The 57,671-nt window shown below is 28.3% G+C and carries 54 protein-coding genes, 1 tRNA gene, 1 other RNA gene and 1 other annotated feature (1 of these 57 running past the window's edge); of the genes, 6 read left to right on the forward strand and 50 right to left on the reverse strand.

All coding sequences use genetic code 11. From position 1 onward, the window contains the following. Positions 1 to 617: 617 nt before the first annotated feature. From rnpB to Q1J48_RS05020, 44 genes are all read right to left on the reverse strand, one after another. Positions 618 to 952: RNase P RNA component class A (gene rnpB / locus Q1J48_RS04805), an RNA gene on the reverse strand. A gap of 62 nt (positions 953 to 1,014) precedes the next feature. Further along, positions 1,015 to 1,470, reverse strand: a complete 456-nt coding sequence (locus tag Q1J48_RS04810; RefSeq protein ID WP_300328023.1) for a hypothetical protein — start codon at positions 1,468 to 1,470, stop codon at positions 1,015 to 1,017. A gap of 10 nt (positions 1,471 to 1,480) precedes the next feature. Next, positions 1,481 to 2,263, reverse strand: a complete 783-nt coding sequence (locus Q1J48_RS04815; protein WP_300361614.1) for a Nif3-like dinuclear metal center hexameric protein — start codon at positions 2,261 to 2,263, stop codon at positions 1,481 to 1,483. Next, positions 2,260 to 3,036 (reverse strand): sigma factor, encoded by a 777-nt coding sequence (locus Q1J48_RS04820; RefSeq protein WP_300361618.1) that lies wholly within the window; start codon positions 3,034 to 3,036, stop codon positions 2,260 to 2,262. Before Q1J48_RS04820 ends, Q1J48_RS04815 begins: the two co-directional genes overlap by 4 nt. 44 nt (positions 3,037 to 3,080) lie before the next feature. Then, positions 3,081 to 4,346, reverse strand: a complete 1,266-nt coding sequence (gene rpoD / locus Q1J48_RS04825; protein WP_300328014.1) for an RNA polymerase sigma factor RpoD — start codon at positions 4,344 to 4,346, stop codon at positions 3,081 to 3,083. Positions 4,347 to 4,361: 15 nt separating this feature from the next. Then, the gene (gene dnaG, locus Q1J48_RS04830; protein WP_300361621.1) at positions 4,362 to 6,167 is read right to left on the reverse strand and encodes a DNA primase; all 1,806 of its coding nucleotides are present in this window, start codon (positions 6,165 to 6,167) and stop codon (positions 4,362 to 4,364) included. Between the two features lie 131 nt (positions 6,168 to 6,298). Continuing rightward, positions 6,299 to 8,014 (reverse strand): peptidylprolyl isomerase, encoded by a 1,716-nt coding sequence (locus Q1J48_RS04835; RefSeq protein ID WP_300361623.1) that lies wholly within the window; start codon positions 8,012 to 8,014, stop codon positions 6,299 to 6,301. A gap of 24 nt (positions 8,015 to 8,038) precedes the next feature. Continuing rightward, complete coding sequence (locus tag Q1J48_RS04840) at positions 8,039 to 9,424, reverse strand: sigma-54-dependent transcriptional regulator (RefSeq protein WP_300328005.1); 1,386 nt, start codon at positions 9,422 to 9,424, stop codon at positions 8,039 to 8,041. Between the two features lie 177 nt (positions 9,425 to 9,601). Further along, entirely contained in the window at positions 9,602 to 10,624 is a 1,023-nt protein-coding gene (locus tag Q1J48_RS04845; protein WP_300328002.1) for a M50 family metallopeptidase, read from the reverse strand. Then, entirely contained in the window at positions 10,625 to 11,305 is a 681-nt protein-coding gene (locus tag Q1J48_RS04850; RefSeq protein WP_300327999.1) for a dTMP kinase, read from the reverse strand. It abuts the gene before it with no gap. Positions 11,306 to 11,313: 8 nt separating this feature from the next. After that, on the reverse strand, positions 11,314 to 12,471 hold the full coding sequence (gene dxr, locus Q1J48_RS04855; RefSeq protein ID WP_300361625.1) for a 1-deoxy-D-xylulose-5-phosphate reductoisomerase: 1,158 nt from the start codon (positions 12,469 to 12,471) through the stop codon (positions 11,314 to 11,316). Positions 12,472 to 12,487: 16 nt separating this feature from the next. Continuing rightward, positions 12,488 to 13,288 (reverse strand): phosphatidate cytidylyltransferase, encoded by an 801-nt coding sequence (locus tag Q1J48_RS04860; RefSeq protein WP_300361627.1) that lies wholly within the window; start codon positions 13,286 to 13,288, stop codon positions 12,488 to 12,490. Beyond that, positions 13,278 to 13,976 (reverse strand): undecaprenyl pyrophosphate synthase, encoded by a 699-nt coding sequence (gene uppS / locus Q1J48_RS04865; RefSeq protein ID WP_300327990.1) that lies wholly within the window; start codon positions 13,974 to 13,976, stop codon positions 13,278 to 13,280. The genes Q1J48_RS04860 and uppS overlap by 11 nt, the downstream gene beginning before the upstream one ends. A gap of 158 nt (positions 13,977 to 14,134) precedes the next feature. Beyond that, positions 14,135 to 15,079, reverse strand: a complete 945-nt coding sequence (locus Q1J48_RS04870) for an FAD:protein FMN transferase (protein WP_300344777.1) — start codon at positions 15,077 to 15,079, stop codon at positions 14,135 to 14,137. Positions 15,080 to 15,107: 28 nt separating this feature from the next. Continuing rightward, positions 15,108 to 15,323: a DNA-directed RNA polymerase subunit omega gene (gene rpoZ, locus Q1J48_RS04875; protein WP_300327985.1), complete on the reverse strand. Its 216-nt coding sequence runs from the start codon at positions 15,321 to 15,323 to the stop codon at positions 15,108 to 15,110. Continuing rightward, positions 15,323 to 15,886 (reverse strand): guanylate kinase, encoded by a 564-nt coding sequence (gene gmk, locus Q1J48_RS04880; protein WP_300327982.1) that lies wholly within the window; start codon positions 15,884 to 15,886, stop codon positions 15,323 to 15,325. The genes rpoZ and gmk overlap by 1 nt, the downstream gene beginning before the upstream one ends. 22 nt (positions 15,887 to 15,908) lie before the next feature. Then, complete coding sequence (locus tag Q1J48_RS04885; protein ID WP_300327979.1) at positions 15,909 to 16,781, reverse strand: YicC/YloC family endoribonuclease; 873 nt, start codon at positions 16,779 to 16,781, stop codon at positions 15,909 to 15,911. A 62-nt stretch (positions 16,782 to 16,843) separates the two neighbouring features. After that, complete coding sequence (rpoC, locus tag Q1J48_RS04890) at positions 16,844 to 20,794, reverse strand: DNA-directed RNA polymerase subunit beta' (RefSeq protein WP_300327976.1); 3,951 nt, start codon at positions 20,792 to 20,794, stop codon at positions 16,844 to 16,846. A 70-nt stretch (positions 20,795 to 20,864) separates the two neighbouring features. Then, positions 20,865 to 24,440 carry a DNA-directed RNA polymerase subunit beta gene (rpoB, locus tag Q1J48_RS04895; protein WP_300361630.1) on the reverse strand — a complete coding sequence of 1,192 codons (3,576 nt, stop codon included), beginning with the start codon at positions 24,438 to 24,440 and terminating at the stop codon, positions 20,865 to 20,867. Positions 24,441 to 24,621: 181 nt separating this feature from the next. Beyond that, on the reverse strand, positions 24,622 to 24,990 hold the full coding sequence (gene rplL, locus Q1J48_RS04900; RefSeq protein ID WP_300327969.1) for a 50S ribosomal protein L7/L12: 369 nt from the start codon (positions 24,988 to 24,990) through the stop codon (positions 24,622 to 24,624). A gap of 60 nt (positions 24,991 to 25,050) precedes the next feature. Continuing rightward, complete coding sequence (gene rplJ, locus Q1J48_RS04905) at positions 25,051 to 25,557, reverse strand: 50S ribosomal protein L10 (RefSeq protein WP_300327966.1); 507 nt, start codon at positions 25,555 to 25,557, stop codon at positions 25,051 to 25,053. A gap of 16 nt (positions 25,558 to 25,573) precedes the next feature. Then, positions 25,574 to 25,719: a sequence feature (ribosomal protein L10 leader region), on the reverse strand. Positions 25,720 to 25,782: 63 nt separating this feature from the next. Then, complete coding sequence (gene rplA / locus Q1J48_RS04910; RefSeq protein ID WP_300327963.1) at positions 25,783 to 26,490, reverse strand: 50S ribosomal protein L1; 708 nt, start codon at positions 26,488 to 26,490, stop codon at positions 25,783 to 25,785. Between the two features lie 69 nt (positions 26,491 to 26,559). Further along, positions 26,560 to 26,985 carry a 50S ribosomal protein L11 gene (rplK, locus tag Q1J48_RS04915; protein ID WP_300327960.1) on the reverse strand — a complete coding sequence of 142 codons (426 nt, stop codon included), beginning with the start codon at positions 26,983 to 26,985 and terminating at the stop codon, positions 26,560 to 26,562. A gap of 67 nt (positions 26,986 to 27,052) precedes the next feature. Beyond that, positions 27,053 to 27,658 (reverse strand): transcription termination/antitermination protein NusG, encoded by a 606-nt coding sequence (nusG, locus tag Q1J48_RS04920; RefSeq protein ID WP_300361633.1) that lies wholly within the window; start codon positions 27,656 to 27,658, stop codon positions 27,053 to 27,055. A gap of 1 nt (position 27,659) precedes the next feature. Continuing rightward, a complete protein-coding gene (gene secE, locus Q1J48_RS04925) occupies positions 27,660 to 27,845 on the reverse strand; it encodes a preprotein translocase subunit SecE (RefSeq protein ID WP_300327955.1) in 186 nt (61 codons plus the stop codon). Positions 27,846 to 27,878: 33 nt separating this feature from the next. After that, positions 27,879 to 27,954 (reverse strand) — tRNA-Trp (locus Q1J48_RS04930). A gap of 36 nt (positions 27,955 to 27,990) precedes the next feature. Continuing rightward, positions 27,991 to 28,158 (reverse strand): 50S ribosomal protein L33, encoded by a 168-nt coding sequence (rpmG, locus tag Q1J48_RS04935; RefSeq protein ID WP_300327952.1) that lies wholly within the window; start codon positions 28,156 to 28,158, stop codon positions 27,991 to 27,993. Positions 28,159 to 28,331: 173 nt separating this feature from the next. After that, positions 28,332 to 28,712, reverse strand: a complete 381-nt coding sequence (locus Q1J48_RS04940) for a hypothetical protein (protein ID WP_300327949.1) — start codon at positions 28,710 to 28,712, stop codon at positions 28,332 to 28,334. Between the two features lie 15 nt (positions 28,713 to 28,727). Beyond that, positions 28,728 to 29,480 carry an NAD+ synthase gene (locus Q1J48_RS04945; protein WP_498040967.1) on the reverse strand — a complete coding sequence of 251 codons (753 nt, stop codon included), beginning with the start codon at positions 29,478 to 29,480 and terminating at the stop codon, positions 28,728 to 28,730. Positions 29,481 to 29,520: 40 nt separating this feature from the next. Next, entirely contained in the window at positions 29,521 to 30,405 is an 885-nt protein-coding gene (gene ylqF, locus Q1J48_RS04950; protein WP_300327944.1) for a ribosome biogenesis GTPase YlqF, read from the reverse strand. Between the two features lie 5 nt (positions 30,406 to 30,410). Beyond that, positions 30,411 to 31,133, reverse strand: coding sequence for a 16S rRNA (cytidine(1402)-2'-O)-methyltransferase (rsmI, locus tag Q1J48_RS04955; RefSeq protein ID WP_300327942.1), 723 nt, complete (start codon positions 31,131 to 31,133; stop codon positions 30,411 to 30,413). Positions 31,134 to 31,143: 10 nt separating this feature from the next. Further along, entirely contained in the window at positions 31,144 to 32,427 is a 1,284-nt protein-coding gene (locus Q1J48_RS04960; RefSeq protein ID WP_300361636.1) for a S41 family peptidase, read from the reverse strand. 13 nt (positions 32,428 to 32,440) lie between these two features. Next, positions 32,441 to 33,232 carry a TlyA family RNA methyltransferase gene (locus tag Q1J48_RS04965; protein ID WP_300327938.1) on the reverse strand — a complete coding sequence of 264 codons (792 nt, stop codon included), beginning with the start codon at positions 33,230 to 33,232 and terminating at the stop codon, positions 32,441 to 32,443. Then, positions 33,216 to 34,082: an HD domain-containing protein gene (locus Q1J48_RS04970; RefSeq protein ID WP_300327936.1), complete on the reverse strand. Its 867-nt coding sequence runs from the start codon at positions 34,080 to 34,082 to the stop codon at positions 33,216 to 33,218. The genes Q1J48_RS04965 and Q1J48_RS04970 overlap by 17 nt, the downstream gene beginning before the upstream one ends. Then, on the reverse strand, positions 34,082 to 35,869 hold the full coding sequence (gene dxs / locus Q1J48_RS04975; protein ID WP_300361638.1) for a 1-deoxy-D-xylulose-5-phosphate synthase: 1,788 nt from the start codon (positions 35,867 to 35,869) through the stop codon (positions 34,082 to 34,084). Before dxs ends, Q1J48_RS04970 begins: the two co-directional genes overlap by 1 nt. Positions 35,870 to 35,887: 18 nt before the next feature. Continuing rightward, complete coding sequence (locus Q1J48_RS04980) at positions 35,888 to 36,349, reverse strand: divergent PAP2 family protein (protein WP_300327932.1); 462 nt, start codon at positions 36,347 to 36,349, stop codon at positions 35,888 to 35,890. Between the two features lie 29 nt (positions 36,350 to 36,378). Beyond that, entirely contained in the window at positions 36,379 to 36,684 is a 306-nt protein-coding gene (gene yhbY, locus Q1J48_RS04985; RefSeq protein ID WP_300327930.1) for a ribosome assembly RNA-binding protein YhbY, read from the reverse strand. A 40-nt stretch (positions 36,685 to 36,724) separates the two neighbouring features. Continuing rightward, positions 36,725 to 38,509, reverse strand: coding sequence for a ribonuclease J (locus Q1J48_RS04990; protein WP_300361640.1), 1,785 nt, complete (start codon positions 38,507 to 38,509; stop codon positions 36,725 to 36,727). A 26-nt stretch (positions 38,510 to 38,535) separates the two neighbouring features. After that, entirely contained in the window at positions 38,536 to 39,519 is a 984-nt protein-coding gene (locus tag Q1J48_RS04995) for a LytR C-terminal domain-containing protein (RefSeq protein WP_300327926.1), read from the reverse strand. Continuing rightward, positions 39,509 to 40,816, reverse strand: a complete 1,308-nt coding sequence (mtaB, locus tag Q1J48_RS05000; protein ID WP_300361642.1) for a tRNA (N(6)-L-threonylcarbamoyladenosine(37)-C(2))-methylthiotransferase MtaB — start codon at positions 40,814 to 40,816, stop codon at positions 39,509 to 39,511. Before mtaB ends, Q1J48_RS04995 begins: the two co-directional genes overlap by 11 nt. Further along, on the reverse strand, positions 40,803 to 41,516 hold the full coding sequence (locus Q1J48_RS05005; RefSeq protein ID WP_300361644.1) for an RsmE family RNA methyltransferase: 714 nt from the start codon (positions 41,514 to 41,516) through the stop codon (positions 40,803 to 40,805). The genes mtaB and Q1J48_RS05005 overlap by 14 nt, the downstream gene beginning before the upstream one ends. Positions 41,517 to 41,530: 14 nt before the next feature. Continuing rightward, positions 41,531 to 41,953, reverse strand: a complete 423-nt coding sequence (locus tag Q1J48_RS05010) for an RrF2 family transcriptional regulator (protein ID WP_300327920.1) — start codon at positions 41,951 to 41,953, stop codon at positions 41,531 to 41,533. A gap of 6 nt (positions 41,954 to 41,959) precedes the next feature. Next, positions 41,960 to 42,949: a Holliday junction branch migration DNA helicase RuvB gene (ruvB, locus tag Q1J48_RS05015; protein WP_300327918.1), complete on the reverse strand. Its 990-nt coding sequence runs from the start codon at positions 42,947 to 42,949 to the stop codon at positions 41,960 to 41,962. Positions 42,950 to 43,142: 193 nt separating this feature from the next. Continuing rightward, positions 43,143 to 45,260, reverse strand: a complete 2,118-nt coding sequence (locus Q1J48_RS05020; protein ID WP_300327916.1) for a glutamine synthetase III family protein — start codon at positions 45,258 to 45,260, stop codon at positions 43,143 to 43,145. Positions 45,261 to 45,558: 298 nt separating this feature from the next. Here Q1J48_RS05020 and Q1J48_RS05025 point away from each other — a divergent pair, with 298 nt between their 5' ends. Genes Q1J48_RS05025 through Q1J48_RS05035 form a run of 3 tightly spaced genes read left to right on the forward strand, consistent with a single transcriptional unit; the run spans position 45,559 to position 48,294 of the window. After that, positions 45,559 to 45,828: an HPr family phosphocarrier protein gene (locus Q1J48_RS05025; protein ID WP_300327914.1), complete on the forward strand. Its 270-nt coding sequence runs from the start codon at positions 45,559 to 45,561 to the stop codon at positions 45,826 to 45,828. A 2-nt stretch (positions 45,829 to 45,830) separates the two neighbouring features. Continuing rightward, a complete protein-coding gene (gene ispH, locus Q1J48_RS05030) occupies positions 45,831 to 46,718 on the forward strand; it encodes a 4-hydroxy-3-methylbut-2-enyl diphosphate reductase (RefSeq protein ID WP_300361647.1) in 888 nt (295 codons plus the stop codon). Then, a complete protein-coding gene (locus Q1J48_RS05035; RefSeq protein ID WP_300361649.1) occupies positions 46,699 to 48,294 on the forward strand; it encodes a S1 RNA-binding domain-containing protein in 1,596 nt (531 codons plus the stop codon). The genes ispH and Q1J48_RS05035 overlap by 20 nt, the downstream gene beginning before the upstream one ends. 48 nt (positions 48,295 to 48,342) lie before the next feature. Here Q1J48_RS05035 and Q1J48_RS05040 read toward each other — a convergent pair whose 3' ends face one another. From Q1J48_RS05040 to Q1J48_RS05065, 6 genes are all read right to left on the reverse strand, one after another. Beyond that, positions 48,343 to 49,167: an EFR1 family ferrodoxin gene (locus Q1J48_RS05040; protein ID WP_300327909.1), complete on the reverse strand. Its 825-nt coding sequence runs from the start codon at positions 49,165 to 49,167 to the stop codon at positions 48,343 to 48,345. A 264-nt stretch (positions 49,168 to 49,431) separates the two neighbouring features. After that, positions 49,432 to 50,823: an alanine/glycine:cation symporter family protein gene (locus Q1J48_RS05045; protein ID WP_300327907.1), complete on the reverse strand. Its 1,392-nt coding sequence runs from the start codon at positions 50,821 to 50,823 to the stop codon at positions 49,432 to 49,434. A 21-nt stretch (positions 50,824 to 50,844) separates the two neighbouring features. Beyond that, positions 50,845 to 51,759 (reverse strand): glutaminase A, encoded by a 915-nt coding sequence (glsA, locus tag Q1J48_RS05050; RefSeq protein ID WP_300327905.1) that lies wholly within the window; start codon positions 51,757 to 51,759, stop codon positions 50,845 to 50,847. 455 nt (positions 51,760 to 52,214) lie between these two features. After that, positions 52,215 to 53,540: a YjiH family protein gene (locus Q1J48_RS05055; RefSeq protein WP_300327903.1), complete on the reverse strand. Its 1,326-nt coding sequence runs from the start codon at positions 53,538 to 53,540 to the stop codon at positions 52,215 to 52,217. Between the two features lie 25 nt (positions 53,541 to 53,565). Beyond that, positions 53,566 to 54,387: a putative RNA methyltransferase gene (locus tag Q1J48_RS05060; protein ID WP_300361652.1), complete on the reverse strand. Its 822-nt coding sequence runs from the start codon at positions 54,385 to 54,387 to the stop codon at positions 53,566 to 53,568. Between the two features lie 10 nt (positions 54,388 to 54,397). Beyond that, positions 54,398 to 54,880 carry an SGNH/GDSL hydrolase family protein gene (locus Q1J48_RS05065; protein WP_300327899.1) on the reverse strand — a complete coding sequence of 161 codons (483 nt, stop codon included), beginning with the start codon at positions 54,878 to 54,880 and terminating at the stop codon, positions 54,398 to 54,400. 223 nt (positions 54,881 to 55,103) lie between these two features. Here Q1J48_RS05065 and Q1J48_RS05070 point away from each other — a divergent pair, with 223 nt between their 5' ends. From Q1J48_RS05070 to mraY, 3 genes are all read left to right on the forward strand, one after another. After that, complete coding sequence (locus Q1J48_RS05070) at positions 55,104 to 55,661, forward strand: D-glycero-alpha-D-manno-heptose-1,7-bisphosphate 7-phosphatase (RefSeq protein WP_300361656.1); 558 nt, start codon at positions 55,104 to 55,106, stop codon at positions 55,659 to 55,661. A 102-nt stretch (positions 55,662 to 55,763) separates the two neighbouring features. Beyond that, a complete protein-coding gene (locus Q1J48_RS05075) occupies positions 55,764 to 57,038 on the forward strand; it encodes a UDP-N-acetylmuramoyl-tripeptide--D-alanyl-D-alanine ligase (RefSeq protein ID WP_300361659.1) in 1,275 nt (424 codons plus the stop codon). Between the two features lie 12 nt (positions 57,039 to 57,050). Then, a protein-coding gene (gene mraY, locus Q1J48_RS05080) for a phospho-N-acetylmuramoyl-pentapeptide-transferase (protein WP_300327893.1) crosses the window boundary here: on the forward strand, positions 57,051 to 57,671 show its 5' portion. It continues 468 nt past the right edge of the window; the window shows 621 of its 1,089 coding nt (coding positions 1-621); its start codon is at positions 57,051 to 57,053; its stop codon lies beyond the right edge, outside the window.

Here is a 57,671-nt window from a genome sequence, read left to right on the forward strand (position 1 = left end):
ATCAAACTCTTCATTAAAAATTTATATTTTATTGACTAGGTCAATTTAATTTACACTTACCATTTTTTAAACACCAAATAAGGTTGTTTGCTTGTCATATTCATCTATTCTGTTGTTAATGTCCTTCTGCCTATTTCTCATAGACATGTAATAATTATACCTTAGAGTTTATATTTTGTCAACAAAAATATTTATTTTTTTAAATATTTCTTTATTTTTCAATAGTTTTTATATTTTTAAATTTTGTTTTTATTAAAATAATAAATCATATTTTTATTTTATAATTAAATAAAAAACTTATTTCTCTATAATATTTTTTATTTGTTGTATATTTTATAAATTTATTTAAAATTTTTATCAATATCTATTTTATTATCAAATTTAATTTCAATATATTAAATAAATTTTCTAATAAGAATCTAAAAAAATAACATAAAAACATTTCGTTTTCTATGTTACATGGCTCTTATGGTATTATTCTTTAAAAATGAGACTATATATAATTGAAATGGCAATTCTCCCATATTAAAATATTATTTTTTTATAAAAACTTTATTTTATAATTTCCTCAGAAATAAAAAAAGATGATCATCAAAAACCATCTTTTAATTTTAATATAAGTAGGCATCACGTAAGCCGGGTTTTGTATCTGTTAATTATTTATCTAGACTTACAATCACTTATAAGTTCAAGCAACTTACCATGAAAGCTGGACGAGCAGCCCTTAACCTTTCTTTCTTAGTCTTGCTCCAGAGGGGGTTTACAAAACATTTTCAGTTTCCTAAAAATTTGGTAGTCTCTTACACTGCCTTTTCACCCTTACCATATAGGCGGTTTATTTTCTGTTGCACTTTCCTTAGAATTACTTCCAATAGCCGTTAGCTATCCTCTTCGCTCTATGGAGCCCGGACTTTCCTCTTGAAAAATTCCAAGCAATTAACTGTAATACCTACACTCTATTATAACATATATTTCTTATTTTTATAATTCTTTTTTTAATAAATACTTTTTTCTTTATTTTTCAATATTTTCTTCAGCTTCAATTTCTTTTTCTTCTGCCTCTTCAGATGCTAAAACTTTATCTATGGAATCCAAAACTCCCACGATATACTCTTCATATTTTCCTTCATACAACTCTTTTTTATAATTATCTAAAATCGCACTAAGTTCTACTGATTTATTTTCTAAATTTAAATCCTCTGAAAATTTTAATTCAACTGATATTTCATCTTTATTTATTTTCTGTATATCAAAAATAACAGTTCTCTGTGGATCTTCTGGATGAAAACTTTCTTCTCCATCAAAAATATTTATATATATTTTTATTTTCTTACTACTCTCTATTTTTTCTATTGATCTATCTATTCTTCTGATAGCTTTAAAATCAAAAGTATTCGTTTCATCTTTTATTCCTGCAAAAATTTCATTCATAATAATAAAACTTAAAATAATCATAATAATTTTTTTCATTTTTTCCTCACTAAACTTTATTAAATACAGGTTTATCATTAAAATCTATTATTTCTACACCGTCAAATATTTCTAGTTCTTTTCTTATTAGATCTCCATAAAAACACTCTGTTTCATAATGTCCCACATCTATTATACAAAATCCCTCTTCTAAAGAATCTAAAGCTTCGTGATATTTAACATCTCCTGTTATTAATAGATCTGCTCCTAATTTTTTAGCTTTTCTCCAATAACTACTTCCAGATCCATTTACTATTGCTATTTTTTTAATAACTAATTTTTCCTCTTGATTTTTTACAACTCTTAGATTATTAGTTAAAAATACAGATTTTATTTTTTCTATAAAGGCATCAAATCCAATTTTCTCATCTAATGAATAAACACGTCCAATTCCAAAATTTTCATTATTTACTTCATCTATTATTTTCCCATTTTTTAAATTTAATTTCTCTCCAACATAGTCATTTAGACCTCCTTGAGTACTATCTAAATTTGTATGCAAAGAGTAAATAGCTATATTATTTTCTATTGCTGTCAATATTTTTTCTCCCAATACAGTATCAGTATTGATCTTTTTTATTCCTGAAAATATTAAAGGGTGATGAGATATTATTAAATCAACATTGTTTTTTATAGCATTTTCCAATGAAGCAACTGTTACATCTAAAGAAAGCTGAATCCTCTTTATCTCTTTTTTTCTTCTTCCTACCATAAGTCCTACATTATCCCACTCTTCCTTATTAGAAACAGGAAATCTTTTTTCTAGAACTTTTATTATTTCATTTAATATCATAATGAAAACATCCTTCCATCTCTTGATGAAATTTTAGAAAGTGCTACTGAGAATAATTCTTCCCCTTGGTTCTTTTCTAAATTCATCTCTTTTTCTATTTCAAAAATAGAGTATCTTTTCTCAAGTCCCAAACCAAAGTAATATTCTATCGCTTTTATTTCATCCTTTGAAAGTGAAAATGCAATACTATCTATTGTTAAATTTTCTAAAACTTTTACTTTTTTATCTATTTCTTCATTAGTTATTTCTACATCATCCATATGAGTTTTTGTGAAATAATATAAAAATTCTTGTCTCATCTGTTCAAATCTCTCTTCCACATAAAAAGCCATCTGTCTAGCTGACCATATTTTTATATATTTTTTTAAATCTCCGTTGTCATATGAATATCTATTTAAAGCTTCTATAGCTCCCATTAACCCCTCTTGCACCAATTCAAGATATTCTATTCCATCTCTTAAAAAATATAAAGCAATCTTTGCTATATCTGTAAAACTATTTACAACTAATTTTTCTTTTGACTCTTGGTCTTCAATATTATCAACTAATTCTTCATACTCTTCACTTGTTAATGGTTCGTAAAGATTTATTTCCTCTAAATAATCTAGTACATTTTCATCTGTCATTTCTTCAACTGGTTTTTGAGATATTAAAAATTCATTTTCTCTCTCTAGTTCAAGATCAAACTCTAAATTTTCTTTTAAAAACTCATTAAATTCATTATTGTCTCTATGCTTTTCAAATACAAACTTCTCAAAATTTTCTAATAACATTTTTTTCTCCTTACTTAAAAATAGGAGCTAGTAGCTCCTATTTTCTATTTTTGTTTAAAATCTTCTAATTTTTTTCTTCTACTAGGATGTCTTAATTTTCTCAGAGCTTTAACCTCTATTTGTCTTATTCTTTCTCTTGTTACTTTAAAGATTTTTCCAACTTCTTCCAAAGTTTTTGGTGCTCCATCTTCAAGACCATATCTGTATCTTAATACTTGCTTTTCTCTATTATTCAATGTATTTAATACTTCATTTAATTGCTCTTTTAATAAAACTCTATTAGTTTCTTCATAAGGATTTAGCATTTTGTTATCCTCTACGAAATCTCCTAATTCACTATCCTCTTCACTTCCAACTGGAGTTTCTAAAGATATAGGATCCTGATTCATCTCTTGAATAGCTTTTACTTTTTCAACTTCTAGGTTTAATCTTTTTGCTATTACATCTGGAGTAGCATCTCTTCCTGTTTCTTGTAGATATACTCTAGCTTCTTTTTTTATTTTATTAATTGTTTCTATCATATGAACTGGTATTCTTATTGTTCTACCTTGGTCAGCAATAGCTCTTGTAATTGCTTGTCTTATCCACCAAGTAGCATACGTAGAGAATTTATATCCTTTTGTATATTCAAACTTATCAACAGCTTTCATAAGTCCAATATTTCCTTCTTGAATTAAATCAAGTAATTTTAACCCTCTATTTGTATGTTTTTTAGCAATACTAACAACAAGTCTTAAGTTTGCTTCAACTAATTGTTGAGCAGCATACTCATCACCTTCATAAGCTCTTTTTGCATAATCCAATTCTTCAGCATGACTAAGTAAAGGTATCTGTCCTATTTCTCTCAGATACATTTTTATAGGTTCATCGACTCCCATTTCACTTGCCATCATTCCACTATAATAATCATCATCTGAAAAATCTTCTTTAGAATAATCGTCAAAATCATCTAAATCCATATCATCAAAGTCGTGGAAATCTAAATCATCTAAATCACCAAACTCATCTTCATCTAAAATATTCTTCCCTGAAAAATCTTCATAATTTCCATAGTCTGATGAATCCTTTTCTACTTTTTTAGATTTTGCTGAATCTGCTTTTTTAGCTTTTCTAGCAACTATCTCTTCTTCTTTGATTATTTCGATCCCTTGATCTATCATCCCTTCTACTAGTTGCTGAATCTTTTCAACAGAAAGCTCATCTTTTAACTCCCTATTTATCTCTTCATAAGTAATCACTTTATCCTGTATCGCTTTACGAAGTAAGGCAAGAACTTTTTCATTTCTTATTAATTCTTTTAATCCTTCCATAAATGAGAAGCCTCCTTATAAAATATTATTTTCACTTAGTATCCCCCTAAATTTTTTATACTTTTCTTCTAACTCTTCAAAGCTCATTTCTGAACGTAATTCCTCTTCTACACTTTTTAACTTAAAAGACATTATTAAATCTGTTAATTTCTCCATTGATTCTTTTAGTTCTTTTAAGAACCAGGATTTGTATATCTCTTTTAACAATTCTTGAGATTTTCTATCTTCTGAATACTCAATAGATTTAATTAATAAATTTAAAGCTTCATCTCTTTCATTATCATTAAAATTTTCATTTTTTATAAATTCCATTAATTCTTTTGACAGATCTTTTTGTTCATCATTATCTAAACTTTCAAAAAAATAAAATATTTTTTTTGAAAAACTAGACTCCAGTGTTTTATCAAAAAAATACTTATAAAAATCTATTCTCGAAAAAATGAGCTCTATAGTCATTTCTTCTAATATTCCAACTCCGACGCTTTTTTCCTTTTCTTTTTTGAAAAAAATTTCATTTTTTTCTTGATTTTTTTGATATTTATTATTATCTATTAAAGTTCCCTTTAATAAATTTTTATCTATTCCAGTATATTTGGAAAGTTTATCTAAATATAAACTTCTCTCTAAAACTGATTCTATATTTTTAAAAAATTCTTTAAATCTTGCTATAAATTTTTCTTGTGACATTATATTATTTAGATCGTATTCTTTTATATACATCTCATATAAAAAATCAAATATCTCTAAAGAATTTTTTACAGCTTTTAAAAAAGCATCTTTTCCAAAACTTTTTAAAAACTCATCTGGATCTTTTGCATTTTCTAGTTTTAATACTCTGATATTAAATCCTAAGTTTTTTAATATCAAAGCTGTCCTTTCTGTTGCCATCTGCCCAGCATTATCCATATCTAAAGACATAATCACATTATTAGTATATCTTTTTAAAAGTTCTCCCTGTTCATAAGTAAATGCAGTTCCTAATGAGGCCAAAGCCACATCAAAACCATAACTATGAGCTGACAAAACATCCATATATCCTTCCATCAGTAAAGAATAATTCTTCTTTTTAAGAATACTTCCCTTATCTTTTATTCCATATAAATTTCTACCTTTTTTAAAAATAGGAGTATCTGGTGAGTTTATATATTTAGGAATCTCCTTACTATTTTCTAAAGTTCTTCCACCAAAAGCTATTACTCTTCCACTTATAGAATATATAGGAAACATTATTCTATTTCTAAAAGCATCATATATTCCTTTTTCTCCAGCTTTTGCCAATCCAAGCTCTATAATATCATCTTTATCAAAACCTTTTGCTATAAGATAGTCAAAAAGACCACTCCACTCATTTAAAGAATAACCCAATTGATTTTCTTTTATGACTTTTGGAGTTACTCCTCTTTTTGTCAAATATTCTAAAGCCGATCTTCCCCTATTTTCAAAAACATTTTCTTGAAAATATCTATGAGCTTCTTCCATTATCTTATAATATTTCTCATTCTCTTCTTGTTTCTGAAAAGATTTACCATAAACTTTCATAGGAATATTATATTTTTTTGCAAGTTCTCCTATAGCTTCTTCATAGGAAATTTTATGATACAAAGAATAAAATTTTATTGCATTACCACCAGCACCACAAACAAAGCACTTACAAATATTTTTTGAAGGACTAACAGAAAATGAAGGAGTCGTATCTGGATGAAAAGGACAAAGTCCTTTGTAATTTGAACCTGCTTTTTTTAGCTCTATTTCATCTCCAACAACTTCTTCTATTCTTAATTGACTTAATAAATTTTCTACATCTTCCGATCTATATTTCATCTGTTTTCTCCAAAAAAAAAGCTTTCAAAGATATATTATAATATATTTTATTCAAAATATCAATGAATATGTAAAAAACCACAACCTTTTTTTGATTAGAAAGGCAACCTATATTAGGTTGCCATTAATTCTTATTTCAATATATTTTGTATCTTTTCAACTGTTTTTTGTGTTTTATAATCTTTTATTACTTGATCTTTGACTTCATCCAAGCTTACTTCTTTTCTTTGAATCTCTTTAATTTTTTGGAAAACATATATTTCTCCATCTATATTCTTTACTACCACTTTATTTAATGGAGCCTTATATATTTCTTTTACAAGTTCTTCTTTATAACCAAGTCCTGGAATATATCCTTGTTCAGTGATCGAAGTAAATAAACTGCTGTCTGTGAATTTATCTTTAGGTAAGTTTTCAAAAGTTTCTTCCCCTTTTGATAATTTATCTGCTTCTAATTCTTCTTCTTTTAATTTTTCTGCAATTGTTTCTGGAGAAACATTAGATTTTACCAAAATATGACTTGCTCTTACTGTTTTATCTTTTTCATTTTTTTCTTGAACAAAAATAATATGAGAACCAAAAACAGTATTTACAACTTCAGGATAAACCTCTCCTACATTTCCTTTAAATGCAGCATCAGAAAATTCCTTAACCATATCCTCTTTAGTAAACCAACCTAAATCTCCACCATTAACTGAACTTGGACATTCAGATTTTTCTTTAGCTATACTTGCAAAGTTATCTTTATTAACTATTGCTAATATGTCTTTTGCTTTCTCTTCACTTGCTTTTTTATCAGCATCTGATGGTTTTACTTTGAAATAAGCTATGTAAGCATCTGCTGAAGGTTGAATATTGTAGAATTGTTTATTTTCATCAAAGAATTTCTTTAAGTCTTCATCTTTATATTCTATTTGACTTTCTATTTTGTTATATAGTTTTTCATAAGCATCTTTTATTTGTAATGAAATTGATAAATCTTTATCTACTTCAATTCCATTTTCTTTAGCAGATTTCAATATTTTCATTTGACTTTCAATAAATTTATCTGTTTCTTCTTTTGCTTTTTCTTTATCTAGTCCACTGCTAATAAAAGTGATATATATTTTGCTATAATCAACATTTGTAATTTTAAGATCTTCTTTTTCAATTTGAGGTTTTTCTAAATATTTTGTAAATTGATCATTAACATCTGATAAAGTCATTTTCTCTCTTAATTTTTTAATCTCTTTATCAAATAACATAGTTGCTTTTTCCTGAACTAAATATTGCTCTACTTTTTCTTTTACATCTACTAAAGGAAGACCTTGGAAGATAGAATATTTATTTTCTTCATAGTATTTTTCAATCTCTTCTTCTGTTATACTACTTTTTGCTTCCTCTCCTATTACTTCTCTAGCTTTCATACTTCTCATACTTTTTTCAAGCTCTTTTTTTAAGGATGCTTTAGTATATCCTTGAGCTGTTAGCATTCTTTTAAATTGTTCCTTATCTTTAAAATTAGCTTCTATGTTTTTATATTCATTATTTACATCTTTAGATGAAATTCTTATTTTTAAACTATCAGCTAATTCTTGAGCTAATTCATTTTCTATAACTTGATCCAAAGCTAAAACTCCAACAATATCCTCATCTACATTATTTTTAAAGTTATTAGCTAACATATTTTTACTTCTCATTACATTTTCTATTTTTACTTCATTTCCATTTACTTTTAAAGCATAGTTTTTAGTTGTTGCATAATTCATTTGATTCATTATGTAAAGAGCTGCTGAAGAAAGAACAAATGCAACAGTTATAACTAATGTAATTACCTTCATTTTTTGTCTAAATTTTCTAATAGCCATTTAATAAGACCTCACTTCTAGTTTTTATTTATCATCTAATTTGTATTTTCTTATTTTTTCATATAAAGTTGTTCTTCCAATTCCTAGAATTTTTGCTGTTTCTTGTTTATTCCATCTAGTTCTTTGTAAAGCCATAGCTATTACTACTCTTTCTACATCATCTAGACTGAATATCTCTCTTTCTAGTATCTCTTTTAATGGTCCTATTCCAGAAACTGTTTTATTTTCAACTGTATCTGATTTCATTTTTATTTCAAGAGGTAAATTTTCAATTCCTATCATTCTATCATCAGAAAGTATTATCATTCTTTCTAACATATTTCTTAATTCTCTTATATTTCCAGGGAATGCATATTCTAATAAATATTTCATTACTTCTCCTGAAAGTACTGGAATTGGTTTATTTAAGTCTTTTGAAATTCCATTTAAGAAATAGTTAGCTAATAAAGGAATATCCTCTCTTCTATCTCTTAAAGGTGGAACCTCTATTTTAAATCCATTTAATCTGTGATATAGATCTTTTCTGAATTTTCCTTTTTCTATTTCATCTCTTAAATCTTTGTCAGTAGAAACTATAAATCTTACATCTGCTCTCTTAGCTCTAGTTCCTCCAACTTTTCTGAACTCTCCATATTCAATAACTTTTAATATTTTAGATTGGATTTTTATATCTATTCCTGCTATCTCATCGATGAATAAAGTTCCTCCATCTATCTCTTCTAGTATACCTTTTTTACTAGATATTGCTCCTGAGAAAGCTCCTCTTTCATATCCAAATAATTCTCTTTCTAAAACTTCACTTGTCATTGTTCCACAGTTTAAAGTATAGAAATCTTTTCTTCTTCTATCACTTTTCTTATAGATCTCTCTAGCAACTAAAGTTTTTCCTACTCCAGCCTCTCCTGTAATTAATATTGGTAAATCTGTTGTAGCCATTTTTTCTACTTTAGATCTTACTTCTTTTATTTTTACAGACTGTCCTATTATCTCTTTTTGCTCTTCTAATTCAGATAATTTTTCTTTTAATTTTTTATATTTTTTTACATTCTCTATATTTGCTAAAGCTGGTTTTACTAATTTTACTATTTCCTCTCCATTTATTGGTTTTAAAGCGTAGCTATATATTCCAGCTTTTTCTAATTCATCTATAATCTCATCATTTTCTTCATCAATTAATCCTATTGTAACAAACTCTTTTCCAAGTCCATTTAATTTTTTCTTTGCATCAATGAAATTAAACCAAGTTAAATATTGATCTAGTAAAACTATATCAAAATCGCTTTCTCTTAACATATCCAAACCATCTAATAGATTATTGAATGTTATAACTTCGTAATATTTTAATAATTCTTTTCTAATGTCTTTTAATACTTCTTTTCTCTCAGATATTGCTAATACTGATTGTTTCATAATCCCTCCTATTTTTTTAAATATCATTATGCTTAAAAATATTTACAAACTGTTTGAATTTTTTATATATGTATTATAATAGTTTTTTTGTGTTTTTTCAAGATTTTTTTAAAAAAATGTACTTTGACTATTTTTTCCGTTTATTTTATGAACTATATTTTTTTATTTTTTATTTTTTTAATGTCTTAACAGATTTGTAAAATCATTAGCTGTTATAAAAATAATCAAAATGAATATTAATATAATTCCTGCATAATGTATTTTTTCTTCTATTTTTTTATTTACTTTTATTTTTAACATTTCTAAAATAACAAATATTATTCTTCCACCATCAAGAGCTGGAAATGGCAATAAGTTAAATATTCCTATATTTATTGACAAAACAGCCGTTAACCAAATTAAAGTTTCAACTCCTAACTTACTTGCTTCACCTACTATATTAATAATACCTATTGGACCGCTTATTTCCTCTTTTTTTACATTTCCACTTATCATTAATTTTAAACTATTTAATATATTTTCAAATACATCTTTAAAACTTTCCCAAGCTAAAACTACACTCTCTCTTATATTAAATTTTATTAAAGTATATTCTGGAGAAATTCCTAAATAATATTTATTAGTTTTTTCATCTTTTATAAGTTTTGTCGAAATAATTTCTTCTTTTCCATTTCTATTGATTAGAATTTTTTTATCCTCATCTTTTTTATCAAGAGAATTTACTGTCTTTTTTATATCTATCCAACTATTTATTTTTTTCCCATCAATTTCAAGAATTAAATCTCCTTTTTTTAAGGGAATTTCTCTATCTTTGTTTATAATATGTCCTACTATTGCTTTCTCATTTATTTTTATTTCACCTTTAGAATATATCATTCCAAACAATATAGTATAAGCTAATAAAAAGTTCATCACTACCCCAGCTATCAAAACTATAAATCTTTGATATGCTGGTTTTTTATTAAATCCATCTTCCTCTTCATCTTCTAAATCCATACCTTTTATATTTACATATCCTCCAATAGGTATAGCTCTAAAAGAATATTTTGTTCTTCTTCCCTCATAAGTATAAACCTCTGTTCCCATACCTATTGAAAATTCATCTACTGGTATATTAAAGAGTCTTGCACTTAAAAAATGACCTAATTCATGTATTAAAATTATTATTCCTAAAATTAAAAGAGATAATAAAATTTTCATCTATTTTTCCTCCAAGCAAGTTTCAACTAATTTATAAATTTCTTCCGATATTTCATCTATTGTTTTTAGTTGACCATCTCTTACACACTGAACTTCTTTCCAATTTTGTTCCTTTGATGCTTCACAAGCATTCTCATAAGATTTTTTTAAATATTCTTCATCTCTTTCGTGAATATCTTTTTTAACTTCTCCATTTATTTTATTTTTTCTGTTTTCCATCAGCATTCTAGCAAATTTATGTGGCATATTTATGAAAATTACTAAATCAGCTTTTGGCACACCTATTTTTTCAAATTCTAAATCTTTTAACCATTCTATATATTTTTTCTTTTCTATTGAATCTTCTATTTTCGATCCTTGATGAATTATATTTGATTGCACATATCTATCTGTTATTATAATTCCATCTTCATTATAAAATTTTTCCCAATCTTTTTTAAAAGATGCATATCTATCTATTGCATACATAGTAGATATTGGGTATGGGTTAATTTTTAATGGATCTTCCCCAAACTCCCCAGCTAAATACATTTTTACTGGTTCACAAGCTGGACTCTCATAATTTGGAAAAGTTATCTTTTTTACCTTTAAATTTTTTTCTAGTAATCTTTCATATAGTTTTTTTGTCTGAGTTTCTTTTCCACTTGAGTCTGTTCCTTCAATAACAATTAATTTGCCCATTTTTTCTCCTAATCTATTTTTGAATAATTATCATAGACCCATTTTCTTGTAGCAGAGTCTATTCTTAATATCGAATCTAAATTTTCAACCTCTTCAACTTTATGATTTTCCATAGCTTTTTCTATTATTTTATAAATATCTAAAAATTTTATTTTTTTATTTAAAAATAATTCAACAGCGATTTCATTTGCTGCATTTAAAACTGTTGGCATAGACTTTCCTATCTTTCCAGCCTTGTAAGCTAGATCAAGTCCTTTAAAAACTTCTCTATCTGGCTCTTCAAAAGTTAAATTTCCAACTTTTAATAAATCCAGTCTATCCAAACAACTATTTTCTACTCTATCTGGATAAGTGAAAGCTAATTGTATTGGAAGTTTCATATCTGTTACCCCTAGTTGAGCAATTACAGCATTATCATCAAATTCAACTAAAGAATGAACTATACTCTGTGGATGTACTACTACTTTAATCTTATCATAATCCATATTAAATAATTGATGTGCCTCTATAACCTCCAAACCTTTATTTACAAGTGTTGAAGAATCAACAGTTATTTTTCTTCCCATTGACCAATTAGGATGTTTTAAAGCTTGTTCAACTGTAACATCTTTTAAATCTTCTAGTTTTTTTCCTCTAAAAGTTCCACCACTAGCTGTTATAATTAAGTTTTTAACTTGAGATTTTTTTCCTCCCATTAAAGATTGAAATATAGCTGAATGCTCACTGTCAACTGGTATTATTTCAGCCTTTGGATATTCTTTTAAGAGTCTATTTATATAATCTCCACCAGCTACCATTGTTTCTTTATTAGCAAGTGCTATTCTTTTTCCCAATTTTATAGCCTCTGACGTAGCTTCGATTCCAATAGCTCCTATTACTGCCACTAAAATTATATCCATCTCTTCTGTCTGTCCCAGTTTTTTTAGCCCTTCTCTTCCTACAAAAACTTCAACATTTGGAAACTCTTTTTTTATTATTTTTTTTCCCTCTTCAGTTCCTATTGAAACATATTTAGGATTAAATTCTTTTATCTGCTCCATTATAAGTTTATAATTTGTATTTGCACTTAATCCTATAACTTTAAATTCATCTTTTTTATTTCTTATTATCTCTAAAGCATTTGTTCCAATACTTCCTGTTGATCCTAAAATAACTATATTTTTCATAACATAATCCTCACTATTAATTTAGAAATATTTTTAATATATAGTATGCTACTGGTACAACAAATATCATACTGTCAAATCTATCTAAGATTCCTCCATGTTCCCCTAAGATTCTACTTGAATCTTTTGTTTTAAAACATCTTTTAAACATCGACTCAGCTAAATCTCCTATCTGTGCCACTAAACTGACAAAAAATCCTAAAATAATTATTGCTAAATTATTATCTGATAATTTAAAAATATTATTTATTAATAATATCCCAAGAATTGTGAATAAAATTCCTCCAATAGCCCCTTCTTTTGATTTTTTAGGACTTATTATTGAGAATCCCTCTTTAAAGAATTTTCTTCCTATTGACATACCAACAAAGTACGCTGCACTATCACATAACCAAACCATTATTTGAGTAGCTATCAACCATTTTCCACCATTTTCTAAATTTTGAAATAATAAAATATGACTAAATAGTAAAGAACCATAAATAACTCCTAAAATACTTGTTCCTATATCTTGAGCAGTATCTTCTATTTGATTATTTATAACTCTAATTCCTAAAATAGTTATTAAAAATATTGTTATAATTGCAAAAACATAATCCATTCCCAAAAAATAAAGAATATTTGGAATTAATATTCCTGTTAATAATCCTAAATTTTTATATGGTTTTATATTTATTACTTCAGACATTTTATAAAATTCGTGCATTCCTATTCCTACTATTACATTAGTCAGCACCAATAAATAAATTCCACCTTTTGAATAGATAAACATCAAAATAGGAATTCCTAGTAAAGCTACTAAAATTCTATTTATCATCTATACGTCCTCCAAATCTTCTCTCTCTTTTATTATAACTATATATCGCTTTATCTAGTTCCTCCTCATTAAAATCAGGCCAGTAAACATCTGTTATATATATCTCTGAATAAGCTAGTTGCCATAAAAGAAAGTTAGAAATTCTAAACTCTCCACTTGTTCTTATTATAAGCTCTGGGTCAGGAATATCATTATAAAGAAATTTAGAAAAATTTTCCTCTGTTATTTCTTCATCTAATTCTCTAGCTTTTTTTATAGCATCTATTATCTCTGCTCTTCCACCATAATTAAATGCTATATTCAAAGTCATCTTATACTCTTTTGAAGTTTCATTTTCTAATTTTTCTATTGCATCCAATAAATTTTTACTTACTCCCTCTTTTCTTCCTGAAACCATAAATCTAACTTTATTTTCCAATAACATTTTTCTTTCAGAATTAATGTATGTTTTAAATAAAGTCATTAAAGCACTTACTTCCTCCTGTGATCTTTTCCAATTTTCAGTTGAGAAAGCATAGACTGTTAAATATTCAACTCCTATATTTCCACAATATTTTACTATTTTTCTCAAAGTATCTGCTCCAGCTTTATGTCCAAAAACTCTTGGTCTATTTTTAGCTTTTGCCCATCTTCCATTTCCATCCATTATAATTGCTATATGTTTTGGTATATTTAATGTTTTTTCCAAATTATCACCTCACTTATTTTAGATTTTATCATATCTATTGTTTTTTTTCCATACATATTTATATTTTATTTTTCTAAAATAATTCTTTAATAAGCCTTATAAAAATATACTAAATTCTATTTTTATAAATAAAAAATAAGGGGCTCTTTTAAAGTCCCTTATTTTAAATTAAAATTTTTCGTTTTAATTATACTGTTATCGCTTTTCACTATAAAAACATCTACATTATTTTTTTCACAAAATTCCAATATCTTATTATCTTTCATTCCAAAAAAACTTGTAGAATATATATCTGCCATAAATCCAGAATCACATATAACAGCTACCATTTTCTTATCAGCAATCGGATAACCAGTAAATTTATTCATAATATGATGATATCTCTTTCCATCTATCTCTATATATGTTTGGTAGTCACCTGATACTCCCATAGATTTATTTTTAATCTCCACTACTCCTAATCTTTTTTCTTGATTATTAGGATCTTGAAGTCCTATTTTCCAAGGAGAACCATCTATTTTTTCACCTATTGTGACTATACTTGAAACAGATGAAATAAAACCATTTTTTACTCCGTTATTGATCAATATCTCTTTTGCTTTTTCCAAAGCATAACCTTTTAAAAATGATCCTGTATCTATGGTTTCTTTTCCATTTACAATAAGATTATCATCTATTATCTCTACTTTTGAAAAATCAATATTCTTTAACACTTCTTTTATTTCTAATTCACTTGGCACATTTTTTCTTTCCTCTTTACCAAATCCCCATAGATCCAAAAGTGGTCCCACAGTAATATCATAAACCTTTTCTGTCACTTCGTACATTTTTCTCACTTCATCAAAAATATATTTTCCTTCTGAGTCAATTTTAACTATTTTTTTATCAGATTCATTTAAAGAATAAATTATAGAATTTTTATTTTTACTATTAAATTTATTATCTATTCTCTCTATTTCAGAAAAAGCTTTTTTCATTATTTCATTGGCCTGCTTCTCATTATCAGAATAAATTATCATTTGAATATATGTTCCAAATAAAAATTTTTCTTGAGAAAATCTTTTTTCATTAGATTTTTGACAACCTAATAAAGAAAAAATCATTAGAATTACAATTGTGTTAAAAAATATATTAATCTTCGACTTGATCTTTTTCATAAGTATAAGTTATTTTTCCTTCAACTAATTCTTTGAACACTTTTTTCATTAAAGTATCTTTTTTATTAGCTTTTACTAAAAGAGGTTTCCCTTTTATTATTTCTCTCATTCTTTTTCCAGTTGTTATAGTTAGTATATATTTATTAGGTATTTTTTCTAAAAGTCCATCATAAGTTATATCTGTTTTCATTATTTCATCTCTCCTTTACTTTTAATAATATTTATTAATTCTTCACAAGATTTCTCAACAGTATAATTAATTATTGAAATATCATATTTTTCTTCATATTTTAATTCTTCTAAAGAATTTCTAAGTCTTAATTGAATAGTCTCTTCATCATCTGTTTTTCTTCCTCTAAGTCTTTCTTCTAATTCTTTTCTACTTGGAGTTTTAAAAAATATCATATTAGCGTCAGGATATTTATCTTTTACCTGTAATCCACCTTGTACATCGATTTCTAGTATAACATTTTCTCCTTTTGCTAAACGACTTTCAACTTCAGATTTTAAAGTTCCATAATAATTTTCGTGAACTTTTGCAAATTCTAAAAATTCACCATTTTCTAATTTTTTTTCAAATTCAGGTATTGTTAAGAAATAATAATCTTTACCATCTACCTCTCCAACTCTTGGCTTTCTTGTTGTTGCAGAAGTAGCTAAATTTATATTTAACATTTTTCTTACTAATCTACATATTGTAGATTTTCCAGCTCCACTTGGTCCTGAAACTACAAATAAATGTCCTTTATTCATAATAATTGCTCCTTCACAAAGACTATTCTATATTCATCGCTTGTTCTCTAATTTTTTCTATTTCGTTTTTACATTCAACAACTATCTTTGATATTTCATATGAACTACATTTTACACCTGTAGTATTTAATTCTCTAAATATTTCTTGAAGTATAAAATCTATTTTCTTACCTACTATTTTTTCATCTGATTTTAATTCAATTTCTAATTGTTTTAAATGACTATCTAATCTTGATATCTCTTCTGATATATCACTTCTATCTGTAAAAAGTAAAATCTCTTTTAAAATATCTTCCTCTTTAAAAGTAACTTCTTCTCTTATAGTTTCCAATCTTTTTAAAAGTTTTTCTTTATAAATATCCACTACTTTTGCTTTATGAAGTTTTATAATTTCTACTCTCTCTTTTATAAAGTCCAATCTTTCTAAAAAATATTCTTTTAGTCTGTTTCCTTCTGTATTTTTAAATACTAAAAACTCTTCCAATAATTTTTCTAAATTTGAAAGAATAACCTCTTCATAATCATTAGTATCATTCTCTTTTCTTTTTATTACATTGAAGTTTCTAATTAAATAATCCATCTTATTAGTAAATTTATCATTTAATTTTTCTTCCATTTGATTTAAGACTTTTAAATATGCTTCGCAAATTTTCTCATCATATTCAAAAAGATTATCTATATCTCTTCTATCCTCAAAATCTATTTTTAAATCAATACTTCCTCTTGATACTTCTTCTCCAACTTTAGTTCTTATTTTAGTCTCTAAAAAATTTAAAGCAGAAGGCATCTTTATTTTTAAATTAAGATTTTTATTGTTTACACTCTTAATCTCCATATCAATTACAAAATCTTCACTTTGATAAGTAAGTTTTGAATAACCAGTCATGCTTCTCATTTGAGTTTTCTCCTTTGTTTTCAGATGACAAAATAGGCGACCTTTGTCGCCTATTTATTAAATTACTGTTCCTCTTTAACTTCTTCTGGAATTATTCTTTTATAATCAACATAACCTGTTCCTGCTGGTATTTTCTTACCAATGATTACATTTTCTTTTAATCCTTCTAAGTAATCTTCTTTTCCTTCAATTGCAGCATTAGAAAGAACTTTTGTTGTTTCTTGGAATGATGCAGCTGATATAAAGCTTTCAGTATTAACAGCAGCTTTTGTGATACCTTGAATTACTGGTTCATATTCTACTAATTTTTTACCTTTTGCTTTTAGCTCTTCATTTTCAAGATCAACTATTCTCTTTTCTATTACTTCGTCTTCTAGTAATAAAGAAGATCCTGAGTTTGTAATTCTTACTTTCTTGAACATTTGTTTAACTATGATCTCAATATGTTTATCGTTTACTGTAACACCTTGATCTCTATAAACTTGTTGTACAGATTCTAGGATAAACTGTTCAGCAGCAACTAATCCTTTGATACTTAAAATATCGTATGGAGAAATAGCTCCTTCTGTAATTTTATCTCCAGCTTTTATAAGCATTCCATCTGTTACTACTAAGTGATCTCCAACAGATACTAAGTATTCTTTATATAATTCAGAATTTCTCTCATCTTTTATTAAGATTACTCTCATACCTTTTTTCTTCTTAGATGTAATTTCAACTTTTCCATCTACTTCACTTAGTAAAGCTTTTCCTTTTGGATTTCTTGCTTCAAATAGCTCTTGTACTCTTGGAAGACCTCCAGTGATGTCTTTTGTTCCTTCTCCCTCTTTAATAAGTTTTGCTATAACTTGTCCTTTTGTTACTTTGTCACCTTCGTGAACCATCATATAAGCTCCAAATGGTATTTGATAGCTTGCTTTTACTTCTTTCTTCTCATCTAAAACAAGAAGTCTTGGGTTTAGGTCTCCAGAATCTACTGGTTTAACTGATAAGTATTCAGTAACTCCATATTTACTATCAAAGTTAGATTTAATAGTGATATCTTTATAAGCTACTATTCCGTCTTGGTCACATATAATTGGTACGTGATAAGGGTTTAAGTTAGCTAAAACTTGTCCAACTTCTACAACATCTCCATCTTTTACTCTTAAAATAGATCCTGATGGGATTTCATGGTCATTGTTTCCTATTGTAATTTTAGCTGATTGGCTAACTACAATTTCTTCTCCACTTTCTTCACTAACTAGTATTTTTACATCTTTGAACACTACTTTTCCAGCATTTTCTGCTTTTTTAGTAGTAGCTGAAGCTGTTGCTGTTGCAACTCCTCCTGTATGGAATGTTCTCATTGTAAGCTGCGTACCTGGTTCTCCGATTGATTGAGCTGCAATAACTCCAACTGCTTCTCCAAGTAATACTTCTTTGTGGTTAGATAAGTCCATACCATAACATTTTTTACATACACCTTTCTCTAAAGCACAAGTTAAAGGTGATCTAATTTTTATTTTCTTAATTTCTAATTCTTCTATTCTCTTAATTAATTCTTTTCCGATTAGAGTATTTCTTGGAGCTATAACCTCTCCATTAACTATTAAGTCCTCTGCTAATACTCTTCCATCTATTCTTTCTGATAATTTTTCAATTACTTTTCCTTCAGAAATTAATTCAGAAACTTCAATTCCTTCATGAGTTCCACAGTCCTCAGCATTTACTATTACCTCATGAGAAATATCAACAAGTCTTCTTGTTAAGTATCCTGAATCGGCAGTTCTTAACGCTGTATCTGCTAGTCCTTTTCTAGCTCCGTGAGATGACATAAAGAACTCTAATACTGTTAGTCCTTCACGGAAGTTAGCTTTAATAGGTACTTCTAGGATTCTTCCTCTTGTGTCAGCCATGTTTCCTCTCATTGCGGCTAGCTGTCTCATCTGTTGGATAGATCCTCTGGCTCCTGAAGTCGCCATCATATATACTGGGTTGAATTGATCTAGTCCACCCATCATTGCATCTGTAACATCAGCAGTTGCTTGTGACCAAACTGCAATTGTTTTTCTGTATCTTTCTTCGTTTATTATTTTTCCTTCTTTATATTCTTGAGCGATAGCTGCTATATCATCGTCAGCTTTTTTCAATATATCTTTTTTAACTGCTGGAATTTCTAGGTCTTCTATACCAACTGAAACTCCTGCAAATGTAGAATAATGATATCCGAAGTTTTTAACATCATTGATAACTTCTGCAGTTTTTGTAAATCCATATCTATCATATAAATCAGCAATTAATTTCTTTAAAGGATTTTTTCCGTAAGTCATTCCATAGTTTCTGATTTCTTCTGGTAAGATTTCAGAGAATAGAATTCTTCCTGGAGTAGTTGTTACCATTTCTCCATTTATTCTTACTTTTATTATTGCATGAGTATCTATAACACCATTTTCATAAGCAGTTAGAACTTGATCTCTATTAGAGAATTCTTTTCCTTCTCCTTTACATCCAGGTCTATCTTTAGTCATGTAGAAACATCCCATAACCATGTCTTGTCCTGGTACTGCAATTGGTTGTCCATTTGATGGAGCAATTATATTATTAGGTGCTAACATTAGAAGTTTTGCTTCCATTATTGCTTCTGGAGATAGTACTAAGTGTACTGCCATTTGGTCTCCGTCAAAGTCAGCGTTGAACGCAGAACATACTAATGGGTGTAATCTTATTGCTTTTCCTTCTATTAATACTGGCTCGAAAGCTTGAATAGAAAGTCTGTGCAGTGTCGGTGCTCTATTTAATAATACAGGGTGTCCGTCAATTACATCTTCTATGATATCCCATACTTTATCATCTGACTCTTCAACTAATTTCTTAGCTGTTTTTACGTTAGATGCTAATTCTCTCTTAACTAGTTCTCTCATTATAAATGGTTTATATAACTCAAGAGCCATTTTTTTAGGGATTCCACATTGATTCATTTTTAATGAAGGTCCAACAACGATAACTGATCTGGCAGAATAGTCAACCCTTTTACCTAGTAAGTTTTGTCTAAATCTTCCTTGTTTTCCTTTTAACATATCTGATAATGATTTTAGTTCTCTGTTATTTTGAGCAACAACAGGTTTTCCTCTTCTACCATTATCTATTAAAGCGTCAACAGCTTCTTGTAGCATTCTTTTTTCATTTTTTACTACAATCTCTGGAGCTTTTATTTCTAAAAGTTTTTTCAATCTGTTATTTCTGTTTATAACTCTTCTATATAAATCATTTAAGTCAGAAGTAGCAAATCTTCCTCCGTCCAATTGAACCATTGGTCTTAAATCAGCTGGTATTACTGGTACATTTTTTAATATCATCCAAGCTGGTTTGTTTTCAGATTCTAAGAAATCTCTAACTATCTTTAATCTCTTAGCAACTTTCTTTCTCTTTTGGCTAGAGTTTACATCCTCTAATTCTTTTTCTAACTCTTCTTTTAAAACTGCTAAATTAAGGTCTTCTAATAATCTTAAAATAGCTTCTGCTCCCATTTTTGCATCAAAAGAATTTCCATACATTTGTTTAAATAATTTATATTCTTTTTCATTTATAATTTTTCCAACTGGTAATGTTTCTTCATTACTTTGAACAACTATATATCTAGCAAAATATAAAACAGATTCTAATTCTTTAGGAGAAATTCCTAAAATTAAAGCCATTTTATTTGGTGTTCCTTTAGAATACCAGATATGAGATACAGGGGCAGCTAAAGCTATATGCCCCATTCTCTCTCTTCTTACTTTAGATTTTGTTACTTCAACACCACATTTTTCACAAACAAGACCTTTATATCTCATTCTTTTGTATTTTCCGCAACTACATTCCCAATCTTTTGTTGGTCCGAATATTTTTTCACAGAATAATCCATCCATCTCTGGATTTAATGTTCTATAGTTTATTGTCTCTGGTTTTGTAATTTCCCCATGAGACCATTCATATATTTTTTCAGGTGAAGCAAGTTTTATTCTAATTTTTTCAAAACTTTTTATTCCCATATTAAATGTAAAGCCTCCTTAATCGAGATAAAGTTTTTACACTTTATAATTATAAAATCAAGATAATTTATTACTCGTCATCTCCAAATGATAAATCATCATCTAAACCTTCATCAGAATCATCTTCTAATTCTATTTCCTCTCCAAATGCTGGAGCTCCTAATGAAAATTCTGTTATTGTTTCTTCTTTATTATAATCTTCATCAACATTGATTATATTTCCATCTTTATCAAATAATTCAATGTCTAAAGCTATTGCTTGGAATTCTTTTAACAATACTTTAAATGATTCAGGTAGATCAGCTTCTGGCATCTCTTCACCTTTTACGATAGCTTCATAAGTTTTTGTTCTTCCATTTATGTCATCTGATTTTACAGTTAACATCTCTTGAAGTATATTTGATGCTCCATAAGCTTCTAGAGCCCAAACCTCCATTTCTCCAAGTCTTTGTCCTCCAAATTGAGCTTTTCCTCCTAGAGGTTGTTGAGTTACTAATGAGTATGGTCCAATTGCTCTAGCGTGCATTTTGTCTTCTACTAGGTGGTGTAATTTTAACATATACATTATACCAACAGTAACTTTATTATCAAATGGATCTCCTGTTCTTCCATCGTAAAGTGTTACTTTACCACTTCTAGGATATCCTGATTTTTCTAAACGATCTTTTATTTCATCCTCAGTAGCTCCATCAAATACTGGTGTTGCTATGTATCTTTCATCTTTATTAGGTATTTTTTGTAAAGCTAGTCCTAAGTGAACCTCTAATACCTGTCCGATATTCATACGAGAAGGCACTCCTAGTGGGTTAAGAACAACGTCTAAGTGTGTTCCATCTGCTAAGAATGGCATATCCTCTGCAGGTAATACTCTTGAAACAACCCCTTTGTTTCCGTGACGTCCTGACATCTTATCTCCAACTGTTATTTTTCTCTTTTCAGCAACGAAAATTCTAATAACTTTGTTTACACCAGCTTTTAAGTCATCACCGTTTTCTCTCGAAAGCTCTAATACTTCTACTACAGTTCCTTTTGAACCATGAGGCATTCTAAGTGATGTATCTCTTACATCTCTAGCTTTTTCTCCAAAGATAGCTCTTAATAATTTTTCTTCTGCAGGTGGCTCTGTTTCTCCTTTAGGAGCTGTTTTTCCAACAAGAATATCTCCAGCTTCTACTTCAGATCCTACTATTATGATACCATTAGCATCTAGATTTCTTAAAGCTTCTTCTGAAACGTTAGGAATCTCTCTTGTTATTTCTTCGTCACCTAATTTTGTATTTCTAGCTTCAATTTCATATTCTTCTATATGTATAGATGTAAATACATCTTCTTTTCTTAATCTATCAGATATTAAGATCGCGTCCTCGTAGTTATATCCTTCCCAAGGCATGAATGCCATAAGAATATTTCTTCCAAGTGCTAAATCTCCACCCTTTGTTGCAGGTCCATCAGCTATAACTGCACCTTTTTCAACTCTTTCTCCTAAATCAACAATTGGTTTTTGATGTAAACACATTGCTTGGTTTGATCTTTCATAGTTTAATAAAGTATGAGTTACTTCAATTCCTTCATCTGACATAACTTTTATTAAATGAGCATCTACATATGTAACTACTCCTGACACTTCACTTATAACTACTGCTCCAGAGTCAATAGCAACTTTTCTCTCTATACCTGTTCCTACATAAGGAGCTTCTGTTCTTAATAATGGTACTGCTTGTCTTTGCATGTTTGATCCCATTAGTGCACGGTTAGCGTCGTCGTGTTCAAGGAATGGAATAAGTCCTGCTGATACAGATACAACTTGTTTAGGAGAAACATCTATATAATCAACTTTTTCTCCCTCAACTTGTAATATCTCATGACCAAATCTACAAGTTACATTTCCAATAAGTTTTCCATTTTCATCAAATTTAGAGTCAGCTTGGGCGATGAATAATCCATCTTCTTCATCTGCTGCTAAATAATCTATTTTATCAAAGTTTACAATTCCATTTTCAACTTTTACATATGGAGTTTCCATAAATCCATATTCATTTACCTTAGCATATGTAGCTAAAGATCCGATAAGTCCTATATTTGGTCCCTCTGGAGTTTCTATTGGACAAACTCTTCCATAGTGAGAGTCGTGTACGTCTCTAACTTCGAATCCTGCTCTTTCTCTAGAAAGTCCTCCAGGTCCTAATGCAGAAATTCTTCTTTTATGTGTTAACTCAGCTAATGGGTTTGATTGGTCCATGAACTGTGATAACTGTCCAGATCCAAAGAAATCTAATATTAATGCGTTTAATGGTCTTGTATTTAATAAAGATTGTGATGATAAAGTTTCAGAATCTTGTATTGTCATTTTTTCTCTTACCATTTTTGACATTTTAGCAAGTCCTGCTCTTATTTGCATTAATAGAAGTTCTCCAACTCCTCTTATTCTTCTGTTACATAAGTTGTCAATATCATCTGTTTGACCTTCACCATTAAATAAGTCCATTATAACTTCTATTGTTCTTCTAATATCTTCTTTTGTTAAAAGAATTTCATTAGAATCAACATCAATTCCTAATCTCTTATTTAATTTATATCTTCCAACTGGCTCTAGATCATATCTTTGTGGATTAAAGAACATTTGTCTTATTAATGATCTTGCTGATTCAACAGTTACTAAATCACCAGGTCTTAATTTTTTAAATACCTCAGTTACTGCCTCTTCTTTTGTTTCAGTATCATCATTTAATATTGTATTTGCTAATATTTTCTCTTTTGGTGATACTTTATAGTAAACTATATTTGTTACTTTTTTCTCAATAAGTCCTAATATAGTTTCAACTGTGATAAGGCTACCAGCTTCTCCTATAAACTCTCCATCTTCTTCATTAACAATATCTTCTTTTAAGAAGCATCCTTCTATTTCTTGTCTTAAATTTTCTAAAAGTTCTTCAGAATTTTTATAATTTCCATAATAAGTTGTTAAATCCAATTCTTTTGTTTCTAAAAACTCTTCCATTATTTCTTGATTGTTATCAAAAAATTCTATAGCTTTTAAGAATACAGTAGCTAATACCTTTTTCTTTCTGTCAATCTTAACATTTAAAAAGTCATTTTTATCAGTTTCAAACTCTAGCCATGTTCCTTTGTATGGAATAATTTTTCCTATAAAAAGGTCTTTTCCGATTTGTAGATTAACTTCTTTGTCAAAAGAAACTCCAGGAGATCTATGTAATTGAGATACAACTACTCTTTCTGCTCCGTTGATAATGAATGTTCCTCTTGGAGTCATTAGAGGTATCTCTCCAAAGTAAACTAGACTCTCTTGAATTTCATTTCCACTTTTTTTGTTAGTTAGTCTTAGTCTAACTTTTAATGAAGCTGAATATGTTTTTCCTCTTTTTTTACACTCTAATTCATTATTTAAAGGTGGCTCAGCATCATGTAATTCATATGAGATATAATCTAAACGAATATCTCCATTTGAAGATTCTATTGGAAATATTTCTCTAAAAGCAGATTCTAATCCTTTATTTTCTCTTGATAATGGACTAATTCTTGATTGAATAAAATCTTCATAAGAATTTAATTGAAATTCTAAAAAATGAGGCATTTCTCCTCTTTCTTTTATTTTTCCAAAATTAAATCTTTCAACGAGTTTCCCCATTTACTCACACTCCTTCAATTTTAATGTCAATACCTAACCTTTTGAAAATAACTTTCTTAGTTTCAAAAGATTAAGTATTAACTACTACAAATTAAATTACAACTATTATAGATGACTAAAATAGGCACTCAGTTGGAGTGCCTATTTCTTTTTGTTCTGTACAAACTTTCAGTTTAAAGAACTATTTAACTTCTACTGTTGCTCCAGCAGCTTCTAATTTAGCTTTGATTTCTTCAGCTTCTTCTTTAGATGCTCCTTCTTTTATAGTTCCACCGTTGTCAGCTAATTCTTTAGCTTCTTTTAATCCTAATCCAGTGATTCCTCTGATTTCTTTAATAACTCCGATTTTTTTGTCTCCAGCTGATTTTAATATTACATCAAATTCAGTTTTCTCTTCAACTTCAGCTGCTCCTGTTCCTGCTGCTGCTACTGCTACTGGTGCTGCTGCAGTTACTCCAAAGTGCTCTTCTAAAGCAGATACTAATTCTCTTAATTCTAAAACTGACATAGCTTCTAAGTCAGCGATAAATTGTTGTTTATCAAATGCCATTTATTTTCCTCCTTAAATTTTTACAATAATATGATTTATTTTTTATTTTTATTTTTTAAATTATTCAGCAGAACCTTCTTTTTTGTCTGCTACTGCTACTAAACCATAAGCAAGTTTTCTTACTGGTCCTAACATTCCGTTTAACACCATAGATAATAATTGCTCTCTTGATGGTAAAGATGCTAATGCAACAACATCAGCTTCGCTAACTCTTTTTCCTGTTAAATATCCACCTTTGATATTGAATATTTTAGCTTTAGCGTTTGCTTTTGCTACTTCGTTCATTATTTTAGCTGGTGCAACGATATCATCATATCCGAATGCGAAAGATGTAGTACCTTCTAATATATCATCAAAAGAATCCTCAACTCCAGCTTCTTTAAGAGCTATTTTGAATAATCTGTTTTTAGCTACTAGATATTCTCCACCAGCTTCTCTTAAAGATTTTCTCAATTGAGTTTCCTCTTTAACTTTTATTCCTTCATAATCTACTAATACGATAGATTGCGCTCTTTTAATTTTTTCAACTAACACTGCTACTGCTTCTACTTTAGCTTGATTTGCCATTCCAAGTCACCTCCTCTTTTTTTAAAAAATACCCCCGCAACTAAGTTATCACTAGAGACGGAGGCTGTATTTTTCCATTGAGGTTTATGAATACCTGATTCCAACCTCGGTAGGGTTTACGGCTAAGCCACCTACTGTCTTTAGTATGGATTTATTATTTAATTTTATCCAACAATCTATTATAATATATTTTTCTAAAAAAATCAAGAAAAATTTTATTATTTATTATCCTATTTCTTTAGCTACTAAAACTGGATCCATTTTTACTCCAGGTCCCATAGTTAATGAAACAGCTACAGTTCTTAAATATTGTCCTTTTGCATCAGCTGGTTTTAATCTTACGATTTCTGCCATAAATGCTTTAAAGTTTTCATATATTTTTTCATCAGAGAAATCAGCTTTTCCGATTGGTACGTGAATAGATCCTAATTTGTCTACTCTGAATGCTAATTTACCTTTTTTGAATTCAGCAACTGCTCCTGCGATATTAGGAGTAACTGTTCCTGATTTAGGGTTAGGCATTAATCCTTTAGTTCCTAATATTTTTCCAAGTCTTCCTAATTTAGGCATCATATCTGGAGTAGCGATTACTAAGTCGAAGTCTAACCAACCTTGTTGGATTTTCTCGATGTATTCTTCAGCTCCAGCATAGTCAGCTCCAGCTTCTAATGCTTTGTTTATGTTTTCACCTTGAGTGATTGCTAATATTTTAACGCTTTTTCCAGTTCCGTGAGGTAAAACAACTGTTCCTCTTATTTGTTGACTTGCATGTCTAGGGTCTACTCCTAATCTTAATGCAACTTCAACTGTTTCTAAGAAGTTAGCAGTTCTTGTTTTAACAACTGTTTCTAAAGCTTCTTTAACTTCATATAATTTTGTACTATCTACTAACTTAGCAGCTTCTAAGTATTTTTTTCCTCTATGTTTTGCCATTTATTTACTTCCTCCTCTGTGGTCAATGGAATTTATCCTACCACTATATATATCAAAAATCGCTTTTAATTAATCTACTACTTTTATTCCCATAGATCTTGCAGATCCTGCTAATATTCTCATTGCTGCTTCAACTGATCCTGCGTTTAAGTCAGGCATTTTTGTTTCAGCAATTTCTCTTAATTTAGCTGTATTGATAGTTCCAGCAACTTCTTTTTTAGAGTTTCCTGCTCCTTTGCTTGTTCCAGCTGCTTTCTTTAATAAGTCAGATGCTGGTGGAGTTTTCATTATAAATGTGAATGATCTGTCATTGTAAACAGATATTTCAACTGGTATAATCCATCCTGCTTTATCTTGAGATTTAGCATTAAATGCTTTACAGAATTCCATTATGTTAACACCGTGTTGTCCTAAAGCTGGTCCAACTGGTGGTGCAGGGTTTGCTTTTCCTGCTGGTAATTGTAATTTTATAACTTTAATAACTTCTTTTGCCATTCCTAATATTACACCTCCAAAATGTGTGGTCCTAATGATTTTTCTCCCACTTGATTAATCCCTTTGATTAATCTTCTTCCTTCTTAACATCAGTAATGTTAGCTTCGATTGGTGTCATACGTCCAAACATATCCATCATTACTTTAACTTTTCTATTTTCTAAATTAATTTCAGCAACTTTTCCTCTTTGCCCAACAAATCCTTCAGCCTCAATTATTACATAATCTCCAACTGCAAAGTCCACTGCAACTAATTCTGCATCTTCTTTTTCACTATTTTCTTCACTATAACCTATTACTCTAAAGATATTTTCTACTTCTTCTTCTTCCATAGGTATAGGATCTGATCCAACTCCAACAAATCCTGTAACACCATTTGTATTTCTAACTACATACCAAGCGTCAGAATCAACACTGTAATTAATTCCATTCTCACTTTCTTCTCTAGTAGCTACCATTTCTAGCATTACATATCCTGGGAATAATTTTCTGCTTATTGTTTTTTTCTTACCTCTTCTAAGCTCAACAGATTGCTCTTCAGGCACTAATATTTTAGTAACAATTTCATTCATTCCTAAAGTTTCTATTTTTTGCTCCAAATCAGTTTTTACTTTTTTTTCATATCCAGAATAAGTATGGATCATAAACCATTTTTTTTCTAAAACTGTATTCATCTTATTGTCCTCCAAATAGAGATACAAGTCTCTTCAAAAGTCCTAAAACAACTATATCAAAAACTCCTAAATATATGCTCAACGCAACACTCATTACAGCAACCCATACAGTAGCATGTATTACTTGTTTCTTTCTAGGCCACTCAACCTTTGAGTATTCCATTTTAACATCTTTTAACAACTTCATAGTTTTTCCACCCTTTTTATTTTTTCATAAAAATGGCAGGTCAAGAGGGACTCGAACCCCCAGCCCTCGGTTTTGGAGACCGATGCTCTACCAATTGAGCCATTGACCTGCATGTTGATAACTATTTTAACTTATTTTTTACTTACTATTTTTTAGTTTCTTTGTGTAGAGTTTCTTTTCCACACCATTTACAATACTTATTTAACTCTAATCTCTCAGTAGTGTTCTTTTTGTTTTTTGAAGTACTGTAGTTTCTTCTTTTACATTCTGTACATTCTAATTGAATATTTACTCTCAATTCATACACCTCCATTTGTTTATCGGATAATTCTTAATCCTCCCATACTACTCCATATGAGTATGGTAATAGAGTTCTTTATGATTCTAGTTTATTAAGACATTGATAATTATACACTATATCTCGTCTCTTGTCAATATATTTTTTTTATTTTTTTAAAATTTCCCTAAAAATTAGGGAAATTTTAATTATTCATCTTTTTTTACTTCATTTTCCTTTAATTTTTTCTCAATATTTCTTATTTTAACATTCATTTCATTTACCCTAACTTCTATTGAGTTTAGTATCCAATATTGAAAATGATTTGTTCTCTTCATTTCATAAATTAGCCATATTATTTTTATAATACCAAAAAGAATAGCAAAGTAAATGGATACTTCTAAGGAAATTTTTCTTAATACTCCCCCCATAAAAAGCAATACAACTATCATAGAAATAAGCAAAATATTTACTCTTTTACTATATACATCGTTTTTTCCACCTATTTTTCCAACTATCTTTTGTATTTTTTCTTTTTCTTTTTGAAAGGCTTCTAATTCTTGTAATAAATTTTCTTGATTGGCATCCATATTACTACTCCTTTTTTATCTAATTTTAGCTATTGTCGGCATCTCTCTCTTATATTGATTTCTAGCAATTCTACTAAAAATAGTATCAACTATTTTTTCATCATATCCTTTAGCTTTTATCTCTTCTTTTGTATTATTTTTATATATTAAATGATACAAAATTTCATCAGCCATTTCATAAGAAAATCCTAATTCAGCCTCGTCTGTTTGTCCTTCCCATAAGTCAGCACTTGGTTTTTTATCTATTACTTCTCTTGGTACTCCCATGTATCTTGATAGTTCCCAAACCTGAACTTTTAATAATTCTCCTATTGGATTTATTCCGCTTGCCATATCACCAAATTGCGTTCCATATCCTAATAATAATTCTGTTTTATTTGAGGTTCCCATAACTATTGCATTCTCTTTAGCAGAATTGTCAAATAAAACACACATTCTAGTTCTTGACATATAATTCCCTCTTCTAAGACCTGAAGCTTCTCCTTCCATTCCAAAGTATCCATCAACCATTGGTGTTATCTCTACCTTTTTAGAATTTATTCCTGAAGCTTTTACTACCAATTCAGCATGCTCTACACTTTCTTTACTTGATGTTTTATACGGCATCATAACTGTGTAAACATTTTCTGGCCCCATGGCTTTTGCAGCTATAAAAGCTACCAAAGCTGAATCTATTCCTCCAGAAAGTCCTAAAATTACTTTTTTAAACCCTCTTTTAGCTGTCTCTTCTCTTACAAAATTTACTAATTTTTCTTCTAATTCTTTCATATTAGAAGTAAGTTCATTATAAATTTCAGATTTCATTATCTTACTCCTCTCCCTCTAAAAGTTCTCTATCTAAACCAAATTTTCCTATTTTACCACTTCTATAATCTCTTAATAAAGTTAATGTAGCTTGGTGAATATTAAGATTTCCACCTTTTTGAATCATTCTCATTCTAAGAGCTATATTTTCTAGAACATTACCTGCTACACCTTCAAAATCTTCATCTAATAATTTATATCTCTCTTTTAAGTTGTCTTTTAATCCATAAGATATAATTTTTTCTATAAATTTACAAGCGACATCATCTATTGGTAAAATATCATCTTTTATTGCTCCTGATATAGCAAGATTGAATCCTACTCTTTCATCTTCAAATTTTGGCCATAAAATTCCTGGAGTATCTAAAAGTTCTAAACCTTCTTTTATTCTAACCCATTGTTTTCCTTTAGTATATCCTGGCATGTTTCCTACACCAGCACTATTCTTTCCAACTATTCTATTTATAAGTCTTGATTTTCCAACGTTAGGAATCCCTGCTACCATCAATCTTGTATTAACTTTTCTTAGACCTTTTTTCATAAGTCTTTCTTTTTTTTCTGCTGACACCTTATCTATTATAGAATAAAGCTTTTTCATATTAAATCCTGTTTCAGCACTTAGTTCAAGAACCTCATCAGCATCTTTATGATTTATGAAATAATTTCTCCACTTATTTATTTCTTCTTTATCTACTAAATCAGCTTTATTTATTACTATTATTCTTTTTTTGCCTTTTGCAAAAGTGGAAATGTCTGGATTTCTACTTGATATTGGTATACGAGCATCTACAACCTCTAAAACAATATCTATCAAAGGCATATTTTCCTTTATCATATCTTTTGTCTTTTTCATATGACCAGGATACCAGTTTATTCTTGTCATTGACATATTTTTTACTCCTCTTCTTCCTCTATATCTTTTGCATATTTATTTACTTTTTCTTTTTTCTCTTCTACTTCATTTCCTCTTACTATAATAACATATTCTCCTTTCAGAGTTTTGTTATCTAATTTTTCTATCAATTCTTTTGTTGTACCTCTTACTATTTCTTCATAGATTTTGGTAATCTCTCTTATAAGTACAACCTCTCTTTCTCCTATGAACTCTTCAATATCTTTTAAAGTTCTAACTACTCTATGAGGCGATTCAAAAAACATTATTGTTCTTTTTTCATCTGAAAAAGATTTTAAAAGTGTTTGTCTTCCTTTTTTCTTTGGAAGAAACCCTTCAAACACAAATCTTCTCATAGATACTCCAGCCACAGAAGCTGCCGCTGTCATAGCACTGACTCCTGGAATAGGAACTACTTTTATATCATTTTTTAAAGCCTCATCTACAACCTCATAACCTGGATCTGATATACAAGGAGTTCCTGCATCGGTTACCAATGCAATATTTTTCCCCTCTTTTAGCAAATTCACTATATTTTCTACTTGATGTTGTTTTGTATGTTCATCATATCTATAAATTGTAGTTTCAATCTCTAAATGATTTAAAAGTTTTTTTGTAACTCTAGTATCTTCAGCAAAAACATAATCTACTTCTTTTAATATTCTTATAGCTCTTAAGGTAATATCCTCAAGATTTCCAATAGGTGTTGCAACTATATAAAGCATTTTTTACCCCTTATTTTTTATTTTTTCTTTCTTGTATCATCGAAATAATAGCTGCTTCTGCAGTTTTTAATTGTTTATCCTCTTTTTTTATAAGTTTTTTAGCTTCTTTTTCACCAACTATTGATGTTAATAATTTTTCTTTACTTGCTTCCTGAGCTTTATCATCTATGTTTGTTACAAAACCATCATAGAATAAATAATCATCTTTCTCTTCTACTAAAATATCTGGTTTTATTCCTATACCGTGAATATTTTCACCTTTTGGTGTATAGTATTTTGCAATAGTTAATTTTACTCCATCTTTATCTGGTAAAGGTATTAATACTTGAACACTTCCCTTTCCAAAACTTTTTTCTCCTATAAGAAGTCCTCTCTTATAATCTCTTATTGCTCCTGAAACAATTTCAGAAGCAGAAGCACTTCCTTCATTTATTAAAACAACCAATGGAAAATCTCCATAATATTTACCTTCTCTATACGAAAAGACCTCTTCACCTTTTTTAGGTCTTTCACTTACTATTACCCCTTCTTTTATAAACATTGAAGATATACTTACAGCTTGACCTATTATTCCTCCAGGGTTGTTTCTTAAATCAAGAATTAATCCTTCCATTCCTTGATTTAATAATTTTTCTAATTCTCTTGCTACTTCTTTATCAACATTTTCAGCAAATTGAGTTAGTTTTATATATCCTACTTTATTATCTAACATCTTACTTCTAACATTTTCTAATTTAATATCAGCTCTTTTTAAAACAATTTCTCTGTCTTTTTTTTCTGATTCTCTATAAATTTTTAATTTAACCTCTGTTCCTGTTTTTCCTTTTAAAAGTCTTGAGGCTTCTTCTAGTTCTATATCATAAGTACTTTTTCCATCAATATATAAGATTTTATCATTTGGTCTAATTCCTGCATTAAAAGCTGGAGCTCCCTCTATAAGAAGTTCAACAGTAACTGGTTCATTAGATCCTTTTCTAATGATCATTCCTACTCCTGAATATTCTCCCTTCATCTGTCCCTCTAAATCTTCCATTCCTTTTTGAGAAAAATAATTTGAATGAGGATCATCTAAAGTTTCTATCATTCCCTTTAATGCTCCTTGCATAAGAATTGTTTTATCTAATTTTTTATCTCCAACAAAATTTTCTTGAATAACATCCATCACATCAGAAATTTCTTTTAACTGTTTTATATTATTCATAAAACCTGTTTTTTCTTCTTTAGCTGATACCGTTGCAGAAAAAAGAGTTAGTGCTAATAACATTCCTACTTTTTTTACATCTTTTCTAAACATTCTTCCTCCCAATTTATACCCCATCAACTACTCTTTGTATATTAATATCTTTTTCAACTTCATTTTTGCTAAATAATGATATATACTCTGTATTTCCTTTTCCACCTTTTATAGGAGAAACATCTAAAAACTCTAAATAAAATCCATTCTTTTTAGCACTTTCTAAAACTCTATTGATAGCATAAATATGATATTCTTTATTTCTTACTATTCCACCTTTTTCTATCATCTCTTTTGTAACTTCAAATTGTGGTTTTATTAGTGCCATCAGTTTTGTATCTTTTCCAAAAAATTTATTTAAAGAAGAAAATATGCTTGTTATTGATATAAAGGATACGTCCATGACTATATAATCTATATTTGAATTATCTATTTCTTCCAAAGTTAAATCTTTTATGTGTTTATTTTCTAAAGAGGTAACTCTTTCATCACTTCTTAGACTCCAATCTAGTTGATTTGTTCCTACATCAACAGAATATACATGAACAGCTCCATTTAAAAGAGCACAATGAGTAAATCCTCCTGTAGATGCTCCTACATCTAAAACTTTTTTATTTTGAAAATCAAGTCCAAACACATTTATAGCCTTTTCTAATTTCAATCCACCTCTACTAACATATTTAGACTCTTTTCCTTTCACTCTTATATTCAACTCTTTTTCTTCATCTATTTTTATAAAAGTTCCTGGCTTTTCAACTTTTGTATCATTAACCAAAACTATCCCAGCCATCACTGCCCTTTTAGCTTTATCTACATCTGGATAAAAACCATACTCAACTAAAAGTTCATCAATCCTTTTTTTCATCAGTATCTCCTTTTAGATTTCTATCTTCAAATTCAAAAATTTTATTTTCATCTAAATATTTTAAAATCTCATTTCCAAGAATTAGATTTTTAAATCCTTTCTTTTCAACAGATCTTATTAATTTCTCTGTCTCAATTATTCTTTTTGAAAAAAATTCATCACCTATTGGAACTTTTTTATTTTTACGAAAATAATTTAAAAGTTGTTTTGTCGAACCTAATTTTAATTCTTGTTTAGATTTTTTTAATCTATCTTTTATAATTCCTGTTGTGCATTTATATCTCTTACTTACCTCTATAAGAGATTCTCCTTTTTCAAATCCTTTTAGTATTCCGTTAGCCTCTACAGGATTTATCCTATGATATTTTGCCGAATACATATCAGCCCAATGAACGAGATGAGCTTCTTTTGTGCTTGGATTTATTTTTCCCCATTTTCCATGATGAGAAACAACTATATGAATTATATTTTTTCTCACTGAATTTTTTAATTTAAGCCCTGTTTTCTCTTCTATTTTTTCTAAAAGATTTTCAGTTTCCTTTACAACATAATCTGGGTTTCTCAGCATAACTTGAGAGTGAGAAAGTCCTTCCTCTTGTTTTCTTAAACTCCCTTTACTCAAATCATGAACTATTGTCCCTACCACTATGGAAAAAAGATCTATCTCCTCACTTGCTTTAAAAAGATTAGAATATATTTTTTTTATCTCATTAACTGAAAGAATAAAAACATCATATGTATGTGCTGTTATCTTTACACCCTGATCATTATAATTTTCAAGATCTTTAATAACCTCTTCATTCAATAATTCTTCCAAAAATATTTTTATTTTTTTATCAACTTCTAACATTAAAGTTTCCCTTCTATTCTTTCTACCAAAGACACCCCTCTGAGTCCATATTTTTCCATTAGCTCTCCTCTTTTTCCATGAGGGATTTCTCCTGTTTCTATACCTATCTTATTTATTTTTTTATTTATTCCTATATCGTTTAAATAATTTAAAATTTCACTTCCGAAACCGCTTACTTGATAAGCCTCTTCTAAAACAAAAATATTCTCATATTTTGAAAACTCATTTTTTATATAATCAAAATCCATTGGACAAATAGATGCAGCACTTACTATTGTTCCATCAATTTTTCTTTCTTTTAATAAATCTTCAACTGATAATACCTCTTTTAACATACTTCCTGTACAAATAAATAAATTGTTTTTACCTTTTTTTATTTCTTTCCACTTACCTATTTCAAATTTCTCATCTTCTTCTAAATTAAAAATTTCCTCTTTACTATATCTTATAGCTATTGGTTGAGATAAGTTTGCTGATAATTTTAATACCTCTTTTAATTCTTTTTCGGTAGTAGGTGATACCAATAAAAAATTTGGTAAAGTTATAAATAAAGAGATATCGTATAGTCCATTATGTGTCTTTCCATCCTCTCCAACTATTCCTGCTCTATCAATGAGTAGTTTAATTGGTAAATTTTGTAAAGAAATATCATGAATAAGCTGTCCAACACCTCTTTGTAAAAAAGTAGAATAAACGGCAAAATACGGCTTTTTATTTCTTTTTGCCAAACCTCCAGCAAAAGTTATTCCATGTCCTTCGGCTATTCCAATATCAAAACTTCTCAAAGGATTTTCTTCAAAAAAACTTTTTAACCCAGTCCCCTTAACCATTCCAGCAGAAATAGCATAAATATCTTTATCCTCTTTTGCCATTTCAACCAAAGTTTCTCCTACAACATCAGAATAAATTTTTTTACTTACTTTATTCGTATTTAGTGGACTAACTCCATGAAATTTTTCTTTTTCTTCTTCGGCAGGCTTATACCCTTTTCCTTTTTTTGTTTTTACATGTATAAATATAGGTCCCTCTTCTGCTTTTATTTTTTCAAATACAGAAAGTAGTTCCTCCATATTATGACCATCAATAACACCAAAATATTTAAAACCTAAATTTTCAGATATACTTACTGGTAAAAAAAAGTTTTTTACTGAATACTCCGCTCTTCTTATAGCATTTGATATTTTTCTTCCAAAGTGGCCTCTATTTATTATATTTTTTATATCTTTTCTGATACTCATATAGGCCTTGCTTAAAATCATTTTACTGAAAAATTTTGAAAGAATTCCTACATTCTTTCCAATAGACATTTCATTATCATTTAAAATAACTACTATATTCTTTATATTTCCCATATTGTTTAAAGCTTCTAGTGAATGACCGTTTGCAATAGAAGCATCCCCTACAATAACTATCACTCTTTTTTGAGGATCTCCAATTGCTAATCCTACTCCTGCAGATAGTGCACTTCCTGCATGTCCACTTATAAAATGGTCATAGGAACTTTCCTTGGGATCACAAAAAGGACCTATACCACCTAAAGTCCTTAATGTCTCAAATCTATCTTCTCTATCTGTTAATATCTTATATACATAAGATTGATGCCCTACATCAAATAGAACATCTGTATCTTCATCTTTAAAAACTTTCCTTAAAGCTACTGTTAACTCAACAATTCCTAAATTTGAAGCTAAATGTCCTCCATTTTTTAAAACGACATCTATTATCTTTTTTCTTACATCAACACACAGTTTCTTCAATTCCTCTATACTAAAATTACTTAAATCCATAATTCGCCCCAATCTTTTTTATATTAAATAATCTTTAAATAAAAAAGCTATTATTACTCCCAATATTGCTCCTATCAAAACTTCAAATGGAGTATGTCCTAACAGCTCTTTTAATTTTTTTTCATCATTAAATCTTTGACCAAGTCTTTGAGCCAATTCTTCTACCATTCTATTTACTACTCTAGCTTGTTTTCCTGCTGCTCTTCGTATTCCAGCAGCATCATACATTGTAATTCCAGAAAACACTATGGCTATGGCAAAATAAGGGGTATTTGTTCCATAGACAATTCCAATACATGTTGTTAAACAAGAAACTGTTGATGAATGAGAGCTAGGCATTCCACCTGTTTCAAAAAATCTTTTTAGATTAAAACCCTTTTCTACAAAAATTGTTTCAAGAACCTTGTAAAATTGAGCTAAAAACCATGCTATAAAAGTAATATCTAGTATTCTATTATTAAAAATAATACCCTCATTCATATTTCCACCCTCTATCTAATTGTTCTTTTCTATCTTAAACTATCTTTTAACTCTAAAGAAACTTTTGGATTTTCTTTATTTTCTTTATATAAAATTATTGTTTTTCCTATTACTCCAACAACTTCACAACCAGTTTTCTCCTCTATTATACTAGCTAACTCTCTTTTATCAATTTCAACTGATTGTAACATTTTTACTTTTATTAATTCTCTAGAAGCTATTGCATCTAAAATACTTTGTCCTAAATTATCTGTATACCCTTCTTTTCCAACTCTAACAATTGGATCTAACTCGTGGGCTTTTTTTCTTAAAAATTCTCTCTCTCTACTATTCATTTAATTTTTTCTCCTTTAATTTCTATTTTATTTTAATTTATTAAACTTCCAATATAATTGGAAGAATTACTGGATTTCTCTTTGTCTTACTATATACATACTTAGCTACTGCCTCTTTTGTTATATTTTTAATAGGCTGCCAGTCCATAAGACCTTCTCTTTCAATTTTTTCTAATTTTAAATTTATGTGTTCTATCACACCTTTTATCAACTCATCTGATTCTTTTGAATATGTGAATCCTCTAGTAATGATTTCTGGACCAGAAAGTATTTTTTTAGTTAATTTATCTAAAGTAAATCCAACTATAATAACTCCATCTTGAGAAAGTTGTTGTCTATCTCTTAAGACAGTTTGTCCTATATCTCCAACTCCTAACCCATCTATAAATGTAGCTCCTGCACTTACTTTTCCTTTTAATTTAACTCCACTTTTTGCAATTTCTATCTTATTTCCATTTAGTGCTAATAAAGTATTTGCTTTTGGAATTCCAACCTTTAAAGCTGTATCTATGTGAGCTTTTAACATCTTATATTCCCCATGAACTGGTATAAAATATTTTGGTTTAACTAAATTAAACATTAATTCTTGCTCTATCTTAGATCCATGTCCTGATACGTGAATTCCTGCTACTTTTTTAAATATTACCTCAGCCTCATATTTTAACAAATTATTTATATTTTTTGAAACTGCTTTTTCATTTCCTGGAATTGGAGTAGCTGAAATTATAACAGTATCTCCCTCTTTTACTCTAGTATGTTTGTGTATATTTGATGCTATTCTTGATAGTGAAGCCATTGGTTCTCCTTGAGTTCCAGTACATAGAATGACAACTTTATTATCTTTTTGATTATCTACTTCAGATAAAGGAATTATTGTGTCTTTCTTTATCTTTAGATATCCCATATTTGATGCAATCTCAAATACTTTTACAAGGCTTCTTCCATCAACAGCAATTTTTCTTCCATACGATTCTGATATTTCAATGATTTGTTGTAGTCTATGAATATGCGAAGCAAAAGCTGCTATAATTATTCTTCCTTTCGCCTTAGCAAATTCTATTTGAAACGCTTCTCCAACTGTTTTTTCTGATGGAGTAAACCCCTCCGCTTCTGCATTAGTCGAATCAGATAAAAGTAAATCTACACCTTTTTCTCCTATTTGAGCAAATCTTGCTAAATCACTTGACTGTCCATCAACTGGAGTGAAATCTATTTTAAAGTCTCCTGTAAATAAAACATTTCCTGCTGGAGTTGTTACATGAATCGCATAAGAATCAGCTATTGAGTGAGTTATTCTTATAAATTCAACATTAAAATATTTTCCAATTTTTACCTTTGATCTATTTTTTACTTCTCTTAATTTTGGCATATCTTTTATTTTAAAATTTTCAAACTTTGATTCAATCAATGCTAAAGTTAATTTTCCTGAAAAAATAGAAACTTCTTTATCTATTTTTTGATATAAGTATGGAATAGCCCCAATATGATCCTCATGTCCATGAGTAACAAATAATCCTTTTATTTTATTTTTATTATTTTCTACATAAGAAAAATCTGGGATTACTGCATCTATTCCTAAAAGACCTTCTCCTGGAAAACCTAATCCACAGTCTATTATTATTATTTCATCCCTATATTGAACCAAACTCATATTTTTTCCAACTTCATCTAATCCACCTAAAGGAATAACATACATTTTCTCCTCTTTTGTTGCTTCTTTTACCACTTCTTTTTTTACTACTATTTCTTTTTTATTTTCTAACTTTTCTGTTCCTTTCTTCTCTTTTTGATCAAAAGAGCTATTTTTTTTTCTTTTAAATATCATTTTTCTTTCCTCTTATCTTTATTTGATTACTCACCAGTTGATACAACTATTTTATTCTTAGTTAGTTTCTCCTCTTTCATATTTTCAATTCCCAATTTTTTAGCAATCTTATATGCCACAAAATAATCTTCCTTATTGTAAGAAACTTGACTTGGTTTATCTTTAGCTTTAGTTTTTACTCTTTTTAAACCAATATATCCATCTTTACTTAAAGTTTGCATATATTCTGCTGCTTTTTCTGTTACCCCCACTACATCTATATCATATATTTTTTTATCTTCTTTTCCAAGAACTATTATTACATTAGCTAAAGTTGGTATTGTTGCATCTTCTCTAATTTTAAAATATTTTTCATTAACAGTCATTATAACATCTTCTGTCTGTTTTTTATTTAAATCATTAATAATAATATAACTTTCATTTATATTTGTTTCATAATTTGCCGCATTATATTTAACACCTAGTTCTTTTTTTAATTTATCTCCTGTTTTTCTGGCGTATCCAGCTTTTCCATTGGCATTAAGTATATCTACTACCACCTTACTATTTTCAATATTTCCTTTTTCTCCATTATTATAAAAATTTTCAAATAACTTCTCAATACTTGATGTTAAAATATATCTTTTATCATCCACTACAACTTCTGGAATTTTTGTTGAAACTTTTACTGGTAAATTAACTTCTCCATATTTTAAAACTTTATAATCTTTTATTTTTTCTGGAAAAATATAATTTATATCATTTAAAGCCTCTTTATAGTTGCTCACTTCTATTAAATCTCCTAAAGTTTTCTCTTTATCAAGTTGTATCTCAAAAGGAATTTCAATAGCCAGTTTATCTTCATAAACTAGAAATACATTTTTTTTACCTACTAGCATGTATCTAGTCATATTTTCTGTATCTCTATTTTCTCCTAACATTATATAAATTAATGTTCCTATAAAAATAGTAAGTAATGATGCCCCACTTATAATATATTTTAACCTAACCAATCTTTTTTTATAATTCACCTATTAACAGCTCCTTTTCAATAGATATTATTTTTACTTTTATTTCATCATTTGTTTTTAATTCAATGTTTTCTTTATCCAAAATTTTTACTCTAAGGTAGTTTTCACTATATCCAAAATAACCATTATTTTTCTTTTCTTCTATTAAAACTGTTAAATCTTTCCCTATATATTTTTTTCTCACATCTTCAGAACATTTTTCTTGGGCTTTTTCTAAATCAAGAACTCTCTCTCTTCTTTCTTGCATTGGAACTTGATTATTGAATGTAGCTGCAAGAGTTTTTTCTCTTTCTGAATATGGGAACACATGTAGAGATGAGAAACCTATTTCTTGTACAACTTTTTTTGTATTTTCATACATTTCTCTTGTTTCACCAGGAAAACCAACTATTACATCAGCTGTATATTGTATATCATCAACTTCTCTTCTTAATTTTTCCAATCTTTCTTTTATTAACGAAACTCCATAGTTTCTTCTCATAGCTTTTAAAACTGTATCATCACAAGATTGTAATGATATATGTAGATGTGGCATTACCTTTTTATTTCTCATAACTTTTATAAATCTCTCATCTATTCTATCTGGATAGATAGATCCAATTCTTATTCTTGTAATTTTTTCTATTTTTGATAGTTCTTCTAATAAATCTTCAAAGATTATATTTTCTTCTAAATCTTTTCCATAATCTCCAATATTTATCCCTATCAATATAATCTCTTTGTATCCCTCTTCTGCTAATTTATTAGCTTCGGAAATTATATTTTCAAAATTTCTAGATCTACTTTTTCCCCTTCCAAAAGGAATTTTACAATAGGAACAAAAGTTATTACATCCATCCTGTATTTTTATATAAGCTCTTGACATCTCTCTCAATGTTGAAAACTCAAGCTCTTTATATTCTGTTTCTTTAAATATATCAGAAACTAAAAGATGATTTGTTTCTCCCATTTTTAACTTTTCAACAAGAGGTATTATATCTTCCTTATTTGTGTTTCCTACAACATAGTCAACCTCTTCTATATTTAAAAGTTCCTCTCCGTTTGTTTGAGCATAACATCCTGTTACTATAACTTTTCCATTAGGATTGTGTTTCTTTGCTCTTCTCAATATATTTCTTGTCTTTTTATCTGCAATTGATGTAACAGTACAAGAGTTTACAATATAAAAATCTGAATAACCATCAAAACTAACATCCTCATACCCTAAATTTACAAGCTTTGTTTTTAAACTTTCAGTTTCATATTGATTAACCTTACATCCTAAAGTATAAAAAGCAACTTTTTTATTTAAATTCATTAACTAATACTCCTCCTACTACAATAGCAGCAGTTTCAGCTCTTAAAATATTTTTTCCCAAAGTAACAATATTAGTATTTTCTAAAGTTTTTAAATATTCAATCTCTGTCACATCAAAACCACCCTCAGGCCCAATGATATAAAGTATTTTTCTAGGAATATTTTTTAAATTTTTAAAAAGATTTTTTAAACTTGAATCTTTTTCGCATTCATATGGCACTATTATTAAATCAAATTCTGAAAAATCTACTTTATTTATTTTTACTAAATTATCTATTTTCATAAATTTTGTTCTTTGACATTGCTTAACTGCTTCTCTTGAAATTACATCCCACTTATCTTTTTTTTCATTTAATTTTACAACTGTTCTTTTTGTTTCTAATGGAATTATTCTATCCACTCCTATCTCTGTAAGTTTTTGTATAGTAAGTTCCATCTTATCATTTTTTATAACAGAAATTCCTGCTACAATCTCAACCTTATCTTCTTCAGATTTTTTTTCTTCAATTATCTCTAAAACTATCTCTTTCTTTTCAACTTCTATTACTTTACAAAGATACTCCGATTTTCCATCAACAGCTCTTATTACATCATCTTCTTTTACTCTAAAAGAATTTTTTAAATGATTGATATCATTTTTATCAACTATTCTAATCTTATCTAATTCTATATTTTTCTCTTCGATTACTACTGTTATCATTTTATCTCCACAATCTATATAATATCTTTATTTTTTAATAGATCATCTAAAGTTGTTGATCTTAATATTTCTTTCATAGCACTATCTAGTCTATTCCAAATACAACTTCCAACACAACCTTCATCAGCACAATCTTTTGTTTCTTTAACATTTTCGTTACAATTTATTATCTTATCATCATCATCTAATATCTTGTAAATTCTATATAAATTTATTTCCTTAGGATCAGCTATAAATCTATATCCTCCGTTTGGTCCTCTTTTTCCTTCAATTATATTTTCATTTTTTAATTTATTTAGAATCTGTTCTAAATATTGTATAGAAATATCTTCTTTTTCAGATATCTCTTTTATTCTTACCATCTTCCCTTTTAAACTTTCTTCAACAATATACACCAAAGCTTTTAAACCATATCTAACTTTTGTGTTAATTTTCATATTTCTTTACTCCTTAATCTTAAAATGTTCTCTTCCTTTCTCTGTTACTACCCTACCTCTTGGTGTTCTTTTTATATAACCTATTTGTACTAAGTATGGTTCATATACCTCTTCTATTGTTCTTCTGTCTTCTCCCAATAAAAGTGATAATGTCTCTATTCCAACAGGTCCACCATTATAATTTTCTAACATAGAAACTATTATTCCTCTATCTAATTCATCCAATCCATTTTCATCTACACCTAAAAGTCTTAAAGAATCCATAACTATACTCTTAGTTATAATTCCATTTCCTTTTATTTCTGCATAATCACGAATCCTCTTTAGAAATCTATTAGCTATTCTTGGAGTCCCTCTACTTCTCATAGCTATTTCTAGAGCCCCCTCTCTATTTAGTTCTACCTGTAATACACTGGCCCCTCTCATAAGAATATTTACTAAATCTTCATTTGAATAATATTCCATTCTATGAGTCACGCCAAATCTATCTCTAAGTGGTGAACTTAAAAGTCCAGCTCTTGTTGTTGCTCCAATTAAAGTAAAAGGTGGTAATTCTATTCTAATTGATTTTGCTGAAGGCCCTTTTCCTATTATTATATCTAGTTCTCCATCCTCCATAGCTGGATATAAAATCTCTTCAACAGAAGTATTTAATCTATGAATTTCATCTATAAACAAAATATCATTTTCTTCTAAAGATGTTAAAATAGCTGCTAAATCCCCTGCTTTATCCAAAACTGGTCCTGAAGTTATTTTTAAATTAACTCCCATTTCGTTTGCGATTACTCCAGCAAGAGTAGTTTTTCCAAGTCCTGGAGGTCCATAAAGTAGAATATGATCTACACATCCTCCTCTTCTTTTAGCAGCTTCTATGAAAATTTTCATTTTTTCTTTTAAGGTAGATTGTCCTATATATTCATCAAATTTTTTAGGTCTAAGAGTTCTTTGAGTTTCTACTTCATTTCCTAATTCTTTATCTGTAACCACTCTATCCACGACTTACCTCTTTACAAAAAATTCCTTACTTATTTTATAAAATATTATATCATTTATAATATTTTTTTAAAAGTTTTTTCTAAAAAAAACACTATTCTATATAATATTATTTTATTATTGTTATCTTATAATATTTTTTCAATAAAAAATACAGAAACTTTTATAAAAATTTCTGTATTTCTTAACTACTTTTTTATAATTTAAATAATAAGTCTTCGTATACTGGGAACGGCCATAAACTTTTTTCACATAAATGTTCTAATACATCAACCCATTCTCTCAAATGTTTTAACCTTGGAACGACATGATAATGGTAATATTTGGCTCTTTCATATTGATCTTTTATACTCATAGCTTCTGTAAAATCTTTTTCTAACTCTCTCAATGAATTTCTTAAATGATCTTTTCCATTTATTACCTTTAATAGGTGTTTTCTATCTCCATCAAGATAATTTTCATAGTCTGGTCCTAGAGCTAATTGAATATTTTTTATTGAAGTAGCTATGTTGTTCATATATCTCATTATTGCTGGATATATTTCATTTCTTGCCATCCTAATAGCTGTTGTTGTTTCTATCTTTAATTGCTTGTTGTATCTTTCTGTATAAATAACAAAGATAGAATTAAGTTCTTCCCTATTTAAAACTCCGTTTCTTTCGAAAAGTTCAACAGTAGACTCCTTCTTATAAACAGGTAAAGCTTCAACAGTACAACTTAAATTTGGCAATCCTCTTTTTTCTGCTTCCTCAACCCAAGCCTCATCATAACCATTTCCATTAAAAATTATTCTTTTATGTTGATTATATCTTTCTTTTATTAATTTTTTTACTTCTTCAGTTATATCATCTTTATTTTCTATTTTTTCTAAAATATCTGCATATTCTCTTAAAACATCAGCCACAATTGTATTTATAATAAATACTGGAGTAGTTGGTGATGCACTTGAACCAGGCATTCTATATTCAAATTTATTTCCTGTAAATGCAAAAGGTGAAGTTCTATTTCTGTCTGAACTATCTCTTGGTATTTTTGGCACATTGTATGTTCCTAGCTCAATTGATTCTTTTTTCTCCTTACCCATTTTTAATTTATCAACATTCTCTAATAAATTTTGAACTGGTTCTCCAATAAAGATAGAAATTATTGCTGGAGGAGCTTCTGCTCCACCTAGTCTATGATCATTTCCAGAAGTAGCAGTTGAAACTCTAAGCACATCTGAATATCTATCAACAGCCTCTATTATAGCTGTCAAATAAATAAGAAAATCTAAATTCCCTTTATTTAAATTTTCTGGTTCTAAAAGATTTTCTCCAGTATCTGTGCTTAAGGACCAGTTACAATGCTTTCCTGATCCATTTACTTTATCAAAAGGTTTTTCATGTAAAAGAGCTGCTAATCCATGTCTATCAGCCACTCTTTTAATCATATCCATACACAATTGATTTTGGTCTGCTGCTACATTTGCCGAAGAATACATAACTGCCAATTCAAATTGATTTGGAGCAACCTCATTATGTTTAGTTTTGGCCATTACTCCCAATTGCCATAACTCTGAATCTAGCTCAGCCATAAATAACTCTACTTTTTCCTTTAAAGCACCATAATAATGGTCACTTAACTCTTGTCCTTTTGGAGGAAGAGATCCAAATAAAGTTCTTCCTGCAAACATTAAGTCTTCTCTCTTTTCTAAAAATTGCTTCTCTATTAGAAAATACTCTTGTTCTATCCCTAAAGTTACATCTATTTTACCAGTTCTTTCATCTCCAAGAGCTCTTTTTATTCTTAGAGCCTCCTTTGTAACACTGTTAATAGATCTTAAAAGAGGGACTTTCTTATCTAAAGTTTCTCCATGAAATCCTACTAAAGCTGTTGGTATAAATAAAGTCTTTGCTTTTTCCGGTCCTCTCAAAAACATTGGTGAAGAGATATCCCAAGCTGTATAACCTCTTGCTTCAAAAGTTGAACGAAGTCCTCCATTTGGAAATGATGAAGAATCTGCTTCTCCTTTTATAAGTTCTTTTCCTGAAAATTGAGATAAAATATTTCCATCAGAAGATACTGATATAAAAGACTCGTGCTTTTCAGCAGTAAGTTCTGTTAAAGGCTGAAACCAGTGAGTAAAGTGTGTTGCTCCATTTTCTGTAGCCCAGTTTTTAGCAGCATTAGCTATTACTTCTGCAACAGATATTGACAATTCTTTTTCTCCTCTTTGAACTGCCTTAAATTCTTTAAAAATAGAACTTGGAACTCTACTTTTCAATTGTAACTCAGAAAAGTAATTTTTTCCAAAAACTTCTAGCATATTTTTCATTAAAATATTCCTCCCTTTTTTCAATTAGTCTATTAAAAAAAATAATAATAAAAACATTTTTTATACAAAATATTTATGGAGAGGATTTTATCACAATTTGCTTTCTATGTAAAGGAATTTCTTTTAATTTTTTTATTAATTTTTTTTATATTTTTCTTATTTTATACAAATTTTAAGTTTTTTTAGAAAATATTTGAAAAATCACAATAAATAATATATAATTTAATGGTATATCTTTCTTTTTTCTTAGAAAATGTTTAGATATATAACTCAAAAAAAAAGGAGGAGGATATTAGTTATGAAGACAATAGAAGTTGAAATAAAAAATAAAGCTGGTCTTCACGCTAGACCTTCATCTCTTTTTGTTCAGACTGCTAGTAATTTCGATTCTGAAATAAAAGTTAAGTACGAAGATGAAGAAATTAACGGGAAAAGTATTATGGGACTTATGCTTTTAGCTGCTGAACAAGGTGCTGTTCTAACACTTACTGCTAATGGTGACGATGAAAGCGAAATGCTTGATGCACTTAGAGAGCTGATTGAAGAAAAATATTTTGGAGAAGAATAGCAATGATTATAAAAAGAGCTGATAAAATGGGGTTTTGTTTTGGTGTCTCTGGCGCTGTAAACCTTTGCGAAAAAATTGCTCAAAACAATAAAAATTTTCCCCAAAAAATGTATATTTTAGGTATGCTTGTTCATAACAAAACTGTTATAAACGACATGAAGGAAAAAGGATTTGAACTTATTAAAGAGGAGGAGCTTTTATCTGGAAAGATAAATATAACTAAAAATGATATTTTAGTTATTAGAGCTCATGGTACTACTAAAGAAGTTTATAATTTTTTAAAAAAAAGTGACTGTCAAATCTATGATGCTACTTGTATTTTTGTTGAAAAAATAAGAAACGCTTTAATTGAAGCTGAAAACAAGGGAAACCATATTATTTTTATAGGTGATAAAAATCATCCTGAAGTAAAAGGTATTATCTCTTTTGGAAAAAACATTGATATTATTGCTTCCTTTGAAGACTTTTTAGATTTTAAAATAGATCTAAGTAAAAGATATACTCTGCTAACACAGACAACTTTCAATAAAGAAATATTTTTTAAGATAAAAGATTATATATTAGAAAAATATAATAATATTGAAATTTTCAGTAAAATTTGTGGTGCAACATATGAAAGACAAAGAGCTGTTGAAAAACTAGCTAGTGAATGCGATGTTATTATTATTGTTGGTGACAAAGCTAGTTCAAATAGTAAAAAACTTTTTGAAATATCTAATGAAATAAATAAAAATAGTTATCTTATCGAAAACCTATCACAACTAGATAGTAATTGGTTTGATAATGCTTCTTCTGTTGGAATTACAGCGGGAGCATCTACACCAGAAAAAATAATAATTGAGATAGAAAAATTTATAAGGGGGAACTTTGATGACAAACATGGATTATAACAACGAATTTGAAACTCTACTTGAAAATTACCTACCATCTGAGGGAGGAAATGGAAAAAAAGTAGTTGGTACTATTGAAAGTAAAGAGAGAAATTTCTGTTTCTTAGATGTACCTGGAGAAGCAACTACTGTTAGAGTTAGAACTGAAGAGTTAGAAAACTATAATGTTGGTGATGAAATAGAGGTTATGCTTGTAGGAGAAACTCCAGAGGGAGAATATCTTATAGGATCTAGAAGAAGAATAGAAATGGAAGCTGGTTGGGAACATCTAAAAAAAGCTTTCGCTGATAAAGAAAAAGTTACAGGAAAAGTTTTAAAAGAAATTAAAGGTGGATATATTGTCGAAGTTTTCTCTCATCAAACTTTCTTACCTAAATCTCTTTCTGAAACTAGAGATGCTAATGAAATAGTTGGAAAAACTTTCAATTTCTTAGTAAAAGAAATTAAAGAAGATAAAAAAGGAAAAAAAGTTACTGTATCTAGAAAAGATATTGTCCTTGCTGAAAAAGACGAAGAATTTAAAAAAATAAATGTTGGAGATGTAACTGAAGGAGTTATCACTGAAATACTTCCATTTGGAATTGTAGTTTCAATTGGTAAATTAAGAGGATTTATTCATATCTCTGAACTTTCTTGGAAAAAATCTGAAAAAATTGAAGGATATAATATTGGAGATACTATTCAAGTTAAAGTTATTGAACTTGAAGAAAATAAGAAAAATATAAAACTTTCTATAAAATCTCTTACAAAAAATCCTTGGGATGTTGCTGCTGAATCATTTAAAGTTGATGATGTAGTTGATGGAAAAGTTAATAAAATATTACAATATGGAGCTTTAATTGAGTTAATTGATGGTGTTGAAGGACTTGTTCACATCTCTGATTTAACTTGGAATAAGAAAAAACTTTCTGTTAATGAATTTTTAAAAGTTGGAGATATTGTTAAAGTTAAAATACTTGAATTAAAACCTGAATCTAGAAAATTAAAACTAGGAATCAGACAACTTTCTGTTGATCCTTGGGAAGATGCTACAACTAAATATGCAGTAGGAAATAAAGTTTCTGGTAAAGTTGCAGAAGTTAAACCTTACGGAATATTTGTTGAGGTTGAAGATGGTATTGATGTATTTGTACATCAAGCTGATTTCTGTTGGACTGGAAATAAAAAATTTGAAAAAGGACAAGTTGTTGAATTACAAATAACAGAACTTGATACAGAAGAAAGAAAACTTAAAGGAAGTATCAAAGCTTTAGAGGAAAGTCCTTGGGAAAAAGCTTTAAAAGAATTTAAAGTTGGAGATATTATTGAAAAACCTATAAAAAATATTCAAGACTTTGGAGTATTTGTAACTCTTGAAAATGGTATTGATGGATTTATCCCTACTCAATTACTTTCTAAAGATTTTATAAAAGATATTAAATCTAAATTCAAAGTTGGAGACATAGTTAAAGGTAAAATTATAGAAATAGACAGAGAAAAACAAAGAATTAAAATTTCTGTTAAAGCATATGAATTAGATGCTGAAAGAAATGAAACAAAAGAATTATTAGAAAAATATGGAACTGCTGGAGAGTAGTTATTTATAATAAAAAGGGACTTTTAAAAGTCCCTTTTTATTTAATTATTATAGAAATAATTCTGGCTCACGTCTAGTACCAGCATATTGATCTTCTAACTCATGTTGATGATATAAATAATTTGCATCATCATAATATTTTGCTCCTGATGGACATCCTTTTACACATCCACAACATTTCATACAAATTCCAAAAACATCACTTGGATCTTCTGGGTTAATTGATCCTAAAGGACAAATCTCTATACATTTTCCACATTTATTACAAAGTTCCATATTTGTTTTTGGCTTAACTTTTCTAATATCTATTGAATTTCCCTTTGAATCTCTTGGTTGATAATAGAAACGAATTGGTGTTTCACCTTTTACATCAACTAATTTATCTGGATCAAAATCCTTTCCTGTTATTTTCTTAATTATATCTTCTGAAAATCCTGTAGCTATTTCCATATCTTTAGCATCTGGTCTACCTGCACCTAATATAGTTGAGAATGAGTGTTCTCCTATAAACGCCCCTCCTGCTATTGGTCTTAACCCCTTATCTTTTAATATATTTCTAAGCTCTATTAAAGCATCATCAAAGTTTCTATTTCCATATAGAACCACTGGAACAGCTAAAGCTCCATTTCCTTTTAATGTATCTAAATATTTTAATAATAAATTAGGTACTCTTCCTGCTATAACAGGTACCCCAAATACAACCAACTCATCTTCTGTAAAGATTTTTTCAATTTTTCTATTTGAAAGGATAGTAAAGTTAAACTCCTCATATTCAAGATTTAAATCTTTAGCTATTTTTTCAGCTATATGATTTACTACCTTTTTTGTTGTTCCAGTACCTGAAAAGTACATCCCCAAAACTTTCTTTATCATAATTCCTCCTAAAAAATTATTGTTTTAAATATTATACTATATATAAACAAATAATACAATTTTTTTAGATAAAAATATTTAGCAATACAAAAGTAATTTTAGTGTATAACAATTTAAAATAATTTATAAAATCAATATTTTTATAAATATCTCTTTTTTTACCATTGTTAAATTTATATATCTTTTTCCTTAAAAATAAAAAAGGCCATAAACAAAACTAATTGTTTATGACCTAAAAGATATATTTTATTCTTTTATTTTTAATTAATCATCCCAACACTCTGTATTCTTTAGTCCAGGTATACTACTAGCTTTAAATACTGGATCTTTTCCTTCAGATCTTTGTTTCTGATAATCCTTAACAGCTGCTATTGCGATTCTTGCTAAAACAGCTATTGTTAATAAGTTCATTGTTGCCATAAGTCCCATAAATAAATCTGCTAAGTCCCAAACAATTTGAATTTGAGCAACGCAACCAAATAACACCATTGCAACAACTGCTATTCTATAAAGAGTTAACCACATTTTATTTGCTTTTATAAACTCTATATTAGTTTCTCCATAATAATAATTTCCTATTACTGATGAGAAAGCAAAGAATAAAATACAAGCTGCTATAAATATTGATCCCCAAGAACCTACTTGAGAAACTATTGCATCTTGAGTTAGTTGTATTCCGTTAGAAGAATTTGAAGTATAGTTTCCAGAAATTAATATTATAAAAGCTGTACAAGAACAGATTACTATTGTATCTGTAAATACTCCTAAAGCTTGAACTAATCCTTGTTTTACTGGGTGAGAAACATCTGAAGTTGCTGCTGCGTTTGGAGCACTTCCCATTCCTGCCTCATTTGAGAATAATCCTCTCTTAATTCCTTGCATAATTACTACTCCAAATAATCCTCCTGCTACTGGTCTTAATCCAAAAGCACTTGAGAATATTAAAGATATTATTGAAGGAATTATAGCTATATTTTTAACAATTATAAATAATGCTACTAAAATATATGCTACTGCCATTACTGGAACTAAAATCTCAACAACATGAGCTATTCTTTTTATTCCTCCGAAAATTATCACTGCTGTAACTGTTGCTAAAACCATTCCAACATGTAATCTACTGATACCAAATGCCTTTTCGAAAGCAAAAGACATTGTATTTGCTTGAACTGAGTTAAATATTAAACCATATGTTATAGAAATAAGGATTGAGAATATTATACCCATCCATCTTTTTCCTAAAGCTCTTTCCATATAATAAGCTGGTCCGCCTCTAAAATGCTCTCCATCTTTTATTTTATAGATTTGTGCTAAAGTACATTCTATTAAACTTGAACAGGCTCCTATTAAAGCTATAAGCCACATCCAAAATACTGCACCAGGTCCCCCAATTACAATTGCTATTGCAACTCCTGCTAAGTTACCAGTACCAACACAAGAAGCTATTGATATACAAAAAGCTTGGAATGAAGATATCCCTTTCTTGGTCTTAGAACTTTTTCCACTTAAAAGTCTAAACATTTCCCCGATCATTCTTACTTGAATAAATCCTGTTCTAATTGAAAAGTATGTTCCTAAAACTAAAAGTAATGCTATTAATAGGTACGAGTATAATGCATTGTTAACTAATCCTATTATCTTTGATAACTGTTCCATATTTTCCTCCTTAATATATTTTTAAAAAATTGTTAAATTAAGTTCTTCAGATAGTTCCTCCAGAAGATAAACTCCTGCAATAGAATTTCCTTTTTTATCAAGTGATGGTCCAAAAATCCCAATTCCCATTTTTCCTGGAACTACTGACACTATTCCTCCACCTACACCACTTTTTGATGGAATTCCTACTCTCACAGCAAATTCTCCAGAACTATCATACATTCCACAAGTAACCATTAATGTTTTTATTATTGTGGCTATTCTTGGAGTAATAATTTGTTCTCCTGTACTTGTTTTTCCATTTTTAGCTAAAAATAATCCTATTCTTGCTAAAGTCTTAGCTGTTACTTCGATAGAGCATTGTTTAAAATAGATATTTAAAGCATCTTCAACATTTCCTTCTATTATTCCTTGGCTTTTTAAAAAATATCCCATTGCTCTATTTCTATTTCCTGTTTCTGACTCTCCACAATAAATTTTATAATTTACATCTAAAGTATTATCTTCAGATATTTTTCTAAAAAATTCTAATAATCTTCCAAATTTTTCTCTTGCATCTTTTCCTTTTATCATTGAACTTACTGCTATTGCTCCTGCATTAATTAAAGGATTATATGGTTTTTTTCTGCTTGATGTTTCCAATTTTTTTATAGAGTTAAATGGATCTCCTGTTGGTTCCATTCCTACTTTATTGAAAACATACTCCTCTCCATTATCTAAAATTGCTAACATCAAAGTTACTATTTTAGAAATACTTTGTACTGTAAATTTTTCTTCACAATCTCCTGCAAAATATTCATTTCCATCTATATCATAAATACAAATTCCAAGAGCATCTTTTTTTGCTTTGTCCAATTCTGGAATATAATTAGCAACCTCTCCTAATTTCGCTTTTACCTGATTTTTCTTCACTAAATTTCTCAATAAGTCATTCATTTTTTCCTCCGTGATACTTTTCAAAACATTTTTTTCTATTATTATAGTTTTTTTATGTTATACAAGCACAAACAACTTAATGACACTATACAACTTTCATTTTGATATGTCAATATATTTCTGAAATATTAAACATATATTTTTTATATTATTTTTTTATAATTTTCTTAAACTCTCTTATTTTTTTAAATTTCATTTTTATTATTCATTCAATATATCATTTTTTCTGTTTTTATAAATAATTATTAAAATTAATTTTATTTTATATCAAGATTGATTTTATATATTTTATTTAGTAAATTTATGTGGGTAATTATATCATACTTCTATTTTTTAACCTAAATCTTTTTTTTTATTTTTTTTCTTTTATCATAAAATAATCCTTTTACGATATTTTTTTAATCAAAAAAAGAGAGCCAAAAACTCTCTCTTTTTATTGTAATTTTCTAATTTTATTAATTCATTAAGATTCCCATACTATAAAGTATTTTTACTATAATATATATAACTGGAAATGTGATCACTGTTCTTAATATAAAGAATTTTAGTGTATCCCAGAAATTAAATCCTATTTTTGAAGAAACTAATATCATTCCTGTTTCACTTAAGAAAATTAATTGTGCAAAAGATAAAGTTCCTATCAAAAATCTTGTCATTTCACTTGGAACACTTTCTATTAATAATGATGGTAGATACATATCTGAAAATCCAACTATCATTGCTGGTGCCATCACTGCTGAAACCTCTTTAGAGAAGCCAAAAACTCTTAAAATTGGAATAAGAGGCATTGAAATTATTTTAAAAATACTTGTATGCTCTGCTATAACAAGTCCTAAAGTTCCCATAAACATAATAACAGGTATAAATGTTATATAAAGTATTCCAACTTTTTTTACTGAATCCATTAATATGCTGACTAAATTAGCTTTTGATGCTACTTCTGTAGCTTTTTTTATAGCTGAGTAAAAAGAAGTACTCGCTTCTTCTCCAGCAAAATTTTTTCCCATGTAATACTCATCCTTAAATTTCTTTAAAGGTAATCTTGCAATAATCATTCCAGCTATAATGGTAGAAAATGCTATTGTTGCATAAAAAATAACAAACCTATCTGATAATCTTAATAAATCTGCAACAACTGCAGCAAATGATATTCCAACTATTGAAAAAGATGTTGCTATTGTTACAGCTTCTCTTTGAGTATAATATCCTTTTTGATATTGTTCGTCTGTAACAACTATTCCTATTGTTCCATCACCTAAAAAAGATGCTATCGCATCAATAGCTGCATATCCTGGAACTTTAAAAACTTTTCTCATAAATGGAGCTATTAAAACTCCAATAAATTCTACTAATCCAAATGCTGTCAAGAATGGCATTAACATTACCCCTACACAGAATGTTACCATTAAAGATGGCAATAAGTCTGTTGCCATCATTCCTCCTGTATTTGGATCTAAAATTATACTTGGTCCCACTCCATAATGAACCATTAAAAAGAAAATTCCTCCTAATATTCTTGCTAATCCATTAATTGGTCCACAAACAAAAAATTCTTTTAAATATTGATTTTTAAAATCTTTTTTTACAAATCCTATAATTGTTCCAATTATTGTAACCACTGAAACAACTACAACTAATCCTCTTATTTGTTCAATATAACCATCTATTATCAAAGCTTTGATATGTGCCATCAAAATTGACGACTCTCCTCCAATTGTTATTGGAGCTAAAAAAGCCATAACTCCTAAAATTGAATAAAATAAAAATTTAAAAACTGCCATCTTCCCTCCTGATTTTATTTTTTATTTAAGGTTTTTTAAAAATATCTATATTTACATCCACTGTAATTTCTAGTTCATTTAATGAAAATAATTTTTCTATCCCTTCTCTTGGACTTCTCCATCTGTATGGTGTCATATTAAATAAACTTTTTATACTTTCATTTTCTTTTATAGTTGTTTTGTAAGCACAATTTACTGTTTCTATATATTCAAATATTTTTAAATCTTCTATTGGCGAATAGAAATCTTTTCTTACTTCTTTGTATACCACTTTTTTCATCTCTTCAAGATGATTTTCTCCAGTAGATACAATTATTAAATATCCTCCTTTTTTTAATGTTCTCATTTTTTCTTCTGGTATTATTTTCGCAAACATACACACTATATAATCCAATGACTCATCTTCTATTGGTATATTAGACGCACTGGCAACTACCCAATCTATGTTTTTATTTTTTTTAGATGCACTTATTACTGCTTCTTTTGATATATCTATCCCTATAATATTACTTTTTATTTCCTTTTCATCTAAAAATTTTTTCATATTATCTGTATAATAACCTTCTCCACACCCAATGTCCAAGATGGAGATATCATTCTCAGAATAATATTTTAAAATAATTTCATTTACCTTATTAGATATCCCTTTATAATAATCCTTTTCTAAAAAATTTTTTCTACTGATGACCATATCCTTATCATCACCTGGATTTTTACTATGTTTTTGATTATCTAACAATAAATTCACATAACCTGTTTTAGCCATATCATAAGTATGACCATTTTTACAATGGTAATTTTTCCCATCTTTTTCTAATATTTCTTTACATTTTGGACAAATTTTCATTTTTCCCTCTCTACTCTTCTATTATCTCTTTTAATTTTTTATTTAACAATCGATAACCATCTGGACTTAAATGAACTCCATCTGGACTATATTTATTATCTAAAACTCCCATACTATTTAAAAATAAATTATCTATCATCAGTTTTTCTGTAAAAAGTTGTTCTCTTAAGAAAAAATTTAGGTTCCTTATTTTTTTATTTTTATCCACATACATTGTTGGTAAAACCGAAACAACAATAACTCTTTTAAATCTTTCACTTAAAATATCTAAAATTTTTAAAATATTTTGAAAGATTTTTTCTGAGGAAACATTGCCTAAAATATCATTTACTCCTACCATCAAAACAGAAGTATCACCTTTTATATTTTCATTTTCTTCCAATAGCCATAAAACATCTCTCGAAAAATATCCTGGAACTCCATAGTTTTCAACTTCTGGATACTTATTCCAAGCTGTTATGCTATCCCCTAAAAAAACTATTTTCTTATCCACTTTTTCTCCTTATAAACTGGAAATTTTCTTCATCACGATATTGTAACATAATTAACTGATTTTTTTAATTATTTTTTTAATTATTTTCCTTTTAGTTTCTCTTGACACAAAAAATCCATAATTTCATGATAAAATTCCTTCCAAAGTTTTGTTAGTATAATTAAATTTTTTATGTTAAAATAGGGATTAGCTTAGGCTTAATTTATTTTAGGGAGATGATTTTATGAAAACTAATAAAGCTATTTTTTTGGATAGAGATGGAACTATTAATATTGATAAGGAATATTTATATAAAATAGAAGATTTTGAATTTGAACCAAAAGCTGATGAAGCTTTAAAAATATTATATGATTTAGGATATATTTTGATAGTAGTCACAAATCAATCTGGAGTAGCTAGAGGATATTATAAAGAAAATGATGTTGAAACTCTCCACATTAACCTTTCTAAACTTTTAGAAAAAAAGGGAATTATTATTTCTAAATATTATTATTGCCCTCACCATCCTAGTAAAGGAATTGGAAAATATAAAAGTGATTGTGCTTGCAGAAAACCAAATCCTGGTATGTTACTAAAAGGAATTGAGGAGTTTGATATAGATCCTTCCTTATCTTATATGGTAGGAGATAAAGAGTCCGATGTAGAGGCTGGATTAAATGCTGGAGTTAAATCTGTTTTTTTAGGTAAAGAAAAAGATATAAAAATTGATAATTATTCCAATAATATTTCAATTTTCAATTCTCTTTATGACTTTGCTATTTCTTTAAAAAATAAATCATAAAATATTTATTTTTAAGTTGTAAAACCCTAACTAAAAGTGATAGAATATAAAATAGTTCTGTTATTTTTATATAAAAATATAATTTATAATTTTGGAGAATTTATGGAAAAGCTAATTGAAACATTAAATGAAACATTTGGAAAAATTTTTGAAATAAATCATATTTCAAAAGTGGAAATTGATAGTAGAAAAATTGGTAAAGATGATGTTTTTATTGCTATCAATAACGGGAAAAATTATATTCAAGAAGTTCTTGATAAAGGTGCTTCCCTTGTTATCTGTGATGATTCTCATTGGAAAAATAACAATAAAGTTATTGTTGTTGAGGATTCTATCAAAGCTATGCAACTGCTTGCAAAAAATTATCGTCAAAAGCTTAATACTAAAATTATTGGTATCACTGGCAGTGAAGGTAAAACTACAACAAAAGATATTATTCATGGAGTTCTTTCTTCTAAATATAAAGCAAAAAAAACTCTAGGAAATTATAATAACCATATCGGACTTCCTTTCACTATTCTTCAATTAAAAGAAGATGATGAGTTTGGAGTTATTGAAATGGGTATGAGTCATAAAGGAGAGATTCCTATTCTTTGTGAAATAGCTGGTATTGATTATGGGGTTATTACCAATATTGGTGATTCTCATTTAGAGTTTATGATTAACAGAGACAATGTATTCGAAGAAAAAAGTCAAATAAAAAATTATATTCCAAAAGAAAATTTATTTATTTTTGGAGATGATGTTTATCTTTCTAAACTTCTAGGAAATAAAATTGGATTTAATAGTGAAAATAATTTTATTATAAATAATTATACTGAAACTTCTGAAGGAGTTAAATTCAGTTTAAATAATGAGAATTATCTTTTTAAATTAAATGGAAAGCACAATTGTATCAACGCTTCTATTGCAATTTCTTTAGGACTATCCCTTGGATTATCAAAAGAAGAAATTCAAACTGGACTTGATTCTGTTCAAGTAACACCAATGAGATTTGAAAAGATAGTAAAAAATGGAATATTTTATATTAATGATGCTTACAATGCTAGTCCTGTTTCAATGAAAGCATCTCTCGAAACTTTTAATAATATAAAATTTGACAATAAAAAATTGGCTATTATAGCTGATATGGGTGAAATGGGAGCTGATGAAATAAAATATCATAAAGATGTTATTGATTTTGCTTTAACTACCGAGATTGATAATTTTATTTTATTGGGTGAAAGAATGAAAAAAGCCTTGGAAAACTTTAATGATGAAAGATTAATTTTCTGTAATTCTAAGGAAGAAATAAAAGAATTAATAAATAAAAAATACAAAGATAATATTATATTATTAAAAGGTTCTAACTTTAATCATCTTTGGGAAATAATTTAATTAGGAGTAAAAATGTTATATATTTTAGGAGAATTGTATGAAAAATTAAGTTTCTTAAGTTCAATTTACTTAAGAATGTCTATTGGTTTTGTTTTATCTTTTTTAATTGTTCTTGTAACTGGAGCCCCATTTATAAAATATTTAAAAAAGAAAAAATTTGGTGAAGAGATTAGAGAATGTGGTCCAGCATCCCATTATTCTAAAAAAGGAACTCCAACTATGGGAGGAGTTCTTATGATTTTTGGAGCTCTACTTTCTACTTTAATTGTTTGTGATCTATCAAATAAATTTGTAATTCTTTTGATTATCACTACTTTTCTTTTTAGTGCTCTTGGCTTTATTGATGACTATAAAAAATTTACAGTCAATAAGGATGGACTTTCCGCAAGAAAAAAAATGTTATGTCAAACTCTTATTTCTGTAATTGTTTGGATATTTATAAAAGAGTTTGGAATTACTGGAAATAAAATTTTTGATTTCTCTATTGTTAATCCATTAATATCAAATTCTTCATTATATATAGGTAGCTTTTTTATGTTAATTTTTATTATTTTTGTTGTAAATGGTACTTCTAATGCTGTTAATATAACAGACGGACTTGATGGACTTGCTACTATGCCTGTTATAATAGCT

The organism is Fusobacterium sp., from assembly GCF_029258315.1.
Lineage (GTDB): Bacteria > Fusobacteriota > Fusobacteriia > Fusobacteriales > Fusobacteriaceae > Fusobacterium_B.

Excerpts from the sequence above, each read along its gene's own strand:
- Q1J48_RS04810 (WP_300328023.1), bottom strand. The coding sequence starts at position 1,470 with ATGAAAAAAATTATTATGATTATTTTAAGTTTTATTATTATGAATGAA.
- Q1J48_RS04815 (WP_300361614.1), bottom strand. The coding sequence starts at position 2,263 with ATGATATTAAATGAAATAATAAAAGTTCTAGAAAAAAGATTTCCTGTT.
- Q1J48_RS04820 (WP_300361618.1), bottom strand. The coding sequence starts at position 3,036 with ATGTTATTAGAAAATTTTGAGAAGTTTGTATTTGAAAAGCATAGAGAC.
- rpoD (WP_300328014.1), bottom strand. The coding sequence starts at position 4,346 with ATGGAAGGATTAAAAGAATTAATAAGAAATGAAAAAGTTCTTGCCTTA.
- dnaG (WP_300361621.1), bottom strand. The coding sequence starts at position 6,167 with ATGAAATATAGATCGGAAGATGTAGAAAATTTATTAAGTCAATTAAGA.
- Q1J48_RS04835 (WP_300361623.1), bottom strand. The coding sequence starts at position 8,014 with ATGGCTATTAGAAAATTTAGACAAAAAATGAAGGTAATTACATTAGTT.
- Q1J48_RS04840 (WP_300328005.1), bottom strand. The coding sequence starts at position 9,424 with ATGAAACAATCAGTATTAGCAATATCTGAGAGAAAAGAAGTATTAAAA.
- Q1J48_RS04845 (WP_300328002.1), bottom strand. The coding sequence starts at position 10,624 with ATGAAAATTTTATTATCTCTTTTAATTTTAGGAATAATAATTTTAATA.
- Q1J48_RS04850 (WP_300327999.1), bottom strand. The coding sequence starts at position 11,305 with ATGGGCAAATTAATTGTTATTGAAGGAACAGACTCAAGTGGAAAAGAA.
- dxr (WP_300361625.1), bottom strand. The coding sequence starts at position 12,471 with ATGAAAAATATAGTTATTTTAGGATCAACAGGAAGTATTGGAACAAAT.
- Q1J48_RS04860 (WP_300361627.1), bottom strand. The coding sequence starts at position 13,288 with ATGATAAATAGAATTTTAGTAGCTTTACTAGGAATTCCTATTTTGATG.
- Q1J48_RS04870 (WP_300344777.1), bottom strand. The coding sequence starts at position 15,079 with ATGATTTTTTCTTTATTAGGTTGTCAAAAATCTAATGAAAAAAGATTT.
- rpoZ (WP_300327985.1), bottom strand. The coding sequence starts at position 15,323 with ATGAAAACAGATATAACTTATGATGGACTTTTAGAAAAAATACCTAAT.
- gmk (WP_300327982.1), bottom strand. The coding sequence starts at position 15,886 with ATGAATAAAGGACATTTATTTGTAGTTTCAGGACCAAGTGGAGCTGGA.
- Q1J48_RS04885 (WP_300327979.1), bottom strand. The coding sequence starts at position 16,781 with ATGAGAAGCATGACTGGTTATTCAAAACTTACTTATCAAAGTGAAGAT.
- rpoC (WP_300327976.1), bottom strand. The coding sequence starts at position 20,794 with ATGGGAATAAAAAGTTTTGAAAAAATTAGAATAAAACTTGCTTCACCT.
- rpoB (WP_300361630.1), bottom strand. The coding sequence starts at position 24,440 with ATGGGGAAACTCGTTGAAAGATTTAATTTTGGAAAAATAAAAGAAAGA.
- rplL (WP_300327969.1), bottom strand. The coding sequence starts at position 24,990 with ATGGCATTTGATAAACAACAATTTATCGCTGACTTAGAAGCTATGTCA.
- rplJ (WP_300327966.1), bottom strand. The coding sequence starts at position 25,557 with ATGGCAAATCAAGCTAAAGTAGAAGCAGTAGCAGTGTTAGTTGAAAAA.
- rplA (WP_300327963.1), bottom strand. The coding sequence starts at position 26,490 with ATGGCAAAACATAGAGGAAAAAAATACTTAGAAGCTGCTAAGTTAGTA.
- rplK (WP_300327960.1), bottom strand. The coding sequence starts at position 26,985 with ATGGCAAAAGAAGTTATTAAAGTTATAAAATTACAATTACCAGCAGGA.
- nusG (WP_300361633.1), bottom strand. The coding sequence starts at position 27,658 with ATGAATACAGTTTTAGAAAAAAAATGGTTTATGATCCATACTTATTCT.
- secE (WP_300327955.1), bottom strand. The coding sequence starts at position 27,845 with ATGAAGTTGTTAAAAGATGTTAAAATGGAATACTCAAAGGTTGAGTGG.
- rpmG (WP_300327952.1), bottom strand. The coding sequence starts at position 28,158 with ATGGAGGTGTATGAATTGAGAGTAAATATTCAATTAGAATGTACAGAA.
- Q1J48_RS04940 (WP_300327949.1), bottom strand. The coding sequence starts at position 28,712 with ATGGATGCCAATCAAGAAAATTTATTACAAGAATTAGAAGCCTTTCAA.
- Q1J48_RS04945 (WP_498040967.1), bottom strand. The coding sequence starts at position 29,480 with ATGAAAGAATTAGAAGAAAAATTAGTAAATTTTGTAAGAGAAGAGACA.
- ylqF (WP_300327944.1), bottom strand. The coding sequence starts at position 30,405 with ATGTCAATGACAAGAATAAACTGGTATCCTGGTCATATGAAAAAGACA.
- rsmI (WP_300327942.1), bottom strand. The coding sequence starts at position 31,133 with ATGCTTTATATAGTTGCAACACCTATTGGAAATCTTGAGGATATTACC.
- Q1J48_RS04960 (WP_300361636.1), bottom strand. The coding sequence starts at position 32,427 with ATGTTTAGAAAAGATGTAAAAAAAGTAGGAATGTTATTAGCACTAACT.
- Q1J48_RS04965 (WP_300327938.1), bottom strand. The coding sequence starts at position 33,232 with ATGAAAAAAAGGATTGATGAACTTTTAGTTGAGTATGGTTTTTATCCA.
- Q1J48_RS04970 (WP_300327936.1), bottom strand. The coding sequence starts at position 34,082 with ATGTTAGAAGTTGATAAAAAAATAAAAATATTTTTGGAAGAATTATTG.
- dxs (WP_300361638.1), bottom strand. The coding sequence starts at position 35,869 with ATGGATTTAAGTAATTTTAGTATAGAGGAATTGAAGAAACTGTGTGTT.
- Q1J48_RS04980 (WP_300327932.1), bottom strand. The coding sequence starts at position 36,349 with ATGAATGAGGGTATTATTTTTAATAATAGAATACTAGATATTACTTTT.
- yhbY (WP_300327930.1), bottom strand. The coding sequence starts at position 36,684 with ATGAATAGTAGAGAGAGAGAATTTTTAAGAAAAAAAGCCCACGAGTTA.
- Q1J48_RS04990 (WP_300361640.1), bottom strand. The coding sequence starts at position 38,509 with ATGATATTTAAAAGAAAAAAAAATAGCTCTTTTGATCAAAAAGAGAAG.
- mtaB (WP_300361642.1), bottom strand. The coding sequence starts at position 40,816 with ATGAATTTAAATAAAAAAGTTGCTTTTTATACTTTAGGATGTAAGGTT.
- Q1J48_RS05005 (WP_300361644.1), bottom strand. The coding sequence starts at position 41,516 with ATGATAACAGTAGTAATCGAAGAGAAAAATATAGAATTAGATAAGATT.
- Q1J48_RS05010 (WP_300327920.1), bottom strand. The coding sequence starts at position 41,953 with ATGAAAATTAACACAAAAGTTAGATATGGTTTAAAAGCTTTGGTGTAT.
- Q1J48_RS05020 (WP_300327916.1), bottom strand. The coding sequence starts at position 45,260 with ATGAAAAATATGCTAGAAGTTTTTGGAAAAAATTACTTTTCTGAGTTA.
- Q1J48_RS05025 (WP_300327914.1), top strand. The coding sequence starts at position 45,559 with ATGAAGACAATAGAAGTTGAAATAAAAAATAAAGCTGGTCTTCACGCT.
- ispH (WP_300361647.1), top strand. The coding sequence starts at position 45,831 with ATGATTATAAAAAGAGCTGATAAAATGGGGTTTTGTTTTGGTGTCTCT.
- Q1J48_RS05035 (WP_300361649.1), top strand. The coding sequence starts at position 46,699 with ATGACAAACATGGATTATAACAACGAATTTGAAACTCTACTTGAAAAT.
- Q1J48_RS05040 (WP_300327909.1), bottom strand. The coding sequence starts at position 49,167 with ATGATAAAGAAAGTTTTGGGGATGTACTTTTCAGGTACTGGAACAACA.
- Q1J48_RS05045 (WP_300327907.1), bottom strand. The coding sequence starts at position 50,823 with ATGGAACAGTTATCAAAGATAATAGGATTAGTTAACAATGCATTATAC.
- glsA (WP_300327905.1), bottom strand. The coding sequence starts at position 51,759 with ATGAATGACTTATTGAGAAATTTAGTGAAGAAAAATCAGGTAAAAGCG.
- Q1J48_RS05055 (WP_300327903.1), bottom strand. The coding sequence starts at position 53,540 with ATGGCAGTTTTTAAATTTTTATTTTATTCAATTTTAGGAGTTATGGCT.
- Q1J48_RS05060 (WP_300361652.1), bottom strand. The coding sequence starts at position 54,387 with ATGAAAATTTGTCCAAAATGTAAAGAAATATTAGAAAAAGATGGGAAA.
- Q1J48_RS05070 (WP_300361656.1), top strand. The coding sequence starts at position 55,104 with ATGAAAACTAATAAAGCTATTTTTTTGGATAGAGATGGAACTATTAAT.
- Q1J48_RS05075 (WP_300361659.1), top strand. The coding sequence starts at position 55,764 with ATGGAAAAGCTAATTGAAACATTAAATGAAACATTTGGAAAAATTTTT.